Source organism: Bacillus sp. ILBB4, from assembly GCF_035064545.1.
GTDB lineage: Bacteria > Bacillota > Bacilli > Bacillales > Bacillaceae_H > Priestia.
Window position 1 is genome coordinate 1 of the sequence record NZ_JAIQVD010000019.1, and the last position, 48,157, is coordinate 48,157.

Sequence of the window (48,157 nt, forward strand, 5' to 3'; positions counted from 1 at the left end):
TACAAATGCTTGTCCTTTAAAATATAGTATTTATAGGGAAAATATGTTACTATGTGTCTGCACATGCATTTTATAGTGAAAAGCCACCTGTTCTGCAAATACTGGGTGGCTTTTTATTTTGTTAACAATAATAATCACTTTAATATCTTGTAATAGATTTAGATATCTCGTCCGTAAAAGTATACGTTTACGGACTTTTCTTTTATATAAGAAATCTATTATTTTTATCGTTCGTTTAAATTTGAAAATAAATTACGAACGTCTTATAGAATGCATACACTTTTACGAACGTTTTTAATAGAATAAGAGGAAGAGAACCACAAATGAGGTATAAAAATAGAAAACAAAAGATTTGGATACATACGTGTGAGCAATCGAGATCAAAGTGAAAGTTTTCAACTTCAATCAATGCTATTTATCCTCGTAATATTTTTAGAAAGAAACTCGTTAATAAGAAGTCTTTGTTTAATAAAAAAAGCCTCTTAAAGAGAGAAGTAGTTCACAACTGTAACTACTTCCTTACAGTTTTATACTAGTCTTTTATGATGATATCACTGCGCGTTATTCATTCTTGATTGGTTGAAGATACTCAGTTTTGGGTAGTAAAATTCGATGAGATACGGGAGAAGTAATAATCAAAGATGTATTGACTTTACCATAATGGGTCAAACGGTTTGAAAAGTCTTCTAACTGTTTTATGGATGAAACTGCCGTCTTCATAAAATAACTGTTTATTCCGGTTATCCGATGACACTCTAAAATATCTTTTTCTCCTTTGATAATTTCTTCAAATTGCTGAGTTTTTATTTTTAAATTCGCTATTTGAATAATTGCTTTTACACTTTTTCCAATTGCGTCAGGTGAAATAATTACCGTAAAACCTTGTATTACACCATTTTCTTCTAAACGTTGTAGTCTTTTTCTTATACTTAATTGACTTAGAAGTAATCTTTTAGACAATTCATTGACAGTAATTCTACTATCTTCTTGTATAAATTGCAGTAAGCTACAATCAATCAAATCCATTTTCATCACTTCATCTCCAAATAAAATTGTTCTTATATTCCTTTATCAAGACACTATTAGCATGAATCTAAAAAGGTTACTTGGCTATACATGATTATTATATTGATAAATCAATTGTTAAATCCATTTTTATCTTGATGGTTAGAAATAAATCCAACTTAAGATAATAAGTTGAAAAATTAAATAGATGATCTGTAAAGCCTTAACAGAAGATTCTTCAACGCAAGACGATACTATGCTATAAGTCCGACATTAGTATCAAAGGTTCAACGAAGTACTTGTTCCTTATGGAAATTACAACTCCCACACTCTTCACAATTCACCTGTAGTTTTGTTTTACTGCAATTTATCTGTGTGCCTTCGAGATACTGTAAAATATCTGCAAGAAGATCATTAACACTATCACTGACAATGTTTTTACCGTTAACTAATGCAAATGGCTGTACTAAACATTGGCCGCAATAAAGTAAACATTTTTCTTCTATAATTTCCACATTTGAAATTTGTTGCAATTTCTCTTTTGCATCATAGAGCTCTTCTTCAAAATTACAAGGGCAAAATTTAATAGTGTATTCCATTTTGTTCTCTCCTTTAGACTAATAATTTGTTGATAGGATTTAGAATGATTTTACAAATATTTTAAAAAAAGATGCAAGAATATACAGCAACGTATTCTTGCTTTAGCACGTTAAGGAGGAAACCTTTCACAGAATAAACGCTTCAATGTAAGCGCTTGCTTAACGAGAAAACTAGTTATAATATTTAGATTGTTGGAAATATTATCCCCTTATTTGGGAATAAAACTATTCATCTACTAAAAAATAGGAGGTTGTTTCAATGTCTGAAAAAGTATTAGAAACGAAAAAAACAAAAAAAGAGGAAATCTTTCCGGTACAAAGCATCCACCACTTAGAACTATATGTAGGGAATGCGAAGCAAGCTGCTTATTATTATTCAAATGCCTTTGGTTTCAAAGTTAAGGCTTACCGTGGATTAGAGACAGGTTGTCGTGATCGTGTTTCTTATGTGCTTGAACAAGGAGCAATTCGTCTAGTGGTTACAGGAAGTCTTGAGGAGACTACAGATATTGCTGCATTTGTAAAACTACATGGTGAGGGAACAAAAGACATTGCATTAAAAGTTTCTGATATTGAAAAGACATATAAGGGAGCAATTGAGCGAGGAGCAATTGCCATTCGAGAGCCATGGTCTGAAGAAGATGAGAATGGAATTGTTAAGAAAGCGATTATTGGTACGTATGGGGACACTGTTCATACATTAGTAGAGACAGTGAATTACAAAGGCAGTTTTTTACCAGGGTATCAATCTTATGAATTAGAGACTGGTACATCTTCTACGGGAATTGTTGGCATTGACCATATCGTAGGAAACGTAGAGATTATGGATGAGTGGACAACTTATTACGAAAAAGTATTTGGTTTCAATGTACTTAAACACTTTGATGATGAAAACATCTCAACAGAGTATTCAGCTCTTATGTCTAAAGTCATGATGAATGGAACAGGGCGTATTAAGTTTCCGATTAACGAGCCGGCAGAAGGAAAAAGAAAATCACAAATTCAAGAGTACCTAGACTTTTATAAAGGCCCAGGTGTTCAGCATTTAGCACTACTTACAAACGATATTATTAAAACAGTTAAAGCATTGAAAGACAATGGTGTAGAGTTTCTTGACACACCAGCTACTTATTATGAAGAACTAAGTGAACGGGTAGGAAAAATTGATGAAGATCTACAAAAGCTTCAAGAACTTAGTATTTTAGTTGATCGTGATGATGAAGGATATTTACTTCAAATTTTCACAAAACCTATTGTAGATCGTCCGACTTTGTTTATTGAAATTATTCAACGTAAAGGTGCTCTAGGATTTGGAGATGGAAATTTTAAAGCATTATTTGAATCCATTGAACGTGAACAAGAACGTCGAGGGAATATTTAAGCTATAGTTAAAGCTAAATTAATATTTGCTTGGTAAATATGAAAAAGAAAGGAGGAATGCGACATGAATATAAAGAGTATAGCTGGAAGTGGTGTTGAGATGAGCGAGAGCTCAAAATTGCAAACTAGTATCCATGCTTTTTTATCAGATCTAATTGATTATGCTGGGTTGTTTCCACCAGCTAATCTATCTCTGGAAACCTCAATAAAAAATTACAAGGAATTTCAAATTTGTAAAGATTCATGGATGCTCGGACGGTTTATTATTCCTATCTCACAACTAAATCAACTTATTCCGTATGTATCGATGTTTTCAAAAGACCGTCCATTAATCATCTCAGCTTTAGGATCTAGGAGTAATAATAAGATTGAATTCCTAAATAGCTTACATGCGGATCTTGAAATAGTTAGATCTTTTCGTAATGAATATAAGAGGAATATCAAAATTGACATATGCGAGATTCCCCTCCCGCCTCATATACCTGATCGTGCTTTATTACAAACTATTACAAAAGCGACAGACAGGAGGAGACTACAAACCTTTTGTGAAGCGACAATACCTTTAGATAGGGACTGGGAATCTAAGATACTTGAAACTCTGGATATTATTGCTGCGCATAATAATGAAAGCGATCTCTTACTAGGGTTTAAATTACGGACTGGTGGAGTTACAGCAAAAGCATTTCCAACTTCTCAGCAAATAGCAACCGTACTTGTCGGATGTCGTGATCGAGATATTCCCGTGAAGTTCACGGCCGGACTACATCATCCAATTCGTATGTATCGTGAAGAAGTGAATACACGAATGCATGGTTTCCTCAATGTTTTTACAGCTGGGATGCTAGCTCATATCAAAAAACTAAATATAGTATCAACAGTAAAAATTCTTGATGATGAGAAATCAAAGAATTTCAAGTTCACTGATAAAGGATTACAATGGCACGATTTAACCGTCCCAACTTCTGAAATTATAAGATTACGAGAAAAATTACTTTGTTCATATGGCAGCTGTAGTTTCGATGAGCCCCGTGAAGACCTACGTGCATTAGGAATTTATAGTATAGAAGAGGAGTGGAGATGATGAAATCATTTATAGAGGTAGATCCTAAATCACATTTTCCCATTCAAAACCTTCCTTACGGTGTATTTCGCCCCCTTATGATGGGGGTTCCCCGTATTGGAGTTGCGATTGGTGATTATGTGTTGGATCTTTCCGTGCTAGATGCTGAGGGATATTTTGATGGTACGGATGTAGAGGGAAAAGGAGTTTTTGAACAATCTTCTCTTAATGAATTTATGTCTCTTGGAACTAAAGCATGGCGGGATGTAAGAAAACGTATCCAACAATTACTACATGAAGATGAGTCAATTTTAAGGGATAACTATGCCCTTCGCGATATTGCATTAATTCCTCAAAAAAATGTCGAAATGCTTTTGCCTGCACAAATTGGGGATTATACAGATTTTTATGCTTCAAAAGAGCATGCAACTAATGTAGGCATTATGTTTAGGGGAAAGGAAAATGCCTTAATGCCGAATTGGACTCACTTGCCAGTTGGTTATCATGGACGAGCTAGTTCAGTAGTTCTTAGTGGGACTGATGTAAGACGTCCACAAGGACAAATGAAACCAGCGAATTCAAATGCACCTTTATTTGGCCCGAGTTGTCAACTTGATTTGGAATTAGAGATGGGATGGTTTATTGGTCCAGGTAATGAAAGAGGAAAAAACATTGCCTTAGAAAATGCCGAGGAACAAATCTTTGGTCTTGTACTAGTCAATGACTGGAGCGCCCGAGATATCCAATCCTGGGAATATCAACCACTTGGACCATTCTTATCTAAAAGTTTTGCTACTTCAATTTCTCCTTGGGTGGTGCCACTTGAAGCTCTCGAGCCTTTTAGAGTAGCTGGACCAGAGCAGGAGCCAGAGCCGTTACCTTATTTACGTACAAATAAACCTGGTTCATTTGATATTCATTTAGAGGTGAATCTTAAGGGTGAAGGAATGAAAAATCCCAAAACCATCTCCACAAGTAATTTTCGTTACCTTTACTGGTCCATGGCTCAACAGATTGCTCATCATACAGTAGGAGGATGTAATTTACGTCCTGGTGATTTGCTTGCTTCAGGAACAATTAGTGGGCCTAAAAAAGAGATGCGAGGAAGTTTATTGGAGCTAACATGGCGTGGAACTGAGCCGATAGAAATGGAAAATGGAGAACAGAGGGTTTGGTTGGAAGACGGAGATCAGCTAACGATTACAGGATGGTGTCAAGGAGAGGGATATAGAATTGGATTTGGGGAAGTGACAGGACGAGTTCTTCCAGCCCTTAAACAATCTTATACTTTATCTCACATTTAACTCGTAAAGCTCGTTCAATATATTCCAAGACAGATGTGTTTGGGAATGGGATTAGAGTCAACTGATGGGCCTTACAACTAAGTAGAACTTATGGGTTAAAGTGGAGAAAAAGGTTGGAGAGATCACTGTATCAGTCTGTAACAAAATTACATAGAACAGGATGGGTGAAAGCATGGAGATACTTGAACATAAAATCATCTCACGGAAAGAATTAGAAGGTCTTGATGTTTATAAACCAGGTAAGCCTATTGAAGAAGTGAAGCGAGAATTAGGTCTTAATCGCATTATTAAACTTGCTTCGAATGAAAATCCATTAGGTTATTCACTAATGGCAAAAGAGGCCATGATAAAAGAAATGGAAAATCTAATGTTTTACCCGGAAGGAACGGCGCCTGTTCTGGTAAAAAAAATAGCGAAACAATTAAAAGTTAAGGAAGAGCAAGTTATAACGGGAAATGGGTCCGATGAAATTCTTCGTTTGCTCACACGCAGCTATATCCGTTCTGGGGACGAGGCTATCATGGCAGACGTCACATTCCCTCGTTATGAAACGAATGTCATCATCGAAGGGGGCAGGGCGATTAAAGTACCACTTGTGAACGGGGTGCACGATCTTGGTGGTATGCTCGCTGCTATTACGGACAAAACGCGCATGATTTTTGTGTGTAACCCAAACAACCCTACTGGAACGATTGTTGGAAAGAGGGAACTGACATCATTTATTAATCAAGTTCCTAATCATATACTGCTTGTTGTTGATGAAGCTTATTTTGAATATGTGACAGCAGAAGACCACTTGGATACGGTGCCACTTATTCACGCTCATGCAAACTTGATTGTCTTACGTACTTTTTCAAAAATTTATGGATTGGCTGCTCTACGTATTGGTTATGGAGTAATGCATTCAAATTTTGTAAAGGAACTTATTAAGGTAAAGGAACCCTTTAACACTAATCGTATGGCACAAGTTGCAGCTACTACCTCATTGGGAGATTTAGAGTTTGTCAGCAAGTGTAAAAAAGAGAACGAGAAAGGAAGGTTATATATTTCAGCAGAGGTTGAAAAAATGGGTCTCAGCTATTTTCCATCCCAAGGTAATTTTGTAATGATAAGGCTAAATTCATCGGGTGATAATGTGTTTCAATTGTTACTGCATAAAGGAATTATCGTTCGTTCCGGAGGGGTATTGGGACTCCCAAACACAATTCGTGTATCAATCGGAACAAAAGAAGAAAATGAAGCGTTTATCCAAGCACTTCGCGAAATAATACAATAAGAGAGGAGCAGTGTTTATGCCGCATTATGTAAAGATGGGGAAGGTTCCTGCTAAACGCCATACACAATTCCGGAAAGAAGACGGGAGCTTACACTATGAGCAAGTTATGGGAACGAAAGGTTTTTCGGGTATTCAATCACTCATTTATCATATCAATCCCCCAACACAAGTAAGAGAGGCTAAAAAAATCACAGAAATCCATTATGAGATTGAAGAAAAAGAGGCACTTAAACATCGCCACTTTCACACTTGGGAAACCGAAGCAGGAGGGGATTTCCTTGAAGCAAGAAAAATCTTTATGGTTAATGATGATGTAGCCATTGGAGTTGCCCGGCCAACACAACAAATGTCATATTTTTATCGTAATGGGGAAGGCGATGAAATGCTGTATGTCCATGAAGGAAAAGGAAAAATAGAGAGTATCTTTGGTGAATTGTCTTTTCTTCCAGGTGATTACCTAGTTATTCCTATTGGTACTACATATAGAGTAGTTCTAGAAACAGAACAGGCACGATTTCTCATTGTGGAATCAAACTCAGCAATCATGCCTCCAAAACGCTATCGCAATGAGCATGGTCAACTTCTAGAGCACTCTCCCTATTGTGAGCGTGATTTAAGAACACCAGAAAAACTAGAGCCAAAAGATGAACGAGGAGAATTCGAGGTTCGTGTACGAGCTCAAGGTATGTTGACTTCTTATTTATTTGACTTTCATCCATTAGACGCCGTAGGTTGGGATGGGTATTTGTTTCCTTATGCTTTTAGTATTCATGATTTCGAACCAATTACAGGTAGAATTCATCAGCCACCTCCAGTTCACCAAACATTTGAAGCTCATAACTATGTAATTTGTTCATTTGTGCCAAGGTTATATGATTATCATCCAGAGGCCGTTCCGGCTCCTTATGTACACAGCAATGTAGAAAGTGATGAAGTACTATACTATGTGGATGGAGAGTTTATGAGTAGGCGTGGAATTGAGGAGGGATCTATTACTCTTCATCCAAGTGGGCTGCCACACGGTCCACATCCAGGGAAAATGGAAGAAAGCATCGGAAAGAAAGAAACGCGAGAACTAGCTGTTATGATTGATACATTCCGACCACTTCATGTCGTTAAGCAAGCGCATCGTTACGAAGATTCTTCTTACATGCAGAGCTGGTATAAATAGAAAAATATACTTAGTTAAATTTTATGGCCGATATCATAGCCTTTATGCTTTTTGTACCGGGCGTTATTTAAACGCCCAGCCCCTTTTTATTTAATCATTAAGGCCACTAATACGCTTATTCTAGAAGAAGTGCAAATTATAAAACAAATATTCCATTTTTGAGGAGAGAACCTACATGGATTTATTTCGAAAAAAGTCAATTTCTCATATGTTGGCCAGTGTTCAAGAAACGGATAAATCTCTGAACAAAGTACTTGGAGCTAAAGATCTAACAATGATGGGGATTGGCTGCATTATTGGCACAGGAATTTTTGTTTTGACAGGAGTAGCCGCCGCAGAACACGCAGGACCGGCTCTTGTGCTTTCGTTTATCTTTTCAGGACTTGCCTGTATATTTGCTGCGCTATGTTATTCGGAGTTTGCTTCTTCTATCCCTATTTCTGGTAGCGCTTACACCTACAGTTATGTCACTTTTGGTGAAGTGATGGCCTGGATTCTTGGTTGGGCATTACTGTTGGAATATGGACTTGCAGCTTCAGCAGTTGCTAGTGGCTGGTCAGGTTATTTTCAAGGCTTATTAAGTGGGTTCGGGTTGAAATTACCACTTGCTATAACAAGTGCTTACGATCCTGGAAAAGGTACCTTTATTGACATTCCAGCTATTACTGCTGTTTTAGTTATTACCTTTCTGCTCTCTCGTGGTTTACGTGAATCTACACGTGCAAATAATATCATGGTTGTGATTAAGATTGCTGTTGTTCTTTTATTCATCGTCATCGGAATATGGTATGTAAAACCAGGAAACTGGACACCATTTATGCCATTTGGTTTCTCTGGGGTAACAGCAGGTGCTGCATCTGTCTTTTTTGCTTACCTTGGCTTTGATTCTATAGCTTCTGCAGCCGAGGAAGTAAAAAATCCTCAGCGCAATATGCCTATCGGGATTATTTCTTCCCTTACTATATGTACGATCTTATATATTATTGTTTCCTTCATTCTAACAGGCGTTGTTCCCTTTACTGAATTAAATGTGAAAAACCCGGTAGCTTTTGCTTTAAGTTATATTCACCAAGACTGGGTAGCAGGCTTTATTTCAGTAGGAGCTTTAACGGGAATGACTACAGTGTTACTTGTACTTTTATACGCACAAACGCGTTTGTTTTTTGCTATGAGTCGGGATGGCTTATTGCCTAAAACAATGTCCAAAGTCGATTCAGTTAAGAAGGCCCCTATTATAAATACGTGGATTACAGGAATCTTAGTTGCGATTTTTGTTGGATTCATTCCTTTACATAGATTAGCTGAACTAGTTAATATCGGAACACTCTTTGCGTACTTGGTTGTTTCGGTAGGCGTATTGGTTTTGCGTAAAACACAACCTGAACTACCACGCGCTTTCAAAGTCCCATTTGTTCCGTTTATTCCTATTATCTCTATGTTATTTTGTGGCTACCTTATGTTTAATTTACCGATGACCACTTGGATTGGATTCGGAATTTGGTTGGTGATTGGTCTTATTGTTTACTTTATATTTGGTTACAGAAATAGTGAATTAGGAAAGAGGGAGAAAAATTTAAAAGCTGATAAAGAAATAGATAAGAGAGAGATTCTATAAGCCTTCTACATGCACTTATCTAATTAATATATTCAAGTTAATTAAAAACGTCTATCTTAATACATGTAATCTTCTATTCATTAACTGCCTTAGGACAAACAATTTTGTGTGATAGAATCTGTTTAATCAAACATTTCATTATAACTAAAGCCAAAAGGGATGCCTATTGGCATCCTTTTTTAGATGAAAATTGTTTCCTTTACCTCATACACCACACTCTACTCATCCCCTACTGCAGTAGCTACATAGAAACAGTATTAAATCAGGATTCTAAATTACACCCAGATACTATTCATAAGTGGCTATTTCTCAACGGAATGGGGTTTGCTGAAAAAGTAGACAAGTTTAAAACATTAATTATTACTTTCAAGAATGTTATAGATGACAAGTTAATTACTGATTGGACTCAACTTCAACAAAGTTAATAACTAGATAAATAAAATAAAAAGCGACATACCTATTAATGGTAAGTCGCTTTTAGTTATTTATCATTTCAGCTTGAATAATGTAGCGATCAGGCGCTTTTCCAATCATATCAAATGGATAGCAAGTTGTTAGTGTAAGCGTAGGCTTATCTTTAGGAACAATTACTGTTCGATCTTCTTTATGTGTAATCCAAATCTTTTTAATTTGGTATTCATAAAGCTTATTATCAAATTCTACAATTAGATTGTCATCCGTTTTAAGTTCACCTAGCCTTGTAAATACGGTGTCGCGGTGCCCACTTAATACTGTGTGTCCCATTCCCATTGGAGTAGTAGTTAAATCACTAACAAACATCCCTACGCCTCTTTTCAAGGTATCAGCATCTGTTCCCCAATACACTGAGTATTTTAATTCGAGTTTAGGAATAACGAGATTCGCTACTTTTTGACCTTTGTTGTAATTATAATCTTCCATTTTCTCTGAAGACTTGGTATCGACTTCTTCTAGATTCACATCGGTAGTTGAATCTTTTTGTTTTACTTCAGTACTTTGTTGGCCTACATCTTCTTTTTCTTTGACTTCATAATGGTTTATTTCCTTCGGAGATAGAGTCTCTGAAGATGATCTTCCTAAGTTCCACTCAAAGAATGAATAGCCAGCTAGGGAAATGCCTATCACAAATAGACAAATGCCTAATATTCTCATACAACTGCACCTCTATAAAAAAGAGACAGGAATAATCCCGCCCCTTTTATTTTATATATCCATTATATTATGCTTTTGAATTTTTACGACGAGTAAATACTACCACACCAGCAGCTGCTACAGCTAAACCAGCTGCTACACCAAGTGGATTATTACTTGCTGTTTCAGGAAGCTCTTCGCCTTCTTTTTTGTCAGAAGTAGCTTTTTGCTCTGAAGAAGAATTGTCTTCTTTAGTAGCAGTTGCTTCTTTTGCAGGTTGCTCCTCAGTAGTTTGTTCTGTAGTAGTCTCTTCTTTAGTTGTTTCTTCTGAAGTAGCTTCTTCTTTCTTACCAATACCGTTAATCTTAGAAGTGTCATAGTCAGATGGAGCTTCACAAGGAATACCATCGTCTACTTTGTTACCCCAGCCATCTAATCTCTCAGGATCATTTGTTGCTGTGTAACCTTTTGAATTCCAGTAGTCTACTACTTCTTGGTATGGCTTACCTTTAAAATCAGAACAGTCTTTATCTAAACCGTTTGATTCTGCTGATGCTGTAGTTGCTACGGTACCAATTCCCCCAAATGTTAACGCTGCTGCCAAAGCAAATGTTACTTTTTTCATTTCTCCTACCCCCAATATTTGTGTGTCAGATTTGCTAACAATTTCATAGTAAACTCTCTTTCTGGCAATTTCAACAATAATCTGGGGTATTAGCTATAATTTCCCTTTATTCGTCAATTTCTTCAGTTTTATATGATAATATCATTACTTTTATCCATTTTATTGAATTAAACTAGGTTCAAATGAGTGATTTTCTTCCGTCTCTTCCTGAAAGGTTAAAAAGGGTAGCCTTTGTTACAAAACAATGTATTCTCTTAGTATTTTGGAATAACATGCAATATTATTCTTTTTAGAACGATCTTTTCAGTACAATTTCAGGTTTTAAAAAAATACAGGACCCACTGAATAGTGTATACTTATAAATGGTTTGCTTACTTTTCATACAAATTGATAGAAAACGAGTGGTATGAAGTTAAAGCAAGCTGAAAGAATAAGAAGGAGAACATCAATGAACGCATCAAAGTGGTATTTACAAATATGGTTTATTTCACTCCTATTTGCTTTTTCATTTCTTATCGTTCCATTCATTATTGGTATCGTGCTATTAGTTAAGCACTACATGGAACGAAATGCTCAAATGAAACATTGGCAGGAGATGGGGTTAGGAGACGTAGAATCTCTACTGCAAACCAAAAATGTTTTGCAAAATGAAGTAGAGGGATACGAACGTAAAAAAGAAGGATTAGTACAGCAAGTTGAAAGTCTTTCAGAACAGCTTCAACGAAAAGAACAAGAGCTAATTATCTTGGACGATGAGCTATTAATGCAGTCTGTTGGCTTCTACGATCCTAAATATGCACTCGAGACTTCCGATGAGTATAAAGCTAGATTGGTAACCATTCGTAATGAACAGAAGCGACTGGTGAAAAATCACAGAGCAACCTATCACTCAGATGAGTGGCTTTTAGATGGTAGTAAATCTAAAGGAAAACTAATGAATAACAATAATATTAAATTAACAATTAACGCATTTAACAAAGAATGCGACATGGCCATTAACAAAGTTAAATTTACAAATGTTGATGCAATGGAATCCCGTATTAGAAAAACATATCTAACATTAAACAAAATTAATAAGCACAACAAAATCTGTATTTCTGACCCTTATCTTTCTTTAAAGATAGAGGAACTGTATCTAGCATATGAGTATGCACAAAAAGTAGAAGAAGAAAAAGAAGAACAGCGACGCATTCGCGACCTTATGAGAGAAGAACAACGAGCACAACGAGAAATTGAAGTAGCTAAATTAAAAATCGAAAAAGAAGAACGACACTTTTTAAATGAAATATATAGCTTAAAAAAACGTTTAACGAAAGAAGCAAGTCGAGAAAACTCTTCCTTGCTTAGAAAAATTGAGCAATTAGAAGCGAAACTAGCTCTTATTCGTATAGATAAAGAAAACGTATTTCATCGTGAACAGAATACGCGAGCTGGTTATGTATATGTCATCTCAAATCTTGGTTCATTTGGCGAAAATGTTTACAAAATTGGGATGACGAGACGATTAGACCCGACTGACCGCGTAAAAGAATTAGGAGACGCATCCGTACCATTTCGCTTTGATACGCACGCGTTAATTTTTTCAGAGGATGCACCTAGCCTTGAGAATGCTCTACATAAAGCGTTTCATCATAGACGCGTTAACAAAGTCAATAACCGCAAAGAGTTTTTCCATGTAACACTACAAGAAATTGAAGATGAAGTGCGCCGAAATCACAATGAAGTCGTACAGTTCACAAAAATTGCAGAAGCAAAAGAGTTCCGAGAAAGTATATCAGATGAACCTGTATCTGCTTAAAGAATAGCTTTAAAAATTTATAGAAGCACGAAAAAAGGACACCTGTAATAAGGGGGTCCTTTTTTTATTAAGTCATTTTATTATTCATTAGATATAAAGTAAGTGCTTATATGTATGTAAACGCTGGAACGCTTTTAAATGTTTCTACTGAAAGTAATCGTTGGTTTCAAATAATAAGAAACAAAAATAATCGATCACAATATTTATTTTAAAAGTTATGTGTATATGAATCTACAAATCTGGACAGACTAATAAAGTATTCCTCCTATTCCAATAAATTTGAAAAACCTTTGCCTGTATGGCAAAGGTTTCTTTTTATGTAAATAGTTTTAAAAGTGCATATTTTCCAAAACTAACAGTAAGGTATTAACCTTAAAAGCCAATTTTAAAGTTAGTTATTAAAGATAAAAACTTAAAGTCGCGACACTAAATAAGTAAACGTTTACTTTGTATATTCGGTATTTTTCTTAGTTTTAATTGCTATAAAAGGTGTAAAAAGAGCGTTTTTTAATTTATTTTGTCAGAAAATAAAAATAATATTGACAATTAAGCGTTTTCATTTTATGATTATTTACGTAAACGATTACTATAAATTAAAAATTGGCAAAGGGGATGCTTTTAATGAAAAACAAAGTAAAATGGAGTGGCGTATTTCCAGCAGTTCTTATTCCGTTTAAGGACGATTATTCAATCGATGAGGAGGGCTTTCGTTCTTTAGTTCGCTGGGTCGCAGATCATGAAGGAGTTAATGGAATTGTAGTAAATGGTCATACAGGGGAAATTATGACTTTATTGCCTGAAGAACGTGCAGAGGCCGTACGAATTGCAGCAGACGAATTAAAAGGTCGCATTCCTGTTATCTCTGGTGTATCAGCAGAAGGAACAATCGAGGCCATCCAACATGCTCAAGCTGTAGAAAAAGCTGGAGGAAGTGGAATCCTCCTTATGCCTCCACATTCTTGGCTCCGATTTGGAATGCAAGAAGAATCACCAGTACAGTTTTTTAAAGACGTGGCAGAAGCGATTAACATCTCAATCGTTGTTCACCAATATCCAACTTGGACAAAAACATCGTATACAACTAGCCAATTATTAGAAATGGCTGCTATTCCAAACGTTGTGTCTATTAAAGTCGGACAACGAGATATTGCACAATATGAAGTAGATATTCGAGCACTAAAAAAGAATGCGCCTGATGTTTCACTGTTAACATGTCATGATGAATATTTGTTACCTACTTTAGTTCAAGGAATCGACGGTGCATTAGTTGGATTTGGCTGTTTTGTACCGGATTTAATCGCAGAACTAGTGAAATGTGTGAAAGATCAAGACTTAAAGGCTGCGAACGCTGTGTATGACCGTATCTTTGAATTAAAGCAAGCTGTATATAAAATGGATGAGCCTTCTTCTACCTCACATTTACGTATGAAGGAAGCAATGTATCAACGTGGATTAATTAGTAGTTCATTAGCAAGACGTCCAGTATTACCTTTAAAAGAAGAAGAGGTAGAAGAGATTCGCCAAGGATTACTAAAAGTAGGATTACTAAAAGATGAAGTGAAAGCGTAATAAATGTTGTAGGTAGTGGGGGCAATCTTGCAACCACTACTCTTTAGTATTTAGGTGGGACTCGTTTATAATAGATAGATATACTTGACCCACGGAGGTATGTACTATGAGTGTAAGTATCAAGGACGTGGCACTTAAAGCTGGTGTTTCAACAGCTTCTGTCTCACGAGTATTGACAAATAAACCGGGTGTTGGTGCGAAAACGGCAGAACGAATTCGCAAAGTAATGGAAGAATTAGATTATCGTCCTAATTTAGGAGCAAGAGGGCTTGTTAAACAAAATACAGGAAATATTGCAGTTGTAGTTCCAAGGGGATCATTTATTTTAAATAATCCGTTCTTTTCAACAGTATTAGAAGGAATAGCAAAAGGAATTGACGAGACGGACTATAATATGATGATGTCGTTTACCTCTTCCCAACAGAAACGGTTGCTTGAAACTCAAGCCGTAGATGGTGTTATCCTTTTTGCACCTAGAAATGAGGAATTAAGCTTAGAATGGTTAGAGAGTATTCGATTACCGATTGTCGTAGTAGGTAGCTATTTAGAAGGATCACCTTTCCCTTGTGTGCGACCGGATGATGAAGATGGTATCAAACAAGCAGTGAATGCTCTCTATGAGCTAGGGCACCGAAATATTGGGATTGTGAATGGACCGATGAGTTCCATGCATAGTGTCAAGTGTTTGAACGGCTACAAAGAGAAAATGGATGAATTAGGTTTAAATTATTCTTCTGAAAATGTTTTTGAAATTGCTGAATTTGATGCTCTAAAAGCTACAACAGAAGTAGCTACGTTTCTAAAAAAACATAGAGACATTACAGGCATCGTTTGCTCATCTGATTATTTAGCCATCGGCGTTATTAAAGCAGCTGATATGATTGGCTTATCAGTACCTGAAGACTTATCCGTTGTGGGAGCTGATGATGTTCCGATTTCAGACTTTATAACTCCTGCGTTATCTACGGTTCATGTGGATTTACTAGGTATTGGACAAAAAGCAACCTCGATCCTGACGAGTATGTTAGAAGGGAAACAAATTCGAAAGAAAGACGTCGTATTCACGATGGAATATGTCGATAGGTCCACAACCGATAGGCCAAAAAAACATAACTAACATTCATACGTAGGCTCTAAAAAGATTTTAGAGTCTACTAGTTGTTGTCTTTTGTTGTAAACCTTTTCATTTTATTAAAATCTTATATTTCCACTTTAATTAAGTATTGTTTTATACATCTTAGGATCATTGTCATTGCGATTAGAGGGAATGGCTACTAAGGAGGATTTATGTATGAATACAGAATTAAACAGAAATTCTTCAGAACCCACTAAGACTATCAACTATGATCACGAAGAAATTGGTTTGTCTAAACGTGCTACTGAACTGCTTACACGTATAGAGAGCGTTCCTTTTTCACGTTGGCATATTAAACCACGTGTCATTATGGGATCAGCTACGTTTTTTGATGCTTTCGACGCCCTATCTCTAGCATTCGTTTTGCCTGTATTAATTGGACTGTGGAATCTAACACCTGGTCAAATTGGGATTCTGATTGGTTCTGGATATCTGGGACAAGCGATTGGAGCCATCTTTTTTGGATGGTTAGCAGAACGATTTGGACGTGTCTATAGCGCAAAATGGACCATTTTTTTAATGTCTGGGATGAGTATCGCTTGCGCATTTGCAGGTAATTTTCACGCACTATTGTGGTTGCGGTTCGTACAAGGCATCGGAGTAGGTGGTGAGGTTCCTGTTGCTGCAGCTTATATAAATGAACTTTCAGTTGCACAAGGTCGCGGACGTTTTTTTATGCTATATGAAATGATCTTTCCTCTTGGGTTAATGATATCTGCGCAGATTGGTGCTTTAGTTGTACCTAGTTTCGGATGGAAGTGGATGTTTTTAATCGGTGGAATTGGTGGGTTGATTGTTTTCTTATTTTTCTTTAAGTTGCGTGAATCTCCTCGTTGGTTAATTTCAAAGGGTAGATTCGATGAAGCTGAACGAGTAATTAAAGAAATTGAATCGAGTACAGATAAACGTATAGAAGCAAAGATTAGTGCACCCCAAGCTGTAGTAAAAGGAGATTGGAAAGAATTATTTTCCCCATTTTACCGCAGTAGAACACTAATTGTCTGGACTCTTTGGTTTTCGTCTTATTTTGTTGCTAATGGACTTAACAACTGGCTTCCAAGTTTATATAAAACAGTGTATAACCTTCCATTGGAGGAATCTCTACATGCAGCGTCACTAACAAATGTGATTCAAACAGTAGCTGTATTTGCTTGTGCATTACTGATTGATAGGGTTGGGCGTAAAAGGTGGGCAACTATTGCTTTCCTAGTTGTAGGGTTACTTTTAACAACGCTTTGGTTTAACGGTGCAAAATCTGCTGAAAGTGTTATGTATTTAGGTTCAGCAGCATACGGCGTCATGGGAACAATTACAGTTCTTCTCTACCTCTATACACCAGAAATTTACCCAACACGTATGAGAGTACTTGGAATCGCATTTGCGACAGCATGGTTGCGATTGGCTTCGGCTATTGCTCCTACGATACTTGGCTTTGTGTTAGGAACTAAGGGGATTAGTTCGGTTTTTGTTTTATTCGCTTGTGTAGCTGCAGTCGGTGCATTTATGGCATTTAAAATGATTGAAACACGTGAAAAAGTATTAGAAGATATCGCACCATAAGCAAGTGTCAGGAGGTAAGGTTAAAATAATCTTACCTCTTTTGACTGGTAAGAAGCAGTCTTTTTCTGCCCATCTAGTTACCATAAAACTTATTATCGGTAGTTTATATTATCAATCAACAAAAAGATACAGCTTAGTGTTAAATGATTTTCTAATTGTTTTATTTTCATTTATAACTTATTTTCCAGACTGATTAGTCCGATATATATATGAAAGACTATTCAGTCTAGAAAACTAAACTTTATTCATTTAATCATTATCTCTGCTTCCAGAAATGAGCGTTTATAGTCGCAAATTCAATTAATGAACGCGGCTTTCTACCGGTTATACGCTCTACAGTGTCAGCAGTACGATTCTCTGCACCTTTTTGAATTGCTTTATCTAACCCTACCATAAATTCAGCATATTCTTTAGTCATTCCAACTTCGACCATTCTATCTTTTAAAATAGAAGTGGAAATAGGAACATGATGGATCGATTCTCTTATTACAGAACCAATAATGCTTGCTGCTTCAGTATAACTTAATGCCTCTGGACCTGTAATAAGATGATTAGTATTGTGAGGAATCTCGTCAATCAGTGCATGTACTCCAACTTCAGCAATATCATCTGCATCTATAAAACCTACTTTGCCATCTTCTGTAGCTGTAACAATTTCTTTATTCTCTTTAATAGTATAGCCGTGTTGAATACCAATAAAATTTTGCATAAAGTAGGATGGTTGTAACACAGCCCACTCCGGAGTTCTTTCTCTTACAGCTTGATGGATCTTTCCAAATACAGGACCTCCTTCATTTATCAACGAAGAGCTTAGAAAAACAATCCTTTTTACACCCTTTTTTAAGGCTAGTTCTATAAAAGGTAAGACGATAGGAGATGGATCCATTACACCTACAGGTGCTACAAGGTATAATTTCTTTATATTTTCTAGTGCAAGGTTATGTGTTCCCTCATCATACCAATCAAAATACACGTGGTCTACTTCAGTTCCCAAAGTATTCTTGCGACTTGCTATCCGAGGTTTATAACCACGTTCTATTAGTTTTTTTGCAATACGACTTCCAGTTGTACCTGTTCCACCTGTTATTAGTATTTGGTTTTGTATGTTCATGTAAATCTCTCCTTTTCTCTTATGCTACAAATATTTTTTCACTGGTTAAGAGTATGTGAATTGTTCAGAAAATCGATCATATTTCCTCCGAAAGATTCTATTGCTACTAAGGAATTCCAATAATCTTTGTAGTGACTAATTTTTCCGTTATTTATTTCAATTACGCTAATATAAGTTTGTTTATAAGGCAATCCAGTATGAACAACCTGGCCTTCACATTTAAACTCAGCAATTAAGATATTTGAGTTTAAAATGTGATGAATTTGAGGGGTAGTAAACCTAAATAAATTAATTTTTTCAGGGAAATCTTTTATATACTCATAGATATTTGCTTTACCCTCTATTTTCTCTGGAAAGTCTGGAAGGGCAAAAGGAAATTCAAAGACAGCATGTTCATCCCATAGAGAAATCCATTTATCCATATCTTTTTCCAACATAAATGTTAAAAACTGCTCAAGAATTTGTTCAGCATCTCTCTTATTGGTACTAGTTACATTTGAATTATTAGTCATAGTAGACACCTCGTTTATTATTTTATTTGAAATCTTTGTTCTACATTTGCTGCTTTTTTGGACTGAACAGTCCGGAAAGTATAAAAAAATATTCTTTTATAGGCAAAGTTCCATCATTTCCTTGCCTATAAAATTTACTAAGTTTAAAAAGTTTCTTACTTAATCCTTAATCAATAATTGAGAGACTAATACGAACCACATCTTGGAGCGATCTAAGATCTGGCGTTAATTTAGCTACAAAGGTAAGAGACAATCTCGCTTGATTTAAATAACGAGCAAGGCTTAAAAGATCTTTGTGATGGTCTTTTAATTCATTTTGGTTTTTAGCACGCACAAGCGCTTGATAAAAAGCTGTTTCAAGTTCCTGGTTTTTCTGATGAAAATACCGGGCAATCTCTTCGTTATGTGGCATCTGTTCAACTGCACTGTTAATGATATAACACATTTTTGCTCGTTCAGGATCTTGAAGAGCATTTATACCTTCTTGAAATATTTCATGGATGGCTTCCTTTACAGAAGGAGAGTTATCAAGGTGTTTAATCACAAGCGCATTTTTTTCATCAACATAATGTTTAACAGCCAAGTAAAAAAGATCTTTCTTTGTACCATAGGTATCATATAAACTTTGGCGTGCAATTCCTAAATGTTTAAGTAAGTCTTGAAGAGATGTACCTTCAAAACCTTTTTCTCCAAAGATCTCCATCGCTTTATGAAGGACTAGTACTGTATCAAATTCTTTATTTCTTCCCAAATTATTTCCACCTCTTGGATAAAATAATAACCTTTCTGGACTGAATAGTCAAGAATTAAAATACAATTATTTTCCTGCGCTTTTTTGCGATAGTATTTAAGTTTTTTCTAGTCAATATATAAAAATAAAGTTAGCATAAAACATATTATTAGAGATAAAAAATCTATATTCTGAAAGACATATCTAGGGAAGATAAGAAGGTTGTAATACATTATATAAACTTTATAAATAAATCGTATTAGATAAAAATCCAATTTTAATAAATAAAATTAGATTTTTAGAGCAAACTACCCAAGATGATCTGCAACGTCAGCTAACAATTGATTACCATTCATGAAACAGAAAAAACTACCCTATCACACACCAGGGTAGTTTTTTCTGTTTTTAAGTTGTATACTCCATACATTTTCAGTTAACATAATACAGCTTCTAGGAAATAACAAATAAAGAGCCCTGAATAATAAGGCTCTTTATTCGTCCTCTATTTACCTTTGTGCTTGGCCTTTGCTTTTTGTTTTTTCATTAGGTATTTTTTGTCCTTCAGCTCTTCACGATGTTGTTTAGCTCTCTTTTTTTCTCTTTTTTTCTTTTCTTCATATTCTTGCTTCATAGCTTCTTGAGCTTTAGTGGAGACACCAACTTTATCTATTTGTTTTGCTACTTGGCGCTGTAAACGTTTAGGATTGATCTTTTTATCAAATTTTTCTTTTACATCAAGACCTGAATGAATCGATTGATTAATAATATTTAGTAGTCTGTAATAAATAAAGTCCAATATTTCTGTATCTTTAGGTTCTGCTCCAAATACATAACGAAATGCTCTTAATTTACCGTCTTCTACAACTTCGATAATTCCTACCCAAAACTGACCATCATGGTAAATCGTTAGTGACATAACGATTCCCTCCTCTAAACATACTATGAAATGATGGACATCCCGAGGAGGGGAAGGTCACTGACATTAATATATATTAATGCATCCGGACTACCAACCGAATTGTGTTTTTACATTCCACATACAAATTTTAACATAAAAACATTCAGTATAGATAGTTTCCCTTTAAAAGACTATTTAAAGATGCATATCATATATATTGTAGTTAACATAAAACACATTATCGAAACAAAAAATACTGATACTTTAGGAGGAAGATTTATATGGTAGAAAGACAGGTTGGAACAGTTAAGTGGTTCAATGATGAGAAAGGATTTGGCTTTATTACACCAGAAAGTGGACCTGATCTTTTTGTCCATTTTACAGCTATTGAACGGACTAAAGGGACTGAAGGTGTTGTTATTAAAAGCTTAAAAGAGGGGCAAAAGGTTACTTTTGTAGTAGTGAATGGCCAAAGAGGTATGCAAGCAGAAATGGTACGGGTCCTAGGTTAATATCCTAAGGGAATTATTACACAGTAAATAATGAGATAAAAAATGTATATCACATGCAAAATTAGTTAACATAATCACAATTATCGGAAATAAAAAGGCCTTTATAATTTACAAAGGCCTTTGAAAATTTACCTGTTAAAAAAGTTTTTTATAGCTTCTAGACGTATCCTATGTCCACAATCTTCACAAGTGTATTTCCCTTTCATATTCTCTTTAACTAGCTTATATTTCAATGTGCCTTCATATACTTTGAATTTTTTTCTGCAACTTATACAAATTACTTCATAATAAAAAATTTCAAATCCCTCCCCCTTCTTAAATTTAATATATGAAACAAAGGATTTATATTTGAAATTTGGGCAAACTACTCAAGATTCCATAAGGTGTCATTGGATAAAGTCGTGAGAAAACCCAACCTTTAAGTCCTTAAAGGTTGGGTTTTCTGTTTTTTAGCCTGTATATCGTATACAAAGTTAGTTAACATAATGTCTCTTTCCGGTACACGTACAAAAAGAGAACTCCTATTGGGGAAAGGATTCTGATGAGGTCCTTGTTTCTGTTTTATGCAGCTTTTATATATGCTTAAGGTTGTACTATGTTGCCTTATTTATAAATTTGTTATAAAATTATTCAGACTTTTTATAAATTAAGTTTATGAATTCCCTTAAAAGCTATCCGTCCTGCAACGATGGGGTAGCTTTCTTTTTGTTAATGATAGTAATTAATTTAACATCTTGTAATAGGTACGAATATCTCGCCGGTAAAAGTATAACTAATAGAAGAGCATAAATCCGTTGGAGACCAAGAAGTTTCTGCATGATACGCTCGCTAACCTTATTTGCACTCTATATTATTATATCTTGTATAAAAAGTATCGGTTAATTACTAAAAGGGGCCATATTTAATCAGATGAGCGATAATTATAGCCACAATTCCAATTCCATATTGTATTAAAATTAAAGGCCAGATCCATTTTATCCAACGTATCCATGGGATGCCAGCCAAAGAAATAGCAGCCATAAAGTACCCTGAAGTAGGAAAAATGATGTTTCCAATTCCATCAGCCATTGAAAAAGAAAGAACAGCCGTCTGTCGAGTCACACCAACTAAATCCGCCAAAGGAGCCATAATAGGAATGGTTAAAGCAGCTTGTCCACTTCCAGAAGGAACAATAAAATGAATAAGAGACTGCAGAACAAACATGCCTCCAGCACTAAATACAGAGGGAACATGTTGAAGGAGACCAGAAGTGTAATGTAATACTGTATCAATCGTGTGCCCTTGTTCTAATACAACTAAAGTGGCTCTTGATAACCCAATTACTAGTGCACCGGCAATGAGACCAGCAGAGCCTTTCAGGAAAGATTGAACAATTTCATCTGCGGAAAGCCTTCCTATAATACCCATAACAATCGCTAATAAAATAAAGAGAGCAGTAATTTCATTAATATACCAGTGAAACTTAATTACCCCAAATGCTAAAAAAATAAAATTTAAGAAAAAGCAACATAGAATCCACTTATGTTTTCTGTTCAAAGCAATCTTAGAGTTGGAGACATTTTGGACGTTACTATCCTTATAATCCCCAAAGTAACCAACCAGAGGATTATTTTTCACTCTCATCGCATGTCTATATACAAAACTAACTCCGACAATATACAGGATAATAAATAATAAAATACGGTAAGTTATACCAGAGAAAAGTGGTAGACCAGCAATGCCTTGAGCAATTCCTACCGTAAAGGGGTTCATAATTGCTGTTGTAAAACCAATTGAAGCCCCTATCAAAACAATAGCTGTGCCAGTAAGTACATCGAATCCTAAAGAAACAGCAAGAGGAATGAGGATAGGAATATAGGCAAGTGTTTCTTCGGCCATTCCCATAAGTGATCCTCCCAGTGCAAAAAACAGCATCATAATAGGGATTAACAGTTTTTCTTTATTAGCAAGCTTTCTTGACATGACCATCATTAAAGTTTCAATTGTGCCAGTAGCTGTCAGTACTCCAAATGTACCTCCGATAATAAAAATAAAAAAAATAATATCAGCAGCTTCAACCATCCCGGTATGAATTGCTTTGAAGAAGTCTAAAAACTGAACAGGTGATTGATCCACTAGTTTAAAGGAATGAGCATCTACAATTTCACGACCATTTTGTTCAACTCTGTTAAATTCTCCTGATGGAACGATATGCGTTAGTAAAGTAGCTATCAAAAGAACACATAGTAGTAAAACAAATACGTTAATTGTCTTATTTTTACGTACCTCCAATTTTGTTTCTTTTTTACCTTCTTGTAATTGAACCAAGCGATATTCCCCCCATATATTATTTATCACATTACTCTCAAGTCTTTTTTTATTTAATTAAATAGTAAGATTATTCAGTCATCTTTACTAATTAAAAAATTTTATGATTACGATATGAAAAATTAATAGTTTTGCTCGGAAAAGGAAAAACCATAGAAATTATTAATACTAATGATAAAAATTTTCAATTAGTTGTAAATGGATGATTAGTATACTATTTAACAATAAATAACACTTTTATATTTTCATTAGCACTCAAAAGTTGGTTAGGGGGAATGGAGATGGGTACCGTCACATTAAATAAATTGTCAGATTGGGCTATTAAACATAGGAGACATTTACATCAGTATCCAGAATTATCTGGTCAAGAGTTTGAAACATGTGAATATATAAAAAAGCAGTTAAGAGAAATGGAAATTGACTTATTAGATTTTCAAGCTCCCAATGTAGTGGGTTATTTAAATGGAACTAAAGGTTCAACAACCATTGCGCTCAGAGCTGATATGGATGCATTGCCTATTGTAGAAGAAGGTGAAAAGAAATATATCTCAAAGAAATATGGGATTTCTCACGCCTGTGGACACGATGGACATATGGCTATTTTGTTGGCAGTTGCAAAATGGTTATCAGAAAATAGAGATAAGGTAGAGGAAAATATTGTGTTTATCTTTCAATCATCTGAAGAAATTTCGCCAAGTGGGGCAGAATTTTTGATCAAGCAAGGAGTATTAGAAGATGTGAATGCTATTTTTGGAGTTCATCTGTGGCAACCTCTTCAAAAAGGAAAAGTGGGTATATGCTCGGGTCCAATGATGGCGTCAGTAGATGACTTTCATATTCGTATTGAAGGTAAGGGTGGACACGGTGGTCTGCCGCATGAAACTATAGACTCTGTATACATATCTAGCTTAATTGTTAACGCTATACAATCTATCATTAGTAGACGGATTGACACTTTAGAGCCAGCAGTTATCTCAATTGGTAAAATTGAAGCTGGTGATTCATATAATATCATTCCAGCTCATGTTTCTATGTACGGAGCGATACGAACTTTATCTCATGATATAAGGTACAAGATATGTAAAGAAATGGAGAATATCGTTGAAGGGATTTGCAATAGCTTTGGTGCTAAGGGTTATTTAGATATACTTGGAGGAGTACCTCCTTTAATAAATGATGAGAAGCTAAGTCTCTTTGTAGGAGATATAGTTAAAAAATTATATGGATCCGAAACTTTTGTTTCCTTAAAACCAACCATGGCCTCTGAAGACTTTTCTTATTATTTAGCTGAAAGAAAAGGAGCCTTTATTTTTGTAGGAGTTGGAGGAGAAAAAAGCAGTTACCCACATCACCATCCTAAGTTCGATATAGATGAAGATGCATTAGAAACAGCGATCAATGTATTAATTAAAATTACACTTAATTATAAAAATCATGTAATTTAAATAGCTTTCTTATTTATCTTTCTATGCTTAAACTGGTATTTAATTGTTAGCTAATAATTCCTTAAATTACATCATTAAAGAGTTATTAGCTAACAGATTCGATTTCAACTTAAATTATATTGTAGCTTGCCACGTATCTTTTAATAAGTCACTAAAAGAGTGAATAGTAGGACCCTCTCCTCGATTCTTTAAATAAATTAAAGAAGTCTCAATTTCTTGAGTACAATAATGTAATGGAACGAGGGTACCATTGACTAGCTCTTCTTTTATGACATTCTCTCCTAACAAAGCAACACCTGTTTGATTAAGCACAGCACGTCTAATTGTTTCATCACTACCACCAAATTCTATTGTTGTTGTTGGGCTATAGTTCATCTCAGAAAAACATTGTTGAATGACAGTATCAAAACTACAACTTCCATGGTAAGAGAGAAAAGGATAATCCCTTAAAATCTCTTCTTTAGTATGTTGTTTAAAGATTTCTGCTGATACTACAAGTACTGCTTTCTCTTTTCCAAGAACATATTGCTCAATATCTAGATTATTACACTCACAAGCAATGATTCCTATATCAGCTTCGTTATTAAGTAATTTTTTTATAACCTCTAAACTGTTTGCTGGAAGTAACTTTAATTTGACTTGAGGGTGCAGCTTTATATAAGCATTTACTAAAATTGATAAATAGTGACTACAGTAATATTCTGATGCAGCAATAGATAAAGTTCCAGATGGACCATTTAACTCTTCTAGGTCTCGTTCTAGTTCATCAACGACACGAAACAACTTATCCGTATGGATTTGCAGTCTTTTACCTGCTGGCGTTAAAAACGTTTTTTTACCAATACGGGTAAATAGTGAATGCCCCAATTCTCCTTCTAGGACTTTAATTTGTAACGTGATAGTTGGTTGTGTATACCCTAAAATCTTAGCTGCTTTCGTCATATTTAAATGCTCAGCAACAACTTGAAAGGTTTTTAAGTTTCTAAGTTCCATGCTTGTTCCTTTCGCATAGGAAAATAACAAGTCCATTGAAAGATATAATGTATGCCTAAAAAATTTTTATAGTTACCATTAAATTATTCAATTTTCTTGTTATTTTAACCTATGATAAATTTGATAAGGGCGTAAGTTAACTGGTATTTATATTAGCAAAAGATATACATGAAAGCAAAGGGATTAGAATTTTATTTTTGATATAACAATCTTTAACTATATTGAACTAATTGGATTCTTATGGTTATGGGTGAAAGGAGGGTGTTTAGATGCCGCAGACAAAAACGGTTAGTCAAAAATTAAAACAGTTTTTTGGACTATTCATTCCCATCTTTGTGACTCAAACCTCTCTTTTTGCTATGCAATTCTTTAATACAACAATGGCAGGTCATGTAAGTTCACAAGATTTAGCAGGAGTTGCGATTGGAGCAAGTATATGGACCGCGATTAGTACAGGTTTAGCAGGAATTCTATTGGCAGTGACACCTACTGTCTCACAATATGTAGGAGCACGAAAGCGCAGTAATGTAGCTCCTTTTATCGTACAATCAGTTTACTTAGCAATTACACTAGGACTCATTATTATTGGATTAGGATCCATTAGTATACCTTTCATTTTAGGTTCAATGAATCTAGAAGCAGAAGTATATGATGTGGCTTATAAATTTTTGGTGATGATTTCCATAGGCGTTATTCCCTTGTTTATTTATACGGTTTTAAGATGTTTTATGGATGCTTTAGGGCAGACGAAGATAACAATGATGATTACCCTGTGCTCTATCCCCATTAATTTATTTTTAAATTATTGCCTTATGTTTGGTAATCTAGGGTTCCCAAAGTTAGGAGGGTATGGTGCAGCTATTTCATCATCTTTAACTTATTGGTGTATGTTAGCTATTTCTATTTTGGTTATTTCTAAAATTCCTCGATTTGCGGTATATAAAGTGTTTAAAAAGTTCTTGCCATTCCATTTTAGAACATGGAAACAGATCTTAAAAATAGGTATACCTATTGGTTTTTCTATTTTTTTCGAATCAAGTGTTTTCTCAGCAGTCACTATTCTAATGAGTCAATTTGATACGAATACAATTGCTGCTCATCAGATCGCAAATAATTTTCAAGCTTTACTTTATATGACTCCTTACAGTATTGCATTAGCTTTAACTATTTCGGTGGGATTTGAAACTGGAGCAAAGCGCTTTAAAGAAGCACGCACGTATAGCTTTATAGGGATAGGAGCTGCCCTTATCTTTGCGGTTCTTTATATTACAGTTATAGTCATTTGGAATCACTCTATCGTCAGCATTTATACATCTGACATGAATATCAAAAAAGTGGCTGAAGGTTTTCTACTCTTTGCAGCTTTATTTCAGTTGTCTGATGCTATTGCGACCCCTGTTCAAGGGGCTTTAAGGGGATATAAAGACGTTAATATTTCCTTTATAAGTACGTTGTTAGCTTATTGGGGTATTGGTCTACCATTAGGATATATATTAGCTAATTATACATCTACAGGAGCTTCTGGTTATTGGATCGGATTAATCTCTGGCTTAGCTTGTGCAGCTATTTTTCTATTGTGGCGCTTATTTTATTTACAACGATTGCATTTCGATACTATTAAGGGGAAAAATTTATATTTGAAAGAGCAACGATAATTTTTAATCTTAAAAGGGCTCGCGAATATTTTATCAATGTTCGCGAGCCTTTTTATTAAGCTTCTTTTTAAAAATACATGACTAAATTTTTCTTATGGATACCATAGAATATCTTAATTTTTCCCATCTTTTAAGCTGTGATAAATTTAAAAAGAGCTCAATAGACAATGTTTTAAACAAATAAAAGGTTAAAGGAGGAATCGAATTGTTCCCATTTAGAATTTTAAATCAAGAACAAATTCAAGGCCTATTAGATATGAGAACAACAATAGGTCTCGTAGAAAAAGCATATAAACTAAAGGCGGAAGAAGATGCTTCTTTATTTCCAATGGTGTTTCATGAATTTGAGCCAGGAAAAGCAGATATGGATATTAAATCCGGTGAATTAACAGGAGCTAATATTTTTGGATTGAAATTAGTTTCTTGGTTTGGAGATAATCCTTCTAAAAGTTTACCTGCAGTTGTAGGAACTGTTTTAGTACTTGATAGCCGAACGGGGGCACCACTTGGAATTATGAGTGGAGAATACATCACGATGATGCGTACCGGAGCTGCGGGAAGCATTGGCGCAAAATATTTAGCAAGAAAAGATTCTGAACATCTTTTATTGGTTGGATCAGGACATTTAGGACCTTACCAAATTATCGCTACATTAATGAATATGGAAAATATTAAAAAAGTAACGGTTTATAATGCTCTTTCCTTTGAACATGCAAATGATTTTTGTGCATCAATTAAAGATAAATTGTTATCTCTAATTGCTCCATACAAATCCGTAGATCAAGAGTTTTATAACCAGATGCTGAATCGAATCGATATTACGTTTGAAGCGACAAAAGATATTCAACAAGCTACAGAGCAAGCTGACATCATTATCACAGCTACTCCATCTCGAGCACCAATGATAAAGAAAGAGTGGGTAAAACCAGGAACACATATTTCTTGTGTAGGAGCAGATATGGAAGGAAAACAAGAAATTGATGAGAACTTATTTGCAGATACACGAGTCTTTGTTGACGATGTAGATCAAGCCATTAGTGTAGGGGAGACAGAAATTCCTTATAAAAAAGGCATCATTACTGAAGATCAAATTAAAGCTGAAATAGGAAGCGTTATTTTAAATAAAGAAAATGGACGAGTATCTAATGAAGATATAACGATTTTTGATAGTACGGGAATTTCCTTACAAGATTTAATAACAGCAAACTACTTACTAGAGAAAGCTGCTGAAAAAGAGGTAGGGCTTTTAACAACACTTTAAAATTAAAAAGGAGATTTTATTATGAATATTAAAACATTTGCAGTAGAACAGTGGATGAACTTATATGAAATGGAAGCTGTATACAATATTGCAGAGACATGTGTAGAGTCAATGACAGTTAATGAACTCATTTCACTTGACGGTACAGATCCAGAAAAATTTCTAATTGAATTAGGGAAAAACCAATTAACATATGGACACATTGAAGGATCTCCAGATTTCAGAAGATTAGTGGCAGGATTATATGATTCCATTGATGCTGAAAATGTATTAGTTACTAATGGAGGAATTGGTGCAAACTTTTTAGTGCTCTATTCATTAATTCAACCAGGCGATCATGTGGTTGCTGTTCATCCAACATATCAACAGTTATACGAAGTACCTGCTTCATTTGGTGCTAATGTAGATTTATTACCTTTAAGAGAAGAAAATAACTATTTACCTGATTTAAATGAGTTAAAATTGTTAGTCAATGAAAAGACAAAACTGATTATCTTTAATAATCCGAATAATCCTTCTGGTGCTATTATCGAACAAGAAATGCTCGAAGAGATTATAGAAGTTGCGCGTTCTTGCGACGCATATATTCTTTGTGACGAAGTATATCGTCGACTACTACAAGAAGATGGCTTGAATGTACCATCCATTGTAGATCTTTATGAAAAAGGAATCAGCACCTCTAGTATGTCTAAAGTACTTTCATTAGCTGGTCTGCGTCTGGGGTGGATTGCAGCTCCAAAGGAAGTCATCACCGATTGTTTTCATCATCGTGACTACACAACAATTAGTTGCGGCATGTTAGACGATATTTTAGCTGTTCAAGCATTAAAGAATTATGACAAGATCTTAGATCGCAATCGTAAATTAATTAAGGAGAACTTATCTATTTTAGATGCGTGGGTAGAGAAGGAGCCGTTAATTTCATATGTTAAACCACGTGCAGGAACGACTGCGATGCTTAAATATGATTTGCCTGTCTCTTCGGAAGAGTTTTGCATAGGTCTTTTTAAAGCAAACGGTGCCTTTTTAACACCTGGATCTTGTTTTGATATTGAAAGCCATGTTCGAATTGGATATGCATGCAAAACGGAAACATTACAAAAAGGTCTTGAAAAAGTATCTGAATACCTACAAACATTTAAATAATATATAATGAAGTAGCTTTTAATTTGCATCTAAAGATCACCTTATTATTTGATAGGGTGATCTTTAATTTACGCATGCTAGGTAGGTGTGTTTTTGCTATACTTATTCTTTTATTAACTAAAAGTTAAGGATGAACAAAGAGATGGATTCTTAAGAAAAAAGCTTAGTACATAAAGTTGTTGATTTTTCTACGTAAAGCATTTTGTCTTACTTACTGGTTTTTGAAAGCCTTAAGAGTAGTACATAACCAGTTTAGTTTAATAAAGGTAAAAACTCGCTTTATCTCTAAGACAGTTTTTACTAGGGAGAAGGGAACTATATTATATGAAAATGACAAAATTGATTGCAAATACTTTATTGCTGGTAGTATCCGTGCTTTGGGGATCTGGCTTTGTAGCAACAAAAGTTGCTTTGGATGCCAATGTATCTGCAGGGTTTATTAACTTTTTTCGAGGACTAATCTTTGCTTTTTTTATATTTCTTCTTTTTTATAAGAAGATATGCAAAATGAATTTAAAAGAATTTAAAGCAGGATTAATTGTAGGATTACTTAATTTTGGAGGTTATATTACACAGACTGTAGGTGTTAAGTACACCACTCCTTCAAATAGTGCCTTTATTACAGCAGCATATGTAGTTATAGTTCCAATTATAGCCTGGGGGATTTATCGAAAGAAAATAGAGATAAAAAGTTGGATTTCTATTGCTTTTTGTTTACTGGGCATGGCTATACTTACAGGGGTAATAAACAAGGAATTAACGATAAATGTAGGTGACATTTACTCTCTTGTTTGTGCATTATTTTGTGCCGGTTGTATTGTGTATTTAAGTTACGGAGTCAAGGCTGTGGATGTAAGTATCATATCCTTTATGATGGCAATGGTACAAGCAATTGGTGGATTAATATTTTGTCTACTAATTGAGAGGGAGCAATTTGTTTATATTGATTGGTCTGTAGCAATTGTTCCTTTGTTATATATGGGAATAATGTGTTCATTTGCTGCTCAAACTATTCAAGTTTTAGCTCAAAAGCACACTTCTGCAACCTCTGCTGCATTAATCCTAATGCTTGAGGCGCTATTTGGAAGCGTCTTCTCGATCGCTTTTGGCTTTGAAACATTTACATTCAAATTACTTTTAGGTGGAATCCTTGTTATGTTTTCTTTAGTCATAATGGAAATCAAATTACAACCATTATTGACAAAGGCCCTTAGTAATTTTAAAGGATAATTAAATAGATAACTTTATCCTCAAATTTAAACTAAGCCATGATAATGCTGGGACAATTACTACATAAGATACGAAAATTTTTTGTGGAGATCTAATCTGCTGAAATTTGTATCAAGTGATCAGTTATAGATAAACTCAGATAATTGGAAGGTACTTATTAGCTTGGGCCAAATTCAAAATATACATATCTACTTTTAAACTAATATAGTACTCGATTTTACAGTGAATGACTCATAATCCAGCTTTAAAAGAGTTTATTTCATCACAGAGCAAATTTCAGTATAAATATCTAGGGAAAAACCGAAATTCATCTTCCTTTTACCCAACCTTATTAAGTGACAAGTGTGTAGAAGCTATGATATGTTAGCATCTCTACATATTATCTAAAAATAAGAAGATGAGGTGTTTGAATATGAATAAAGCTGAATTAGTAGATGCGGTTGCAACAAAATCTGAACTAACGAAACAGGATTCAAAAAAGGCTGTAGATACGTTATTTGAAACGATTTCTAATACGCTTGCCAAAGAAGAAAAAATTCAATTAGTTGGATTTGGTACATTTGAAATACGTGAACGCGCAGAGCGTACAGGTCGTAACCCTCAAACAGGTGAACAAATGACAATTCCGGCATCTTTTAATTCTTTTCCTGCTTTTAAACCAGGAAAAGAATTAAAAGATGCCGTTAAATAAATATGACTTATAATCAAGCCCCTTCTAGAGATAGACTTCTAAAGGGGCTATTTTTCATGGTAAAAAACTTCTCAATACCTACATCTAAATATTACTTAAACGAGGTTTCTATTTTTTTGTAAGAAGGCACTTAGCAGTTATGAAGATTGACTATTCTCTAACCTAGTGGGATTTTTCCCCTTAACCTGTTTTAACGTCGCTACTATAAGAAAGCTAACAATTACTAATAAAAGCCATGAACTTACCTTTCCTAGATGAACGAGACTCCATGCATCGGCTTGGTATGGATATTCCCAAGCTCCAAAGAACGTTGCGATATTTTCGGCTAGCCATATAAAAAATCCGATGAGCAAAAAAGAAAGTGCAAGTGGCATACGGTAGCGAGTTCCATTAACTTCGTATGTGACCCACGATTGCCAAAAGACGATAACTACGAGTCCAGATAACCACCACCGAACGTCAATCCAATAGTGGTGGATGAAAAAATTTAAATAAATCGCAGCTGCAAGAGGTACAACTATCAAAAACGGTGGCCACTTAACCAGCTCAACCTTAAACCTTCTCCATGCCTGGCAAAGATAACTCGCCACACTCGCATACATAAATCCACTATACAAAGGCACTCCGGAAATTTCAAAATATCCATTATCTGGATAAGACCAAGAGCCCATATGTACCTTGAAAAGTTCAAGGGCAAGTCCAATAAGGTGGAATACTGTGATAACTTTTAGTTCATCCCGTGTTTCAAGTCCAGAACGCACCATCCACCACTGCATCAGAAGGCAGATAAGGAGTAGCCAGTCATACCTTGATAGGAAGGGAAGTGGCATGGCTTGCGTAAAAGCCAAAGAGGCAAAAATAACGACAGGAAACAAACATGATAGGGCCTGCTCCCAACCAAAACGAACCAGTTGTTTTAGTGCTCTCATAACTTGTGCCTCCAAAGGTTCTTTCTAGATATATGTAAGGGCTGCTTGGTATAGTAACTAAATAATTTTAGAGCTATGTACATAGGTTCACCAACGAATAATGTTATTTTCCTTTCCATATTAAATAGTTCTACTTTATTAATTTTAGGTTTCTTCATCACTCCGATATTCTAAAATATCCCCGGGTTGGCATTCTAAAGCTTTGCAAATTGCTTCTAAAGTTGAAAACCGAATTGCCTTTGCCTTTCCATTTTTCAATATAGAAAGATTGGACATTGTTATTCCAATCCTCTCCGAAAGTTCTGTAACACTCATTTTCCTTTTAGCCAGCATCACATCAATATTAATGATAATTGCCATGTTAATCACCTCAGACTGTTAAGTCATTTTCTGATTTTATATCAATCGCTTCTTTCAGCAATTTTTGAAGGACAGCAGCAAAGACGGCGATCACCATAGAGGCGAAAATAATGATCAATCCAATTGGTATGAAACTTGGAGGGTCAACTTTTTTCGCCATGAGGTAGTAGAGTGGCATACCTAGCAGGTACAAGGCACTAATCGTGATGGAACAATATTTTATATTCTTTAAAGCCTTTACGGATAATTCAGAAAACGCTTGGTTCTTATCAATATAGCTTAAAAGTTTAAAAGCTTGATACAGAGCACAGTAAAAAGGTATTGCTGCCGTGTACATATCGATTAAAACGAGAGATTTTATATAAGCAATATCTGGATATAATTCTTCAGAAAAATTCCCAATCTTAGGCACCAAGAAGATGCACAAAGCAAGAACCGGAATTCCAATAAGAATAACAGCTATCTTTAAAAAAAGTGTTGTTCCTTGTTTCATAAAAAGCACCTCACTTATTTATTGTCTGTTCGAATTTAACATAAAATTTATTGTTTAACAATAAATTATTGTTGTTTTTTATTATATTATTATTGATAAGGAATATAAAAAGCATTTCTCATGACAAAGAAATGCTCTATAAATGTAAATATTCATTTTATAATCTCATCAACTAACCTGCACCGATAATTGATAAAGTTACGCCAAAAAAACATAATAGATGAGGATCGACGATGTATGGAATATAGTAACAATAACGAAATAAATACTGATTAATAAATGTAGTGATTATTTCTTAGATACATGTAGCTGCTTCAGCAAACTTGCTAGTTCACTCAAAAAATAAAAGAGAAACGATACTCCAGGAGGGAGGATTAGATGGTCATAGAATATGTGCTCTTTTTTATATTGGTAATTAGACTAGTTCTATTATACGTACAATTTATTTCTATAAAATATTTTTTGCACTAGAACCATTAACCCAAATTCACTTTATAGTCTATAATCCCTATCCCTAAGGGATTATTTACATAAAAGTTGGCTTCCAATAAAATAAATGCTAGTTATATTTAGAGGAATATGTTAAAAAAACTTCATAGGCCTAGTACATATTATGTAACTAGGGCATTCATGTAAACCTATTGTTAAATGCCTAATTTTTTAATGAAGGAGTGAGATTGTTGAAAAAGAGAATCTGTATTATTGGTAGTGGGGTAGCCGGACTGAACTTAGCTTATTCTTTAAGGAATGATTTTGATATTACGGTCATCGAACGTCAATCACCAGCTCAGATTAGAAGAGGTAGAATCATGTCCACCCAGGTACATTTTGGTCCAACCCGGACTCGTGAAACACGCTTTAATATGCCAGCATGGGGAGAACAATCCCTTATTGAGAGTATTCATATTACAATTGGAAATCAGAAACTATTTGTAGGAAATTTGCAAAAACCTGCATTATCTGTTGATCAACGTTTATATTACTCGCGTTCTATTAAAGATCTTGTAGAACAAGGAGTTTTTTTCCGTTTCGAAAAGGTAGATAAAGAGAATGTGGAAGTAATAATAGATGAATTTGATCTAGTTATTGATTGTACAGGGAAAAATGGACCTCTTTTGCCGTTTTCGATTGAAGAGGATCTTTCTCCTTTTAAAATTCCTCAGCGAAAATGTATCGTTGGTTATTTTACAGGTATAAAAGCAAACACTCCTCTGGGAGTGAGCGTAACGGTTCTTCCAGAGTTAGGTGAAATGTTTGAAATACCTGCAGTAACAGAGCATGGACCTGCTACTATACTGTTCATTATGGCAATACCAAATAGTGATTTAGACGTATTTAAAGGAATAAAAAGTGCAGAAGAGTTTACGCTTAAAATGAGAAACACAGTTCAACAGTTTTTCCATGAAATTTATAACCGAATTGATGGAAAAAATTTCGCTTTACGTGATAAAAATAGCTTTCTTCAAACTGCGTTAACACCTGTTGTCCGAAAGCCATATCTCATGTTTAAAAATAAGCTGGTAGTCGGCTGTGGTGATAGTGTATTTCTAAACGATCCTATTACGGGCCAAGGTTGTAATCTCTCTTCTTACTGTGCTGAACAATTGTATGAAACCCTTATCGAATACAAAGATTCTAAGTGGGATGTAGAAACAGGAGAGTCTTATTGGAATCGAACGAAACAGTATGTAAAAGAGGTAACTGAATGGACAAATGCCATGACGAAACCATTACCTGAGCATGTTGTTCAATTGTTACTTCGGGGTGCACAGGACCAAGTAACAGCAAATGAAATTGCTGAATGGTTTGCCAATCCGACAAAAGCGTATGAAGCGTTTACTTCAACAACAACGATACATTAAAAAAGTCAATGGCCTCGATGAACGGGGGCATACCATGTTAAAACTAACGGAATAGATACTGATTATTGATCGAAGTAGCTACCTTTTGACTACTATGTAGCTACTTCAGCAAGCTTGCTTATCTACTAGTAAAAATAAAAAAGAACCCATTAAAATTAGTAGTTCTTTTTTGATATCATGGATTTTAAAAAAGATTAAATATCTTTTAACTTTTTAGCTGGATTTCCTGCCATAATAACATTACTTGGAACATCCTTTATTACCACTGAACCAGCAGCAATAATTGAATTATCACCAATTGTAACACCTGGTAAAATGGTGCAACTTCCACCAATCCATACATCATTACCGATCTTGATAGGTATTGCATAGCCACTTTTATTTCTATCTTTAGGTTCTATAGAATGACTAGCTGTATAAATACCAACATTTGGACCAATCATGCAATTGTCTCCAATAATCACTTCAGTCATGTCTAAAATTGTACAATTATATCCCGCATAGATATTGTCACCAACATGAATGTTATAACCTAAATCACAATGGAAATTATGTTCGAGGCTAGGGTGATCTCCGACACTTCCAAAAAGTGTCCTAATAATCTCTTCTTTTCTTTCAAATTCTTCAACATCTGTATTATTAAATTCTTGAGTTAATCTATGGGCACGAATATTATCTCTTTTTAGTTCCTCTGTTCCCCTTTTATAATGAATTTTCAATTTATCTTTCATAAAAGAAGGTACCTCACTTTGTCTTCATTATTTATTATGGCATACAAAATAACACGCCTATTATCTAGAAGCATAAGAAAGAGACTCTCTCTTCCTCAGATTCTCTGTAATTAAAGATGCTACTATTTAAAGTGCAGTTACTAATAAATTTCTATATATTTACATATTTACATATTATCCTGTATTCAGTTTCTTTCTTCCTACACGTACTAATTATTAAAAAATAGGAGGGGTAACTGAAAATAATACAACCGCATTCTGGTCAAAAGTGTTCTCCCATTTGTGCCTTAAGTTGGTTGGTATTTTTACACTGTCTCCTTTATCTAAGACATATTCTTCTTCGTTTAAATATAATTTAATCTTTCCCTCCAAAATTAAAGCAATTTCCTCCCCTTCATGAGCTAAAAGCTTTTCAGAAGAAGTCGTATTGGGAGAAACGTTCATAATAACGGTTGCAAGGTTGCCTTTAAAATCTGGAGATAGCAATTCATAAGATAAGTTATCAACAATCATTTTCTTTCTCTGATCTTTTCTCACTACTAAGTTAGAGGTATTCGTTTCCTCCAAAAAAAACATAAACGTTGGTATATCAAGTTTTTTAGCTAGTATTTTAAGCGTTTGAATAGAAGGATTTGCAAATCCTCGTTCAATCTGACTTAACATAGAAGGAGTAATTTCAGCAAGGTTAGCTAACTCCTTGCTGCTTAACTTTTTAGCCTTTCTATATTTTGCAATTTTCTTTCCGATATCTATATTTTCCATTAAATTAACCACCTAATTAAACTTTATTTAATTAATTAAATATAACTTAACAAATTGAAAATGATATGCTAAAGTAAAAATTAAATTGTATTTAATTTATTTAATTATAATTCATATAAAAACGTATAACAAGCATCTTAGGAGGACAATATAAATGGAAAATTATGATGTAGAAACTTTAAAAGTGAATTATCCATTGCTAAACCATCTTATTTCTTTAGAAGAATTATTTTGGATAAACCCTAATCTTGAAGAGTTTGATTCGGGAATTACAAAGAGCCCAGTAACATTAGAGGATGTAAGAGATGCAGAAGAAAGGTTAAAGCGCTTTGCTCCCTATATTGCTTCTGTTTTTCCTGAAACTAAGGAATCAAATGGGATTATCGAATCCCCTTTAATAAGAATCCCAAATATGAAAAAACAACTAGAACAGGATTACAAGCAAACAATACAAGGTCAACTTCTTCTGAAATGTGATAGTCACCTTCCGATATCAGGTTCAATTAAAGCAAGAGGAGGTATTTATGAGGTTCTAAAATATGCAGAAAAATTAGCATTTGAGCATGGTTTGTTAAGCCTCGATGACGATTACGCAATATTAGACAGTCATATCTTTCGACAATTTTTCTCTAAATATTCAATTGTTGTAGGATCCACTGGGAACTTAGGACTTAGTATAGGTATTATGAGTGCAAAATTGGGCTTTCAGGTGACTGTTCATATGTCTGCAGATGCAAAACAGTGGAAAAAAGATTTACTTAGAAGTAAAAATGTTAACGTTATTGAGTATGAGGCCGATTACAGTAAAGCTGTAGAAGAAGGAAGAAAACAAGCAGCTGCTGACCCTACATACCATTTTGTAGATGATGAAAATTCACACGATTTATTTTTGGGATATTCGGTGGCGGCTTCTCGGCTGAGTAAACAACTGATGGAATTAAATATCACTGTAGATGAGGACCATCCTTTATTTGTTTACTTACCCTGTGGTGTAGGTGGGGGTCCTGGAGGAGTGGCCTTTGGTCTAAAATTAATGTTCCAAGATCATGTTCATTGTTTCTTTGCAGAGCCTACTCATTCTCCTTGTATGGTACTAGGCTTAATGACTGGCCTCCACGATCAAATTTCTGTACAAGAGATTGGAATTGATAATAAAACAGATGCAGATGGCCTAGCAGTAGGTAAAGCCTCTCGTTTTGTTGGCAAAGTCATAGAACCTTTTTTAAGTGGAAGTTACACGGTTAGTGATGAGCATTTATACAAGTTATTAAAACAACTTGTTGACACTGAGAATGCTCAATTGGAACCTTCAGCACTTGCAGGAATGATAGGACCTGTTAAATTGCATCAGCAAGGAATGGATTATTTAAACAATCACAACCTTACTGAAAAAATAAATAAAGGTACGCACATTGTATGGGGCACAGGTGGAAGTATGGTTCCTGATAACATAAAAAAAGACTATTATGATAAAGGAATAAAAGCTTCTCGTAGTTAAGAGGGTGTATCATTAGAGAAAGAACATATTCATCAGAACTTCTAGGATTTTAATTCGTTATAAAGAGATATATTGAAATGTAAAGTAAAAAGAAGCCTTAGTTCTTTATACAACAAGGCTTCTTTTTCATGAGTTTCTTCTATATTATATTGTTTTTATTAAGATACAGATTTAAGTTTCTCTGTTAAACGTAAAAAAGCTTCTTTATCTTTATTCTTTAAGGAATGATCAACTTTCTCTAGAATTTTATTTCTTTTGAAGTCATTCATAACTTGATTTAAAAACAATTCAGCCAACATTTCATCACGTAAATTTGGATCAACTCGATCCATTCCGTTAAGTACATTATTTTCCATAAAGCGTCAACCCCTTTATCTTTTCTCTTTTGCAAACAGTATTCCCTTTTGCACTTTTTTTATGCAAGGTTGATAGATGAAGTGAGATATAGAATAATATGCATAATTAAGCTTCTATTTTCTTTAGAATATTTTTCATATGTCTTCAATTAGATAAAAAAAGATATTACTACATAATTAATAACTAATTGATCACAGAGAGATGATAGTGACTAATCATTTACTTTATTTATTAGAGAAAAGAAAAAAACTAAATTTTGAAGAACGATGCTTTATTAATTAAACATCATTGAGGACAAATGACAATTCCTACTTTAAATCCTATATCAATTTATGTTCCCCTTCCCTTTTAATTAATTGTTCCATTCACTTTATTCCAACATAAATTTTATAATCATTTAGTATTAATATGTTTTTAATAAAGTTTATTAATTTAAAAATATAAAGTTAATTTATTTTATACAAAGAAGTAAATAGATAAACTTACTTGTAAAAATAATAGTTAAATTAATAATGTTTATAAAAAAATTTACCATTTACTTAATCTATGTAGATTATTATAAATCAAAAATAATCTTTACTTTAAAGCGTTAAAACGTTACCATGTTATTAGATAATCTTTCTTTTATTGCTATTCCTTTGCCCAAAAAACACAAACCATATATAGTGGTTTGTGTTTTTTGTTCTTACAGATAGCATCAAATCTACTTAATTACATATTTAGATTTGATTTTTATGTTAATAAAGAACCACTTTAGATGAATCTAGTAAAAATTTATTGTATTTGAAACATCATAGTAAAATAATAAAAAGAGAAGAAAGGAAAAATAAAAAGTGATTAATAACATATCTTTGTGAGATTAATCCTTTTGAAAGGGATGGGCACGTTTGAATCTTAAACAATTACAATATTTTCGATTATTAGCTAAAACGGAACATTTTACAAGGACAGCTTCGCAGCTATTTATTACACAGCCCAGTCTTAGCCAAGCTATTTCAGAACTTGAAAAAGAGTTGGGTGTTAAGCTTTTTGAAAGAAAAGGGCGTAATGTAAAGTTAACCAAATTTGGACAATCGTTTTTACCGTATGTTGAGAAAGGACTAACTGAAATTGAAAAGGGGGAGAAAAACCTTCAAAAATTGATAAGTACAACCTCTGGTGTAATCGACCTTGCCTTTATTTATTCACTGGGAACCAATTTTGTACCGTCATTGATTCAGCAGTTTGTAAACGAAAACTCTAATGCGGAAATTGCTTTTTCCTGTTATCAGGGGACAACACAAATGGTCATTAAAGGTCTCAAGGAAGAAAATTATGATATTGCGTTTTGCACTAACATTGAAAACGAACCAGATATTGAATTGCTACCGCTTGCCAAACAAGAGATTGTGTTAATCACTGATAAGAATCATCCACTGACAGAACGCGAATTTGTTGAATTAAAAGATATTGCAGGTTACAAGCTTGTCTGCTTTAATAAAAACAGTGGTCTGCGACCGATTTTAGATAAATTGTTTGCAGGAGCAGGGATTGTCCCTGAAATTTCCTGTGAGGTAGCCGAAGATAATGCATTGATAGGTTTAGTCGAAGCAAATCAAGGTATTGGGATTCTTCCGCTTGTTTCCACATTGAACTATTTTGATATAAAAATCCTTCCTACTAAAGAGCCTATTTATCAGCAGTCTATTTACATGGCAATTAGAAAAAATAGATATTTGCCTCCAATTGTTCAACGGTTTCGAGACTTTATCATAGAAAATAATAATCAGCAAATTTGATTGAAATAGTAATTAAAAGAGAGCTAATTATAACAAAGATAAACTGTTATAATTAGCTCTCTTTGTTTCATTAATAATAAATACACTTTGTTTTGATAAATTATAGGCAAAACCTATAAGTGAATAATAATTACCAATTGGATTATTGATTGCAACGTATAATAAAATGATTTCAAAAGGCAGTAAGTTCATATTTAATTAAGTTTTTTAAATGATTAAATTGTAATCGTTTCCATAGGTATTGGTTATAAAGAAGTTAGATTAATCTAACTTAGGTATTAAAAATAAGGATAATATAAGGGAGTTTTTTATGGCAGATCAATGACGAATTGATGGAAGAACTCAATTAATAGGATTAATTGCAACCCCGATTGGACACTCTTTATCACCGGTGATGCATAATACGTCATTTCGTAAACTAGGTCTTAACTACGTTTATATGGCTTTTGAAGTGGCGAATCAACAAATAGAAGATGTATTGGCAGGATTCCGTGCACTAAACTAAACATGCGTGGTTTTAACGTGTCTATGCCTAACAAAATGAAAATCTTACCTTACTTAGATGAGGTCACACCAGCTGCAAGATTTGTTGGTGCGGTAAACACCGTCGTGAATGAAAATGGGAAATTAATTGGCTATAACACAGATGGTATAGGGTATGTACGTGGATTAAAGGAAAGTGGTGTAGACATTCAAGGAAAGAAAATGACACTTATAGGCGCGGGAGGTGCTGGCTCCGCTGTAGCGATTCAATGTGCTATTGACGGTGCATCTGAAATTCACATTTTCAACCGGGAGGATGAATCATATCTACGGGCTTTAAAAAATGCGGACATTATTAACAATGAAATCGATGGTAATTGTAAGGCAACGGTTCATCATATCGAAGATACAGAACTTCTTAAATCATTTATTGGAAGCAGTGATATTTTAACAAATGCAACCGGGGTTGGGATGAATCATCTTGAAGGACAGAGTATAATCCCAGACTCATCATAGCTTCGTCCAGAGTTAATCGTTTCAGACGTTGTGTATAATCCCCGAAAAACGAAATTGCTTGAAATAGCTGAATCTGTTGGCTGTAAAGCAATCAATGGATTGGGCATGATGCTATGGCAGGGAGCTAAAGCATTCGAACTTTGGACATGTCAAGAAATGCCCGTTGATTATGTAAAGGAACAAATGTTTTAAAAAACAGAAAGGAAGTGACTATCTTGGAAAAGCCAAAGAAAAAGGGAAATTTAGTGACAGTACTTAGTGCTGAAGAGGCTATAAAGTATATTCCAAATGAAGCAATAGTTGCTATCTGCGGAGCTGGTGGGGGTCTATTAGAGCCTACTAAGCTTATAGAAGCATTGTCAAAAAGATATGAAGAAACACATTTGCCAAAAGATTTAACGTTTATCCATACAACAGGATTAGGCGACCGGGCGGACAGAGGAATGTCACCACTTGCCAAAAAAGGACTAGTACGAAAAATAGTTGGAGGACATTGGGGACAATCCCCAAGACTCTGTGAAATGGCTGAAAATAATGAAATCGAAGCATATAATTTCCCGCAAGGTGTACTTTGTCAATTATTTAGAGCTGCCGCAGCTGGACAGCCTGGAATATTAACCCATGTTGGCTTAGGTTCATTTATTGACCCACGGCAAAAGGGTGGAAAACTAAATGATTGTACCAAAGAAGATCTTATTAAATTAATGGAAATTAATGGTGAAGAGTGGCTGTTCTATCCAGCGATTCGACCTGATGTTGCCATTATCCGCGGAACAACTGCAGATCGTGAAGGATATATCAGTATGGAAGATGAAATTGCGTATCTGGATACTTTAGCGATGGCCCAGGCTGTTCATAACAATGGAGGGCTTGTCATTGCACAAGTAAAAAGAGTAGTAAAGTCAAATACTCTTCATCCAAAATCAATAAAAATTCCAGGCTACAACGTCGATATTGTCGTTGTTGATGAAGAACAATCACAGCTGTACACGGGTGGAGTTAATCGTTTTATGTCGGGAGATTATATCGCGGAAACAAGTGAAGTTACCCGGCTTCCGCTTAATCATCGAAAAATGATCGCTCGGCGTGCATTGTTTGAAGTTAAACCAGGAAATGTGGGAAACGTTGGTGTTGGAATTGCCGATGGAATTGGAAGTGTAGCTCGTGAAGAAGGTGTTGATGAACAATTTACCTTAACGGTGGAAACTGGACCAATCGGCGGTGTCACCGCACAAGGCATTTTCTTTGGAGCAAGTATCAATACCCATGCATTGTTAGACATGCCTTCACAGTTTGACTTTTATGATGGCGGTGGTCTTGACGTCTGCTTCTTAAGCTTTGCAGAACTGGACCAAGCAGGAAATGTCAATGTGCATAAATTTAATGGGAAAATCATGGGCACAGGCGGGTTTATAGATATTTGTCAAAATACAAAAAAGATTGTTTTTTGTGGAACACTGACAGCCGGCGGCCTTAAAACGAAGATTGAAAAAGGTAAGCTGCAAATTGAACAAGAAGGCCGATTTAAGAAACTCCTTCCTCAACTTGAAGAGCTTACTTTTAATGGAAGGGATGCATTAAAAAGGGGGCAGGAAGTTCTCTATATCACGGAAAGAGCCGTTTTCCGCTTAACAATAGACGGACTGGAATTATGTGAAGTAGCACCTGGAATTGATATAGAAACTCAAATCATTGAGAAAATGTCATTTAGACCTCAAATTTCTGCTGATTTAAAAGAAATGCATAGCAGATTATTTTTTGCGGATGATATGGGAATTAAAAATGATTGGGAGCAAATGGAAGTATAAGAGATTTGTTCATACTATATTAAATGATTGCTAGGAGGAAGATTATGAGTAAGAAAGTTCCTTTTGAAGTAGGAGATACGGTTTCTTATACCAAGACAATTAGTGAATCAGATGTTTATTTGTTTGCTGGGATTACCGGCGATTTTAGTCAAATGCATATGAATGAAGAATTTATGAAAACAACGCCATATAAAACGCGGATTGTACATGGGGTATTAACTTTTGCACTTGGAAGTACGGCATCAACATTAATTCAAACCCAGGCGAGAGCAGAAATGCCAAGTGTGTCCTATGGCTACGATCGTTTACGTTTTACAAGACCAGTATATTTTGGCGATACAGTTACAGCTGTTTATACGATTACTGAAGTTGATCAAGAATCATTGAAGTCATATGCCAAGGTTGAAATTTACAATCAAAATAAAGAATTGTGCGTGGTGGCCCAGCATATATTAAAGTTTTTTGAAAATTAAGCAATGCAAAGGAGTGAGATAAATGAAAATCTGTGTACTTGGCGCAGGTGCTTTAGGAAGTTCCATTGGTGGCACTCTGGCGGAGGCAGGGCAAGACGTTTATTTAATAAATCAACGGGCCGATCATGTGAATGCAATCAATACAAAGGGGCTGATTCTTAGGGATGGAACGAATGATAGGGCTGTTAGGGTAAATGCCCAAACAAACTGTGAGGGAATTGGAGTAGCAGATCTTGTAATAGTATTGGTGAAGTCTTTTCATACAAGAAATGCGATTGAAAATGCTTCATCCATTATTGGGGAAGATACATTGGTCATGTCATTGCAAAATGGTCTTGGAAATGAGGAAACCATTGCCGAGGTTATTGGCAACGAGCGTGTTATCGGTGGAAAAACTTATGTTGGCGGCGTATTACTTGGACCAGGACATGTGATTGCCGGAACAAAGGGAAAGATTACTTTTATTGGTGAGATGAATGGCGAAAAAACAAAAAGGATTCAGAGAGTCGCAGATATATTGACAAAATGCGGGTTATTAACAGAGGTTAGTGGTAATATCACAGGAATGATTTGGGACAAACTTTTAATTAATGTGGCAACGGGGGCTTTATGTGGTATTACGAAATTACCATATGGAGATTTATACCAACTTCCTGAAATTAGGAATTGTGCTTTTGAAGCTATTTTAGAGGGTATAAATGTTGCTAAAGCAAACGGCGTTATTTTATCAACAGAGGATCCCGAAGATATTTGGTTGAAAGCAGCAGCAGGATTACCATATGAATTTAAAACATCCATGCTGCAAAGTCTTGAAAAAGGCCAAAAAACAGAAATCGATTATATCAATGGAGCAATTGTCCGATGGGGAGAGAAAAGTAATGTCGCAACACCAGTTAATAAAGCGTTGGTTGCGAACGTAAAAGGAATTGAGACTTGGATGGAAAAATACATAAATTCATGATAAGGAAGGATGACTGAAATTTGGCCTATCAGAAAAAAGCATATCTTGAACATTCAGCTATTCGTGTAAAGGATATTGATTGGCACATTCGTTTTTTTAAAGAGGCATTAAATATGCCGATTCGCAAAATAGATGGGGGAAAAGATAACCCTAGACAAGTATGGACTATTGGTGGAGTTCAACTGATCGCAGACCCTAACTTCTCAGGTGTCGAAGGAAGACTGGCGCATTTAGGAATCATGGTGGAAGATTTAGAGGCTGCTATGGAAGAAGTTTATAAATGGAATGTTACCGAATTACCTAAAGGACATAATTGGGTGGTGCTTCCGGATGGTTTAAGTCTGGAACTGATTCAGGCAAAAGAAGGTTCCGTTGAAGAAGCATTAACTGTATATCCATGGATTGAAGACTAACTATTTTAAATAGCATTGGAGTGATTATGATGGGAAAAGTACTGATGTTGCATGGGATAAACCATAATATGTTTGGAAAAAGAAATCCTAAAATCTATGGAACTATTACTCTTGATGAAATTAATGAGAGTATGTTTCAACTAGCTAAAGAGTTGAGACTTGAATTAGAGGTTTTTCAAACAAATTCAGAAGGTGAAATGATTAATCGAATTCATCAAGGGTATTTTGATAAAGTGGATGTAGTAATCATTAATGCTGGTGCATGGACCCACTATAGTTATGGATTAAGAGACGCTTTGGACATTCTTGAAGTCCCGTTTATTGAGATTCATATGTCTAATATTCATGCCCGAGATAAATTTAGACATCATTCTGTATTTGCGGAAATTGCCCAGGGACAAATTTGCGGTTTTGGCTTTGACAGCTATCTTTTAGCGTTAAGAGCTGCAAAAACCTTAATGGATGAAAAAAATAGAAAAGGAGAACTTAGTACTTCTATTTAGAAGTAAACAAAAAATGGAAATGTCTAATCTCAAATAGTATGAAGAAGTTAATCGTCTATCTGGTTCTGGTATAAAAAATTCAATTTACTTTCAAGCACTTTGAATTTTTCACATCAGAGCCATATTTATTTTTATACTTTCTAAATCCATGCTGCTATATCATCTATTACAAGTGAATGATAAAGTATCTTGTTAAAAGTAAAGGTTAAACCTTTACTTTTTTTATGGGCAAATATGGAGATTTTCTATTGTGTATATTATAATACAACCTTTTATGCTAACTGGAGTAAATATATAAAGTACATTGATTTTGTATTTTTAATTAAATTTATCTTATTAAAAACATATTAATATCAAGTAATTATACAATTACTGTTTAATTACCTTTAATATATGAATTTATTAAAAGAAAGATAGAAGATAAGATAGTATTTAACAAGAAATAAAAGCATCTATTTGTCGTCACTTAGTATAAATAGTAAAACTTTAATAATATATAAAGTACTTTATCATTTACCTATTAAATTATAGAAATTATGGGTAAGTTATATTTTTTTATGAGTAGAATCAATTACAATATTTATTTTTAAATTTTTTATGTATAAGAACATTTTATAAAAGAACAACATCTTTGGTTTTATTTAACTAATAACAAAAAAAGAAAAAAGCAATCAAATAATTATAGTCTAATTTGATTGCTTTTTTTGCATTAATTTACTTGTTGTTAAGTAGCGTTTCACCGCCACTGAAATGATTGATGCTTATCTCTTCGATCATTACTTGTACAACTTTTATAGGTCTTCTTTTGAATCCTTTTTACTTTTTTTACCGGCGAAGTTTGTCCCAATTACACCAATGATAATCATAATTCCGCCAATTAAGTGATAAAAATGAAACGCCTCGTTTAAGAATAAAACACCGGCAATAATGATAATTAGCGTAGCAACGTTACTGAAAACACTCATTTGAGCTGCTGCTATTTTAGACAAAGCATAGTTTGAAAGGTATGAGGTCCCAAGTGATGACAATATCCCTAGATATAAAATAGCTAATAAAAATTTTATGTTTGAAAATGGTTGAAAAAACTCTCCTGTTGTTCCTTCAATCACATGGTTTCCAATTGCTATAACATTAAACGCTATAAATCCAAACAATGTCATGATATACGTTATGGTTAATAAGGAATAGCGTTGTGTAAGCTTTCTTGCTAGAACATTATACAAAGCATTTGTGATGGCAGATATGATAATAAATGCACTACCGACTAAATTCGCTGTTTCAGCCCCTGATCTACTCATCATCATCAAGTAAATAACTCCAATTACTGATAAAGAATCTAGAACATTTATATCTCATGTATTAAACAGTGTCCCCTCTATTGCTTTGATATACCGATCTGCTGATTTCTGAACAGCTTGTTCTGCATTTTCCATTACTACTCGATTAAATGCATTATAAATACGGTTAAACGATAAATCTTTAACTTTATCTGCCATCTCTCTTACTTTGCTTGCTGGAAGTGGAATGAAATTTGGGTAACTGTACATAAAGCTTACCCACTGACGGTCGGCAGCTACTTGCATAATATCACCAGTAAATAAAATTCCTTTATTATTGTCTCCATTTTTCCAATGTAAGACAGCTCCTCCTTTAAAATGACCGCCCAGTCGGTATAGAATTATACAATTTGTTAATTCAAGGGATTCGCCTGACCAAAATTTAATTTTATCACTTTGTCGCACTATCCACTCCTTATCATCCTCATGGATGTAGATAGGGGAATTAAATGTCTCTGCCCATTCAACTTGTGTAGAGTAATAATGTGGATGAGAAAGAGCAATTGCTTGGATTCCACCCAAATTATTAATTTTCTCGATAGTTTTCTCATCTAAATATGTAATACAGTCCCATAACATATTAAAGCCTTGATTTTGGATGAGAAAAGCTGTTTGACCAATTGCAAATTCAGGACTTGTTGTAATACTATATAAATTTTCCTCTTCCTGAAGAATTTCATTTTTAAAAGAGTTACCTTGTTGCATAGCTTCTAATGTTGTCCATGATTGTCCTAAAGGATTTACGTATTGTCTCTCCTCATTACAAATCAGACAATCTACTGGAGCTTCTTGTCTTTGAGGATATTGGACACCGCATGTAGTACAAATATAATTTGGCATATGTTTACACTCCCTTTCTTTATTTTTAATTCAAATGACACCATAAATAATCACTAATTTTTATAAAGTAGACTTTTTTATAACTGCCTTAACAAAAATGTGCGTTTTTGTTAGGGTGATTAATGATATGCTTTTAACTTAGTAAACTTGCATAGTAGCTATAACAACAATAATATTTGTAACAATATTCGGTAGAGGAGAGAATTAATATGAAGGTTGGCTACATGCGTGTGTATACATCTTTAGTTAACATAATGGATTTTTCCGGTATACATCACAAAAAAGAACCCCTATGGGAGTAGGGGTTCTAAAAGAGTCACTTTTATAGAATATGCAGCTCTTATACATATGCTTG

43 protein-coding genes and 1 pseudogene are annotated in these 48,157 nt (G+C 34.6%); 26 read left to right on the forward strand and 18 right to left on the reverse strand.

The window, feature by feature from the left end; genetic code table 11:
- Nucleotides 1–561 precede the first annotated feature (561 nt).
- Entirely contained in the window at nt 562–1,032 is a 471-nt protein-coding gene (locus LAV82_RS29900) for an Lrp/AsnC family transcriptional regulator (RefSeq protein ID WP_479522637.1), read from the reverse strand.
- Nucleotides 1,033–1,292: 260 nt separating this feature from the next.
- Nucleotides 1,293–1,604, reverse strand: a complete 312-nt coding sequence (locus tag LAV82_RS29905) for a DUF1450 domain-containing protein (RefSeq protein WP_499717517.1) — start codon at nt 1,602–1,604, stop codon at nt 1,293–1,295.
- A 259-nt stretch (nt 1,605–1,863) separates the two neighbouring features.
- Here LAV82_RS29905 and hppD point away from each other — a divergent pair, with 259 nt between their 5' ends.
- The 6 genes from hppD to bcaP all read left to right on the forward strand — a co-directional run bounded on the left by hppD (nt 1,864) and on the right by bcaP (nt 9,410).
- On the forward strand, nt 1,864–2,985 hold the full coding sequence (gene hppD / locus LAV82_RS29910; RefSeq protein ID WP_098598792.1) for a 4-hydroxyphenylpyruvate dioxygenase: 1,122 nt from the start codon (nt 1,864–1,866) through the stop codon (nt 2,983–2,985).
- A gap of 63 nt (nt 2,986–3,048) precedes the next feature.
- On the forward strand, nt 3,049–4,065 hold the full coding sequence (locus LAV82_RS29915) for a hypothetical protein (protein ID WP_499717518.1): 1,017 nt from the start codon (nt 3,049–3,051) through the stop codon (nt 4,063–4,065).
- Nucleotides 4,065–5,348, forward strand: a complete 1,284-nt coding sequence (gene fahA, locus LAV82_RS29920) for a fumarylacetoacetase (protein WP_499717519.1) — start codon at nt 4,065–4,067, stop codon at nt 5,346–5,348. Before LAV82_RS29915 ends, fahA begins: the two co-directional genes overlap by 1 nt.
- A gap of 172 nt (nt 5,349–5,520) precedes the next feature.
- On the forward strand, nt 5,521–6,624 hold the full coding sequence (hisC, locus tag LAV82_RS29925) for a histidinol-phosphate transaminase (protein WP_499717520.1): 1,104 nt from the start codon (nt 5,521–5,523) through the stop codon (nt 6,622–6,624).
- A gap of 16 nt (nt 6,625–6,640) precedes the next feature.
- On the forward strand, nt 6,641–7,795 hold the full coding sequence (locus tag LAV82_RS29930; RefSeq protein ID WP_055991965.1) for a homogentisate 1,2-dioxygenase: 1,155 nt from the start codon (nt 6,641–6,643) through the stop codon (nt 7,793–7,795).
- Between the two features lie 175 nt (nt 7,796–7,970).
- Nucleotides 7,971–9,410, forward strand: coding sequence for a branched-chain amino acid transporter BcaP (gene bcaP, locus LAV82_RS29935; RefSeq protein ID WP_499717521.1), 1,440 nt, complete (start codon nt 7,971–7,973; stop codon nt 9,408–9,410).
- Between the two features lie 477 nt (nt 9,411–9,887).
- On the opposite strand, the gene srtD is transcribed toward bcaP, so the two are convergent.
- Both srtD and LAV82_RS29945 read right to left on the reverse strand, forming a co-directional pair.
- Nucleotides 9,888–10,541, reverse strand: coding sequence for a class D sortase, LPxTATN-specific (gene srtD, locus LAV82_RS29940; RefSeq protein WP_499717522.1), 654 nt, complete (start codon nt 10,539–10,541; stop codon nt 9,888–9,890).
- 67 nt (nt 10,542–10,608) lie between these two features.
- Nucleotides 10,609–11,145 (reverse strand): LPXTG cell wall anchor domain-containing protein, encoded by a 537-nt coding sequence (locus tag LAV82_RS29945; protein ID WP_499717523.1) that lies wholly within the window; start codon nt 11,143–11,145, stop codon nt 10,609–10,611.
- Nucleotides 11,146–11,593: 448 nt separating this feature from the next.
- On the opposite strand from LAV82_RS29945, the gene LAV82_RS29950 reads away from it, so the two are divergent.
- The 4 genes from LAV82_RS29950 to LAV82_RS29965 all read left to right on the forward strand — a co-directional run bounded on the left by LAV82_RS29950 (nt 11,594) and on the right by LAV82_RS29965 (nt 17,207).
- Nucleotides 11,594–12,943, forward strand: a complete 1,350-nt coding sequence (locus LAV82_RS29950) for an SNIPE associated domain-containing protein (protein WP_499717524.1) — start codon at nt 11,594–11,596, stop codon at nt 12,941–12,943.
- A 621-nt stretch (nt 12,944–13,564) separates the two neighbouring features.
- Complete coding sequence (locus tag LAV82_RS29955) at nt 13,565–14,512, forward strand: dihydrodipicolinate synthase family protein (protein ID WP_454189323.1); 948 nt, start codon at nt 13,565–13,567, stop codon at nt 14,510–14,512.
- Between the two features lie 106 nt (nt 14,513–14,618).
- Nucleotides 14,619–15,629 carry a LacI family DNA-binding transcriptional regulator gene (locus LAV82_RS29960; RefSeq protein WP_499717525.1) on the forward strand — a complete coding sequence of 337 codons (1,011 nt, stop codon included), beginning with the start codon at nt 14,619–14,621 and terminating at the stop codon, nt 15,627–15,629.
- A gap of 174 nt (nt 15,630–15,803) precedes the next feature.
- Entirely contained in the window at nt 15,804–17,207 is a 1,404-nt protein-coding gene (locus LAV82_RS29965; protein ID WP_499717526.1) for an MFS transporter, read from the forward strand.
- Between the two features lie 256 nt (nt 17,208–17,463).
- Here LAV82_RS29965 and LAV82_RS29970 read toward each other — a convergent pair whose 3' ends face one another.
- From LAV82_RS29970 to LAV82_RS29985, 4 genes are all read right to left on the reverse strand, one after another.
- Entirely contained in the window at nt 17,464–18,318 is an 855-nt protein-coding gene (locus LAV82_RS29970; RefSeq protein ID WP_499717527.1) for an ergot alkaloid biosynthesis protein, read from the reverse strand.
- Between the two features lie 38 nt (nt 18,319–18,356).
- Nucleotides 18,357–18,830: a nuclear transport factor 2 family protein gene (locus LAV82_RS29975; protein WP_499717528.1), complete on the reverse strand. Its 474-nt coding sequence runs from the start codon at nt 18,828–18,830 to the stop codon at nt 18,357–18,359.
- Between the two features lie 166 nt (nt 18,831–18,996).
- On the reverse strand, nt 18,997–19,581 hold the full coding sequence (locus LAV82_RS29980; protein WP_098598601.1) for a TetR/AcrR family transcriptional regulator: 585 nt from the start codon (nt 19,579–19,581) through the stop codon (nt 18,997–18,999).
- A 481-nt stretch (nt 19,582–20,062) separates the two neighbouring features.
- On the reverse strand, nt 20,063–20,476 hold the full coding sequence (locus tag LAV82_RS29985; RefSeq protein WP_499717529.1) for a YjdF family protein: 414 nt from the start codon (nt 20,474–20,476) through the stop codon (nt 20,063–20,065).
- A gap of 263 nt (nt 20,477–20,739) precedes the next feature.
- Here LAV82_RS29985 and LAV82_RS29990 point away from each other — a divergent pair, with 263 nt between their 5' ends.
- The gene (locus LAV82_RS29990) at nt 20,740–20,970 is read left to right on the forward strand and encodes a cold-shock protein (RefSeq protein ID WP_192998811.1); all 231 of its coding nucleotides are present in this window, start codon (nt 20,740–20,742) and stop codon (nt 20,968–20,970) included.
- An 885-nt stretch (nt 20,971–21,855) separates the two neighbouring features.
- On the opposite strand, the gene LAV82_RS29995 is transcribed toward LAV82_RS29990, so the two are convergent.
- Nucleotides 21,856–23,277, reverse strand: coding sequence for a YfcC family protein (locus LAV82_RS29995; RefSeq protein WP_499717530.1), 1,422 nt, complete (start codon nt 23,275–23,277; stop codon nt 21,856–21,858).
- 281 nt (nt 23,278–23,558) lie between these two features.
- On the opposite strand from LAV82_RS29995, the gene LAV82_RS30000 reads away from it, so the two are divergent.
- Nucleotides 23,559–24,722 carry a M20 metallopeptidase family protein gene (locus tag LAV82_RS30000; protein WP_499717531.1) on the forward strand — a complete coding sequence of 388 codons (1,164 nt, stop codon included), beginning with the start codon at nt 23,559–23,561 and terminating at the stop codon, nt 24,720–24,722.
- Nucleotides 24,723–24,836: 114 nt separating this feature from the next.
- Here the strand turns inward: LAV82_RS30000 and LAV82_RS30005 are convergent, their stop codons facing one another.
- Nucleotides 24,837–25,715: a LysR family transcriptional regulator gene (locus tag LAV82_RS30005; RefSeq protein ID WP_499717532.1), complete on the reverse strand. Its 879-nt coding sequence runs from the start codon at nt 25,713–25,715 to the stop codon at nt 24,837–24,839.
- A 269-nt stretch (nt 25,716–25,984) separates the two neighbouring features.
- On the opposite strand from LAV82_RS30005, the gene LAV82_RS30010 reads away from it, so the two are divergent.
- The 5 genes from LAV82_RS30010 to hbs all read left to right on the forward strand — a co-directional run bounded on the left by LAV82_RS30010 (nt 25,985) and on the right by hbs (nt 31,698).
- Nucleotides 25,985–27,370, forward strand: a complete 1,386-nt coding sequence (locus LAV82_RS30010) for an MATE family efflux transporter (RefSeq protein ID WP_499717533.1) — start codon at nt 25,985–25,987, stop codon at nt 27,368–27,370.
- 205 nt (nt 27,371–27,575) lie between these two features.
- The gene (locus LAV82_RS30015) at nt 27,576–28,631 is read left to right on the forward strand and encodes an ornithine cyclodeaminase family protein (RefSeq protein ID WP_499717534.1); all 1,056 of its coding nucleotides are present in this window, start codon (nt 27,576–27,578) and stop codon (nt 28,629–28,631) included.
- A 21-nt stretch (nt 28,632–28,652) separates the two neighbouring features.
- A complete protein-coding gene (locus tag LAV82_RS30020) occupies nt 28,653–29,777 on the forward strand; it encodes an aminotransferase (protein ID WP_499717535.1) in 1,125 nt (374 codons plus the stop codon).
- A 324-nt stretch (nt 29,778–30,101) separates the two neighbouring features.
- Entirely contained in the window at nt 30,102–31,007 is a 906-nt protein-coding gene (locus LAV82_RS30025; protein ID WP_211079483.1) for a DMT family transporter, read from the forward strand.
- A gap of 412 nt (nt 31,008–31,419) precedes the next feature.
- Nucleotides 31,420–31,698 carry a non-specific DNA-binding protein Hbs gene (gene hbs / locus LAV82_RS30030; RefSeq protein WP_499717536.1) on the forward strand — a complete coding sequence of 93 codons (279 nt, stop codon included), beginning with the start codon at nt 31,420–31,422 and terminating at the stop codon, nt 31,696–31,698.
- Between the two features lie 137 nt (nt 31,699–31,835).
- On the opposite strand, the gene LAV82_RS30035 is transcribed toward hbs, so the two are convergent.
- From LAV82_RS30035 to LAV82_RS30045, 3 genes are all read right to left on the reverse strand, one after another.
- Nucleotides 31,836–32,627 carry a DUF817 domain-containing protein gene (locus LAV82_RS30035; RefSeq protein ID WP_211079485.1) on the reverse strand — a complete coding sequence of 264 codons (792 nt, stop codon included), beginning with the start codon at nt 32,625–32,627 and terminating at the stop codon, nt 31,836–31,838.
- A 144-nt stretch (nt 32,628–32,771) separates the two neighbouring features.
- Nucleotides 32,772–32,987, reverse strand: a complete 216-nt coding sequence (locus LAV82_RS30040) for a helix-turn-helix domain-containing protein (protein WP_211079486.1) — start codon at nt 32,985–32,987, stop codon at nt 32,772–32,774.
- 10 nt (nt 32,988–32,997) lie between these two features.
- Nucleotides 32,998–33,480, reverse strand: a complete 483-nt coding sequence (locus tag LAV82_RS30045; RefSeq protein ID WP_499717537.1) for a DUF2975 domain-containing protein — start codon at nt 33,478–33,480, stop codon at nt 32,998–33,000.
- Nucleotides 33,481–34,151: 671 nt separating this feature from the next.
- Between LAV82_RS30045 and LAV82_RS30050 the strand changes: the two genes are divergently transcribed.
- On the forward strand, nt 34,152–35,342 hold the full coding sequence (locus LAV82_RS30050; protein WP_307872059.1) for a styrene monooxygenase/indole monooxygenase family protein: 1,191 nt from the start codon (nt 34,152–34,154) through the stop codon (nt 35,340–35,342).
- Between the two features lie 194 nt (nt 35,343–35,536).
- On the opposite strand, the gene LAV82_RS30055 is transcribed toward LAV82_RS30050, so the two are convergent.
- Both LAV82_RS30055 and LAV82_RS30060 read right to left on the reverse strand, forming a co-directional pair.
- Nucleotides 35,537–36,073, reverse strand: coding sequence for a sugar O-acetyltransferase (locus LAV82_RS30055; protein WP_499717538.1), 537 nt, complete (start codon nt 36,071–36,073; stop codon nt 35,537–35,539).
- 216 nt (nt 36,074–36,289) lie between these two features.
- On the reverse strand, nt 36,290–36,835 hold the full coding sequence (locus LAV82_RS30060) for a cupin domain-containing protein (protein ID WP_025751517.1): 546 nt from the start codon (nt 36,833–36,835) through the stop codon (nt 36,290–36,292).
- A 154-nt stretch (nt 36,836–36,989) separates the two neighbouring features.
- Here LAV82_RS30060 and dsdA point away from each other — a divergent pair, with 154 nt between their 5' ends.
- Nucleotides 36,990–38,333 (forward strand): D-serine ammonia-lyase, encoded by a 1,344-nt coding sequence (gene dsdA, locus LAV82_RS30065; RefSeq protein ID WP_211079491.1) that lies wholly within the window; start codon nt 36,990–36,992, stop codon nt 38,331–38,333.
- Between the two features lie 158 nt (nt 38,334–38,491).
- Here dsdA and LAV82_RS30070 read toward each other — a convergent pair whose 3' ends face one another.
- The gene (locus LAV82_RS30070; protein ID WP_211079492.1) at nt 38,492–38,689 is read right to left on the reverse strand and encodes an IDEAL domain-containing protein; all 198 of its coding nucleotides are present in this window, start codon (nt 38,687–38,689) and stop codon (nt 38,492–38,494) included.
- Between the two features lie 888 nt (nt 38,690–39,577).
- Between LAV82_RS30070 and LAV82_RS30075 the strand changes: the two genes are divergently transcribed.
- The 7 genes and pseudogenes from LAV82_RS30075 (at nt 39,578) to aroQ (ending at nt 45,625) form a co-directional block, all read left to right on the forward strand.
- Nucleotides 39,578–40,468: a LysR family transcriptional regulator gene (locus tag LAV82_RS30075; protein ID WP_211080213.1), complete on the forward strand. Its 891-nt coding sequence runs from the start codon at nt 39,578–39,580 to the stop codon at nt 40,466–40,468.
- Between the two features lie 328 nt (nt 40,469–40,796).
- A pseudogene (locus LAV82_RS30080) lies at nt 40,797–41,659 on the forward strand (shikimate dehydrogenase).
- Between the two features lie 53 nt (nt 41,660–41,712).
- Nucleotides 41,713–43,275, forward strand: a complete 1,563-nt coding sequence (locus LAV82_RS30085; RefSeq protein ID WP_499717539.1) for an acyl CoA:acetate/3-ketoacid CoA transferase — start codon at nt 41,713–41,715, stop codon at nt 43,273–43,275.
- A 44-nt stretch (nt 43,276–43,319) separates the two neighbouring features.
- Entirely contained in the window at nt 43,320–43,748 is a 429-nt protein-coding gene (locus LAV82_RS30090) for a MaoC family dehydratase (RefSeq protein WP_499717540.1), read from the forward strand.
- A gap of 22 nt (nt 43,749–43,770) precedes the next feature.
- Nucleotides 43,771–44,709, forward strand: a complete 939-nt coding sequence (locus LAV82_RS30095; protein WP_211080210.1) for a ketopantoate reductase family protein — start codon at nt 43,771–43,773, stop codon at nt 44,707–44,709.
- A gap of 20 nt (nt 44,710–44,729) precedes the next feature.
- Complete coding sequence (locus LAV82_RS30100) at nt 44,730–45,122, forward strand: VOC family protein (RefSeq protein WP_499717541.1); 393 nt, start codon at nt 44,730–44,732, stop codon at nt 45,120–45,122.
- Nucleotides 45,123–45,151: 29 nt separating this feature from the next.
- The gene (gene aroQ, locus LAV82_RS30105; protein WP_499717542.1) at nt 45,152–45,625 is read left to right on the forward strand and encodes a type II 3-dehydroquinate dehydratase; all 474 of its coding nucleotides are present in this window, start codon (nt 45,152–45,154) and stop codon (nt 45,623–45,625) included.
- A gap of 791 nt (nt 45,626–46,416) precedes the next feature.
- Here the strand turns inward: aroQ and LAV82_RS30110 are convergent.
- Nucleotides 46,417–46,929: an EamA family transporter gene (locus tag LAV82_RS30110; protein WP_211080256.1), complete on the reverse strand. Its 513-nt coding sequence runs from the start codon at nt 46,927–46,929 to the stop codon at nt 46,417–46,419.
- A 48-nt stretch (nt 46,930–46,977) separates the two neighbouring features.
- Entirely contained in the window at nt 46,978–47,802 is an 825-nt protein-coding gene (locus LAV82_RS30115; protein ID WP_211080257.1) for an MBL fold metallo-hydrolase, read from the reverse strand.
- Nucleotides 47,803–48,157: the final 355 nt, after the last annotated feature.

Excerpts from the sequence above, each read along its gene's own strand:
- LAV82_RS29900 (WP_479522637.1), bottom strand. The coding sequence starts at position 1,032 with ATGAAAATGGATTTGATTGATTGTAGCTTACTGCAATTTATACAAGAA.
- LAV82_RS29905 (WP_499717517.1), bottom strand. The coding sequence starts at position 1,604 with ATGGAATACACTATTAAATTTTGCCCTTGTAATTTTGAAGAAGAGCTC.
- hppD (WP_098598792.1), top strand. The coding sequence starts at position 1,864 with ATGTCTGAAAAAGTATTAGAAACGAAAAAAACAAAAAAAGAGGAAATC.
- LAV82_RS29915 (WP_499717518.1), top strand. The coding sequence starts at position 3,049 with ATGAATATAAAGAGTATAGCTGGAAGTGGTGTTGAGATGAGCGAGAGC.
- fahA (WP_499717519.1), top strand. The coding sequence starts at position 4,065 with ATGAAATCATTTATAGAGGTAGATCCTAAATCACATTTTCCCATTCAA.
- hisC (WP_499717520.1), top strand. The coding sequence starts at position 5,521 with ATGGAGATACTTGAACATAAAATCATCTCACGGAAAGAATTAGAAGGT.
- LAV82_RS29930 (WP_055991965.1), top strand. The coding sequence starts at position 6,641 with ATGCCGCATTATGTAAAGATGGGGAAGGTTCCTGCTAAACGCCATACA.
- bcaP (WP_499717521.1), top strand. The coding sequence starts at position 7,971 with ATGGATTTATTTCGAAAAAAGTCAATTTCTCATATGTTGGCCAGTGTT.
- srtD (WP_499717522.1), bottom strand. The coding sequence starts at position 10,541 with ATGAGAATATTAGGCATTTGTCTATTTGTGATAGGCATTTCCCTAGCT.
- LAV82_RS29945 (WP_499717523.1), bottom strand. The coding sequence starts at position 11,145 with ATGAAAAAAGTAACATTTGCTTTGGCAGCAGCGTTAACATTTGGGGGA.
- LAV82_RS29950 (WP_499717524.1), top strand. The coding sequence starts at position 11,594 with ATGAACGCATCAAAGTGGTATTTACAAATATGGTTTATTTCACTCCTA.
- LAV82_RS29955 (WP_454189323.1), top strand. The coding sequence starts at position 13,565 with ATGAAAAACAAAGTAAAATGGAGTGGCGTATTTCCAGCAGTTCTTATT.
- LAV82_RS29960 (WP_499717525.1), top strand. The coding sequence starts at position 14,619 with ATGAGTGTAAGTATCAAGGACGTGGCACTTAAAGCTGGTGTTTCAACA.
- LAV82_RS29965 (WP_499717526.1), top strand. The coding sequence starts at position 15,804 with ATGAATACAGAATTAAACAGAAATTCTTCAGAACCCACTAAGACTATC.
- LAV82_RS29970 (WP_499717527.1), bottom strand. The coding sequence starts at position 18,318 with ATGAACATACAAAACCAAATACTAATAACAGGTGGAACAGGTACAACT.
- LAV82_RS29975 (WP_499717528.1), bottom strand. The coding sequence starts at position 18,830 with ATGACTAATAATTCAAATGTAACTAGTACCAATAAGAGAGATGCTGAA.
- LAV82_RS29985 (WP_499717529.1), bottom strand. The coding sequence starts at position 20,476 with ATGTCACTAACGATTTACCATGATGGTCAGTTTTGGGTAGGAATTATC.
- LAV82_RS29990 (WP_192998811.1), top strand. The coding sequence starts at position 20,740 with ATGGTAGAAAGACAGGTTGGAACAGTTAAGTGGTTCAATGATGAGAAA.
- LAV82_RS30000 (WP_499717531.1), top strand. The coding sequence starts at position 23,559 with ATGGGTACCGTCACATTAAATAAATTGTCAGATTGGGCTATTAAACAT.
- LAV82_RS30005 (WP_499717532.1), bottom strand. The coding sequence starts at position 25,715 with ATGGAACTTAGAAACTTAAAAACCTTTCAAGTTGTTGCTGAGCATTTA.
- LAV82_RS30010 (WP_499717533.1), top strand. The coding sequence starts at position 25,985 with ATGCCGCAGACAAAAACGGTTAGTCAAAAATTAAAACAGTTTTTTGGA.
- LAV82_RS30020 (WP_499717535.1), top strand. The coding sequence starts at position 28,653 with ATGAATATTAAAACATTTGCAGTAGAACAGTGGATGAACTTATATGAA.
- LAV82_RS30025 (WP_211079483.1), top strand. The coding sequence starts at position 30,102 with ATGAAAATGACAAAATTGATTGCAAATACTTTATTGCTGGTAGTATCC.
- hbs (WP_499717536.1), top strand. The coding sequence starts at position 31,420 with ATGAATAAAGCTGAATTAGTAGATGCGGTTGCAACAAAATCTGAACTA.
- LAV82_RS30035 (WP_211079485.1), bottom strand. The coding sequence starts at position 32,627 with ATGAGAGCACTAAAACAACTGGTTCGTTTTGGTTGGGAGCAGGCCCTA.
- LAV82_RS30040 (WP_211079486.1), bottom strand. The coding sequence starts at position 32,987 with ATGGCAATTATCATTAATATTGATGTGATGCTGGCTAAAAGGAAAATG.
- LAV82_RS30045 (WP_499717537.1), bottom strand. The coding sequence starts at position 33,480 with ATGAAACAAGGAACAACACTTTTTTTAAAGATAGCTGTTATTCTTATT.
- LAV82_RS30055 (WP_499717538.1), bottom strand. The coding sequence starts at position 36,073 with ATGAAAGATAAATTGAAAATTCATTATAAAAGGGGAACAGAGGAACTA.
- LAV82_RS30060 (WP_025751517.1), bottom strand. The coding sequence starts at position 36,835 with ATGGAAAATATAGATATCGGAAAGAAAATTGCAAAATATAGAAAGGCT.
- dsdA (WP_211079491.1), top strand. The coding sequence starts at position 36,990 with ATGGAAAATTATGATGTAGAAACTTTAAAAGTGAATTATCCATTGCTA.
- LAV82_RS30070 (WP_211079492.1), bottom strand. The coding sequence starts at position 38,689 with ATGGAAAATAATGTACTTAACGGAATGGATCGAGTTGATCCAAATTTA.
- LAV82_RS30090 (WP_499717540.1), top strand. The coding sequence starts at position 43,320 with ATGAGTAAGAAAGTTCCTTTTGAAGTAGGAGATACGGTTTCTTATACC.
- LAV82_RS30095 (WP_211080210.1), top strand. The coding sequence starts at position 43,771 with ATGAAAATCTGTGTACTTGGCGCAGGTGCTTTAGGAAGTTCCATTGGT.
- aroQ (WP_499717542.1), top strand. The coding sequence starts at position 45,152 with ATGGGAAAAGTACTGATGTTGCATGGGATAAACCATAATATGTTTGGA.
- LAV82_RS30110 (WP_211080256.1), bottom strand. The coding sequence starts at position 46,929 with ATGATGATGAGTAGATCAGGGGCTGAAACAGCGAATTTAGTCGGTAGT.
- LAV82_RS30115 (WP_211080257.1), bottom strand. The coding sequence starts at position 47,802 with ATGCCAAATTATATTTGTACTACATGCGGTGTCCAATATCCTCAAAGA.